56 protein-coding genes, 6 tRNA genes and 1 other RNA gene (2 of these 63 running past the window's edge) are annotated in these 55,863 nt (G+C 66.6%); 31 read left to right on the top strand and 32 right to left on the bottom strand.

Going from position 1 to position 55,863, the window contains the following annotated elements; translation table 11 throughout:
• The 3 genes from QX204_RS33470 to QX204_RS33460 form a co-directional block, all read right to left on the bottom strand.
• Positions 1-738: the 5' portion of an aspartate aminotransferase type Ic gene (locus tag QX204_RS33470; RefSeq protein ID WP_062990227.1), read on the bottom strand. It extends 549 nt beyond the left edge of the window; 738 of the gene's 1,287 nt are visible here — the first part of the coding sequence; it begins with the start codon at positions 736-738; its stop codon lies beyond the left edge, outside the window.
• A gap of 168 nt (positions 739-906) precedes the next feature.
• Positions 907-1,001, bottom strand: an RNA gene (gene ffs / locus QX204_RS33465) — signal recognition particle sRNA small type.
• 26 nt (positions 1,002-1,027) lie between these two features.
• Complete coding sequence (locus QX204_RS33460; RefSeq protein WP_301904453.1) at positions 1,028-1,600, bottom strand: TetR/AcrR family transcriptional regulator; 573 nt, start codon at positions 1,598-1,600, stop codon at positions 1,028-1,030.
• 153 nt (positions 1,601-1,753) lie between these two features.
• Here QX204_RS33460 and QX204_RS33455 point away from each other — a divergent pair, with 153 nt between their 5' ends.
• From QX204_RS33455 to QX204_RS33445, 3 genes are all read left to right on the top strand, one after another.
• A complete protein-coding gene (locus QX204_RS33455; RefSeq protein WP_301904451.1) occupies positions 1,754-2,737 on the top strand; it encodes a hypothetical protein in 984 nt (327 codons plus the stop codon).
• A gap of 67 nt (positions 2,738-2,804) precedes the next feature.
• Positions 2,805-2,889: transfer RNA gene (locus tag QX204_RS33450), tRNA-Ser, on the top strand.
• Between the two features lie 264 nt (positions 2,890-3,153).
• Positions 3,154-3,582, top strand: coding sequence for a DUF5994 family protein (locus QX204_RS33445; protein ID WP_301904449.1), 429 nt, complete (start codon positions 3,154-3,156; stop codon positions 3,580-3,582).
• A gap of 21 nt (positions 3,583-3,603) precedes the next feature.
• Here QX204_RS33445 and QX204_RS33440 read toward each other — a convergent pair whose 3' ends face one another.
• Positions 3,604-5,055 (bottom strand): threonine/serine exporter family protein, encoded by a 1,452-nt coding sequence (locus QX204_RS33440; protein WP_301904448.1) that lies wholly within the window; start codon positions 5,053-5,055, stop codon positions 3,604-3,606.
• A gap of 348 nt (positions 5,056-5,403) precedes the next feature.
• On the opposite strand from QX204_RS33440, the gene QX204_RS33435 reads away from it, so the two are divergent.
• Together QX204_RS33435 and QX204_RS33430 are read left to right on the top strand one after the other, a co-directional pair.
• Positions 5,404-6,048, top strand: coding sequence for a helix-turn-helix domain-containing protein (locus QX204_RS33435; protein WP_301904447.1), 645 nt, complete (start codon positions 5,404-5,406; stop codon positions 6,046-6,048).
• A 266-nt stretch (positions 6,049-6,314) separates the two neighbouring features.
• Positions 6,315-6,797, top strand: a complete 483-nt coding sequence (locus tag QX204_RS33430) for a helix-turn-helix domain-containing protein (RefSeq protein ID WP_301904446.1) — start codon at positions 6,315-6,317, stop codon at positions 6,795-6,797.
• A gap of 24 nt (positions 6,798-6,821) precedes the next feature.
• Here QX204_RS33430 and QX204_RS33425 read toward each other — a convergent pair whose 3' ends face one another.
• Together QX204_RS33425 and QX204_RS33420 are read right to left on the bottom strand one after the other, a co-directional pair.
• Positions 6,822-8,252 (bottom strand): WS/DGAT domain-containing protein, encoded by a 1,431-nt coding sequence (locus QX204_RS33425; RefSeq protein WP_301904445.1) that lies wholly within the window; start codon positions 8,250-8,252, stop codon positions 6,822-6,824.
• 96 nt (positions 8,253-8,348) lie between these two features.
• On the bottom strand, positions 8,349-8,558 hold the full coding sequence (locus tag QX204_RS33420) for a DUF397 domain-containing protein (protein ID WP_301904444.1): 210 nt from the start codon (positions 8,556-8,558) through the stop codon (positions 8,349-8,351).
• A 422-nt stretch (positions 8,559-8,980) separates the two neighbouring features.
• Between QX204_RS33420 and QX204_RS33415 the strand changes: the two genes are divergently transcribed.
• The 3 genes from QX204_RS33415 to QX204_RS33405 are packed head-to-tail and all read left to right on the top strand — an operon-like array spanning position 8,981 to position 11,164.
• Entirely contained in the window at positions 8,981-9,466 is a 486-nt protein-coding gene (locus QX204_RS33415; RefSeq protein ID WP_301904443.1) for a DUF309 domain-containing protein, read from the top strand.
• Positions 9,467-9,475: 9 nt separating this feature from the next.
• Positions 9,476-10,396, top strand: coding sequence for a tRNA glutamyl-Q(34) synthetase GluQRS (gluQRS, locus tag QX204_RS33410; protein WP_301904441.1), 921 nt, complete (start codon positions 9,476-9,478; stop codon positions 10,394-10,396).
• Between the two features lie 45 nt (positions 10,397-10,441).
• Positions 10,442-11,164: an RDD family protein gene (locus QX204_RS33405; protein WP_301904440.1), complete on the top strand. Its 723-nt coding sequence runs from the start codon at positions 10,442-10,444 to the stop codon at positions 11,162-11,164.
• Between the two features lie 68 nt (positions 11,165-11,232).
• Here the strand turns inward: QX204_RS33405 and QX204_RS33400 are convergent, their stop codons facing one another.
• Positions 11,233-11,826 (bottom strand): DUF4190 domain-containing protein, encoded by a 594-nt coding sequence (locus QX204_RS33400; protein ID WP_301904439.1) that lies wholly within the window; start codon positions 11,824-11,826, stop codon positions 11,233-11,235.
• 202 nt (positions 11,827-12,028) lie between these two features.
• Between QX204_RS33400 and QX204_RS33395 the strand changes: the two genes are divergently transcribed.
• Positions 12,029-12,802 carry a queuosine precursor transporter gene (locus QX204_RS33395; protein ID WP_056822071.1) on the top strand — a complete coding sequence of 258 codons (774 nt, stop codon included), beginning with the start codon at positions 12,029-12,031 and terminating at the stop codon, positions 12,800-12,802.
• Between the two features lie 36 nt (positions 12,803-12,838).
• On the opposite strand, the gene tgt is transcribed toward QX204_RS33395, so the two are convergent.
• The 5 genes from tgt to QX204_RS33370 form a co-directional block, all read right to left on the bottom strand.
• Positions 12,839-14,092: a tRNA guanosine(34) transglycosylase Tgt gene (gene tgt, locus QX204_RS33390; RefSeq protein ID WP_301904438.1), complete on the bottom strand. Its 1,254-nt coding sequence runs from the start codon at positions 14,090-14,092 to the stop codon at positions 12,839-12,841.
• Positions 14,093-14,124: 32 nt separating this feature from the next.
• Positions 14,125-16,029, bottom strand: a complete 1,905-nt coding sequence (locus QX204_RS33385; RefSeq protein WP_301904437.1) for an ABC transporter ATP-binding protein — start codon at positions 16,027-16,029, stop codon at positions 14,125-14,127.
• Positions 16,026-17,759: an ABC transporter ATP-binding protein gene (locus QX204_RS33380; protein WP_301904436.1), complete on the bottom strand. Its 1,734-nt coding sequence runs from the start codon at positions 17,757-17,759 to the stop codon at positions 16,026-16,028. Before QX204_RS33380 ends, QX204_RS33385 begins: the two co-directional genes overlap by 4 nt.
• 83 nt (positions 17,760-17,842) lie before the next feature.
• Positions 17,843-18,319: an RrF2 family transcriptional regulator gene (locus tag QX204_RS33375; protein WP_301904434.1), complete on the bottom strand. Its 477-nt coding sequence runs from the start codon at positions 18,317-18,319 to the stop codon at positions 17,843-17,845.
• 10 nt (positions 18,320-18,329) lie between these two features.
• Positions 18,330-18,923, bottom strand: a complete 594-nt coding sequence (locus tag QX204_RS33370) for a TetR/AcrR family transcriptional regulator (RefSeq protein ID WP_301904433.1) — start codon at positions 18,921-18,923, stop codon at positions 18,330-18,332.
• 203 nt (positions 18,924-19,126) lie between these two features.
• On the opposite strand from QX204_RS33370, the gene QX204_RS33365 reads away from it, so the two are divergent.
• Together QX204_RS33365 and QX204_RS33360 are read left to right on the top strand one after the other, a co-directional pair.
• A complete protein-coding gene (locus QX204_RS33365; RefSeq protein WP_301904432.1) occupies positions 19,127-21,421 on the top strand; it encodes an MMPL family transporter in 2,295 nt (764 codons plus the stop codon).
• Positions 21,422-21,598: 177 nt separating this feature from the next.
• Positions 21,599-23,884: an MMPL family transporter gene (locus tag QX204_RS33360; RefSeq protein WP_301904431.1), complete on the top strand. Its 2,286-nt coding sequence runs from the start codon at positions 21,599-21,601 to the stop codon at positions 23,882-23,884.
• A gap of 46 nt (positions 23,885-23,930) precedes the next feature.
• On the opposite strand, the gene QX204_RS33355 is transcribed toward QX204_RS33360, so the two are convergent.
• Entirely contained in the window at positions 23,931-24,179 is a 249-nt protein-coding gene (locus QX204_RS33355) for a hypothetical protein (protein WP_301904430.1), read from the bottom strand.
• A gap of 322 nt (positions 24,180-24,501) precedes the next feature.
• On the opposite strand from QX204_RS33355, the gene QX204_RS33350 reads away from it, so the two are divergent.
• Both QX204_RS33350 and QX204_RS33345 read left to right on the top strand, forming a co-directional pair.
• The gene (locus QX204_RS33350; RefSeq protein WP_301904429.1) at positions 24,502-25,470 is read left to right on the top strand and encodes a GlxA family transcriptional regulator; all 969 of its coding nucleotides are present in this window, start codon (positions 24,502-24,504) and stop codon (positions 25,468-25,470) included.
• Positions 25,471-25,555: 85 nt separating this feature from the next.
• On the top strand, positions 25,556-25,744 hold the full coding sequence (locus tag QX204_RS33345; RefSeq protein WP_301904427.1) for a hypothetical protein: 189 nt from the start codon (positions 25,556-25,558) through the stop codon (positions 25,742-25,744).
• Positions 25,745-25,769: 25 nt separating this feature from the next.
• Here the strand turns inward: QX204_RS33345 and QX204_RS33340 are convergent.
• The 3 genes from QX204_RS33340 to QX204_RS33330 all read right to left on the bottom strand — a co-directional run bounded on the left by QX204_RS33340 (position 25,770) and on the right by QX204_RS33330 (position 26,892).
• Positions 25,770-25,860 (bottom strand) — tRNA-Ser (locus QX204_RS33340).
• A gap of 46 nt (positions 25,861-25,906) precedes the next feature.
• Positions 25,907-26,341: a nucleoside deaminase gene (locus QX204_RS33335; RefSeq protein WP_301908200.1), complete on the bottom strand. Its 435-nt coding sequence runs from the start codon at positions 26,339-26,341 to the stop codon at positions 25,907-25,909.
• An 11-nt stretch (positions 26,342-26,352) separates the two neighbouring features.
• On the bottom strand, positions 26,353-26,892 hold the full coding sequence (locus tag QX204_RS33330; protein ID WP_062989500.1) for a tRNA adenosine deaminase-associated protein: 540 nt from the start codon (positions 26,890-26,892) through the stop codon (positions 26,353-26,355).
• A gap of 58 nt (positions 26,893-26,950) precedes the next feature.
• On the opposite strand from QX204_RS33330, the gene QX204_RS33325 reads away from it, so the two are divergent.
• Positions 26,951-27,898, top strand: coding sequence for a prephenate dehydrogenase (locus QX204_RS33325; RefSeq protein ID WP_301904426.1), 948 nt, complete (start codon positions 26,951-26,953; stop codon positions 27,896-27,898).
• Between the two features lie 19 nt (positions 27,899-27,917).
• Here the strand turns inward: QX204_RS33325 and QX204_RS33320 are convergent, their stop codons facing one another.
• Genes QX204_RS33320 through QX204_RS33310 form a run of 3 tightly spaced genes read right to left on the bottom strand, consistent with a single transcriptional unit; the run spans position 27,918 to position 32,189 of the window.
• Complete coding sequence (locus QX204_RS33320; RefSeq protein WP_131816641.1) at positions 27,918-28,535, bottom strand: putative glycolipid-binding domain-containing protein; 618 nt, start codon at positions 28,533-28,535, stop codon at positions 27,918-27,920.
• 49 nt (positions 28,536-28,584) lie between these two features.
• The gene (locus QX204_RS33315) at positions 28,585-30,444 is read right to left on the bottom strand and encodes an ABC transporter ATP-binding protein (protein ID WP_301904425.1); all 1,860 of its coding nucleotides are present in this window, start codon (positions 30,442-30,444) and stop codon (positions 28,585-28,587) included.
• Positions 30,441-32,189, bottom strand: coding sequence for an ABC transporter ATP-binding protein (locus QX204_RS33310; protein ID WP_301904424.1), 1,749 nt, complete (start codon positions 32,187-32,189; stop codon positions 30,441-30,443). Before QX204_RS33310 ends, QX204_RS33315 begins: the two co-directional genes overlap by 4 nt.
• Positions 32,190-32,660: 471 nt before the next feature.
• On the opposite strand from QX204_RS33310, the gene QX204_RS33305 reads away from it, so the two are divergent.
• Together QX204_RS33305 and QX204_RS33300 are read left to right on the top strand one after the other, a co-directional pair.
• Positions 32,661-33,794, top strand: a complete 1,134-nt coding sequence (locus QX204_RS33305) for a DNA cytosine methyltransferase (protein WP_301908199.1) — start codon at positions 32,661-32,663, stop codon at positions 33,792-33,794.
• Between the two features lie 17 nt (positions 33,795-33,811).
• Positions 33,812-34,225 (top strand): very short patch repair endonuclease, encoded by a 414-nt coding sequence (locus tag QX204_RS33300; protein WP_301908198.1) that lies wholly within the window; start codon positions 33,812-33,814, stop codon positions 34,223-34,225.
• A gap of 19 nt (positions 34,226-34,244) precedes the next feature.
• On the opposite strand, the gene QX204_RS33295 is transcribed toward QX204_RS33300, so the two are convergent.
• On the bottom strand, positions 34,245-34,373 hold the full coding sequence (locus QX204_RS33295; protein WP_255532839.1) for a hypothetical protein: 129 nt from the start codon (positions 34,371-34,373) through the stop codon (positions 34,245-34,247).
• 148 nt (positions 34,374-34,521) lie between these two features.
• On the opposite strand from QX204_RS33295, the gene QX204_RS33290 reads away from it, so the two are divergent.
• Positions 34,522-35,202 (top strand): DUF998 domain-containing protein, encoded by a 681-nt coding sequence (locus QX204_RS33290; RefSeq protein ID WP_301904421.1) that lies wholly within the window; start codon positions 34,522-34,524, stop codon positions 35,200-35,202.
• On the opposite strand, the gene QX204_RS33285 is transcribed toward QX204_RS33290, so the two are convergent.
• Complete coding sequence (locus tag QX204_RS33285; protein WP_301904420.1) at positions 35,195-36,772, bottom strand: esterase-like activity of phytase family protein; 1,578 nt, start codon at positions 36,770-36,772, stop codon at positions 35,195-35,197. The genes QX204_RS33290 and QX204_RS33285 overlap by 8 nt on opposite strands.
• A gap of 85 nt (positions 36,773-36,857) precedes the next feature.
• Here QX204_RS33285 and QX204_RS33280 point away from each other — a divergent pair, with 85 nt between their 5' ends.
• Positions 36,858-37,253, top strand: coding sequence for a Rid family hydrolase (locus QX204_RS33280; protein ID WP_301904418.1), 396 nt, complete (start codon positions 36,858-36,860; stop codon positions 37,251-37,253).
• Positions 37,254-37,398: 145 nt separating this feature from the next.
• Entirely contained in the window at positions 37,399-38,124 is a 726-nt protein-coding gene (locus QX204_RS33275) for a maleylpyruvate isomerase family mycothiol-dependent enzyme (RefSeq protein ID WP_301904416.1), read from the top strand.
• 160 nt (positions 38,125-38,284) lie between these two features.
• On the opposite strand, the gene QX204_RS33270 is transcribed toward QX204_RS33275, so the two are convergent.
• From QX204_RS33270 to QX204_RS33250, 5 genes are all read right to left on the bottom strand, one after another.
• Complete coding sequence (locus QX204_RS33270; RefSeq protein ID WP_301904415.1) at positions 38,285-38,716, bottom strand: hypothetical protein; 432 nt, start codon at positions 38,714-38,716, stop codon at positions 38,285-38,287.
• A gap of 46 nt (positions 38,717-38,762) precedes the next feature.
• Positions 38,763-38,859 (bottom strand) — tRNA-OTHER (locus tag QX204_RS33265).
• Positions 38,860-39,015: 156 nt separating this feature from the next.
• Positions 39,016-39,088: transfer RNA gene (locus tag QX204_RS33260), tRNA-Arg, on the bottom strand.
• Positions 39,089-39,128: 40 nt separating this feature from the next.
• Positions 39,129-39,218: transfer RNA gene (locus QX204_RS33255), tRNA-Ser, on the bottom strand.
• 93 nt (positions 39,219-39,311) lie between these two features.
• Positions 39,312-40,028 carry a dienelactone hydrolase family protein gene (locus QX204_RS33250; RefSeq protein WP_301904414.1) on the bottom strand — a complete coding sequence of 239 codons (717 nt, stop codon included), beginning with the start codon at positions 40,026-40,028 and terminating at the stop codon, positions 39,312-39,314.
• An 89-nt stretch (positions 40,029-40,117) separates the two neighbouring features.
• On the opposite strand from QX204_RS33250, the gene hisC reads away from it, so the two are divergent.
• From hisC to QX204_RS33230, 4 genes are all read left to right on the top strand, one after another.
• Positions 40,118-41,194 carry a histidinol-phosphate transaminase gene (gene hisC, locus QX204_RS33245; RefSeq protein WP_301904413.1) on the top strand — a complete coding sequence of 359 codons (1,077 nt, stop codon included), beginning with the start codon at positions 40,118-40,120 and terminating at the stop codon, positions 41,192-41,194.
• A 319-nt stretch (positions 41,195-41,513) separates the two neighbouring features.
• Positions 41,514-42,620, top strand: coding sequence for a nitric oxide synthase oxygenase (locus tag QX204_RS33240; protein WP_301904412.1), 1,107 nt, complete (start codon positions 41,514-41,516; stop codon positions 42,618-42,620).
• A 170-nt stretch (positions 42,621-42,790) separates the two neighbouring features.
• Positions 42,791-43,192 (top strand): PRC-barrel domain-containing protein, encoded by a 402-nt coding sequence (locus QX204_RS33235; protein WP_301904411.1) that lies wholly within the window; start codon positions 42,791-42,793, stop codon positions 43,190-43,192.
• A gap of 153 nt (positions 43,193-43,345) precedes the next feature.
• Positions 43,346-43,714, top strand: coding sequence for a nuclear transport factor 2 family protein (locus QX204_RS33230; protein ID WP_301904410.1), 369 nt, complete (start codon positions 43,346-43,348; stop codon positions 43,712-43,714).
• Here QX204_RS33230 and QX204_RS33225 read toward each other — a convergent pair whose 3' ends face one another.
• Positions 43,715-44,569: an SDR family oxidoreductase gene (locus QX204_RS33225; RefSeq protein WP_301904409.1), complete on the bottom strand. Its 855-nt coding sequence runs from the start codon at positions 44,567-44,569 to the stop codon at positions 43,715-43,717.
• A gap of 62 nt (positions 44,570-44,631) precedes the next feature.
• Between QX204_RS33225 and QX204_RS33220 the strand changes: the two genes are divergently transcribed.
• On the top strand, positions 44,632-45,042 hold the full coding sequence (locus QX204_RS33220; protein WP_301904408.1) for a winged helix-turn-helix transcriptional regulator: 411 nt from the start codon (positions 44,632-44,634) through the stop codon (positions 45,040-45,042).
• 346 nt (positions 45,043-45,388) lie between these two features.
• On the opposite strand, the gene QX204_RS33215 is transcribed toward QX204_RS33220, so the two are convergent.
• Together QX204_RS33215 and QX204_RS33210 are read right to left on the bottom strand one after the other, a co-directional pair.
• Positions 45,389-46,078 (bottom strand): YdcF family protein, encoded by a 690-nt coding sequence (locus QX204_RS33215; RefSeq protein WP_301904407.1) that lies wholly within the window; start codon positions 46,076-46,078, stop codon positions 45,389-45,391.
• Between the two features lie 81 nt (positions 46,079-46,159).
• Positions 46,160-46,247, bottom strand: a tRNA-Ser gene (locus QX204_RS33210).
• 83 nt (positions 46,248-46,330) lie between these two features.
• Between QX204_RS33210 and QX204_RS33205 the strand changes: the two genes are divergently transcribed.
• Positions 46,331-47,314 (top strand): NAD(P)H-quinone oxidoreductase, encoded by a 984-nt coding sequence (locus QX204_RS33205; RefSeq protein ID WP_301904406.1) that lies wholly within the window; start codon positions 46,331-46,333, stop codon positions 47,312-47,314.
• Between the two features lie 29 nt (positions 47,315-47,343).
• Here QX204_RS33205 and QX204_RS33200 read toward each other — a convergent pair whose 3' ends face one another.
• Positions 47,344-48,546 carry a cysteine desulfurase-like protein gene (locus tag QX204_RS33200; RefSeq protein ID WP_301904405.1) on the bottom strand — a complete coding sequence of 401 codons (1,203 nt, stop codon included), beginning with the start codon at positions 48,544-48,546 and terminating at the stop codon, positions 47,344-47,346.
• Between the two features lie 86 nt (positions 48,547-48,632).
• Between QX204_RS33200 and QX204_RS33195 the strand changes: the two genes are divergently transcribed.
• The 6 genes from QX204_RS33195 (at position 48,633) to rsgA (ending at position 54,214) form a co-directional block, all read left to right on the top strand.
• The gene (locus tag QX204_RS33195; RefSeq protein WP_301904404.1) at positions 48,633-49,211 is read left to right on the top strand and encodes a bacterial proteasome activator family protein; all 579 of its coding nucleotides are present in this window, start codon (positions 48,633-48,635) and stop codon (positions 49,209-49,211) included.
• Between the two features lie 311 nt (positions 49,212-49,522).
• Positions 49,523-50,350 carry a galactan export ABC transporter permease subunit Wzm/RfbD gene (locus QX204_RS33190; protein WP_301908197.1) on the top strand — a complete coding sequence of 276 codons (828 nt, stop codon included), beginning with the start codon at positions 49,523-49,525 and terminating at the stop codon, positions 50,348-50,350.
• Between the two features lie 12 nt (positions 50,351-50,362).
• Positions 50,363-51,205 carry a galactan export ABC transporter ATP-binding subunit Wzt/RfbE gene (locus tag QX204_RS33185; RefSeq protein ID WP_301904403.1) on the top strand — a complete coding sequence of 281 codons (843 nt, stop codon included), beginning with the start codon at positions 50,363-50,365 and terminating at the stop codon, positions 51,203-51,205.
• Positions 51,202-52,296 (top strand): galactofuranosyltransferase GlfT1, encoded by a 1,095-nt coding sequence (locus QX204_RS33180; RefSeq protein ID WP_301904402.1) that lies wholly within the window; start codon positions 51,202-51,204, stop codon positions 52,294-52,296. Before QX204_RS33185 ends, QX204_RS33180 begins: the two co-directional genes overlap by 4 nt.
• 64 nt (positions 52,297-52,360) lie before the next feature.
• Positions 52,361-52,897 (top strand): hypothetical protein, encoded by a 537-nt coding sequence (locus tag QX204_RS33175; RefSeq protein ID WP_301904401.1) that lies wholly within the window; start codon positions 52,361-52,363, stop codon positions 52,895-52,897.
• 285 nt (positions 52,898-53,182) lie between these two features.
• The gene (gene rsgA / locus QX204_RS33170) at positions 53,183-54,214 is read left to right on the top strand and encodes a ribosome small subunit-dependent GTPase A (RefSeq protein ID WP_301904400.1); all 1,032 of its coding nucleotides are present in this window, start codon (positions 53,183-53,185) and stop codon (positions 54,212-54,214) included.
• A gap of 46 nt (positions 54,215-54,260) precedes the next feature.
• Here rsgA and QX204_RS33165 read toward each other — a convergent pair whose 3' ends face one another.
• Positions 54,261-55,178, bottom strand: a complete 918-nt coding sequence (locus tag QX204_RS33165; protein WP_301904399.1) for a GNAT family N-acetyltransferase — start codon at positions 55,176-55,178, stop codon at positions 54,261-54,263.
• Positions 55,179-55,181: 3 nt separating this feature from the next.
• Positions 55,182-55,863, bottom strand: partial view of a glycosyltransferase gene (locus tag QX204_RS33160; protein ID WP_301904398.1) — the 3' portion only. The gene runs 1,217 nt beyond the window's last position; 682 of the gene's 1,899 nt are visible here — the last part of the coding sequence; the start codon falls outside the window, past its right edge; the stop codon is at positions 55,182-55,184.

Genomic DNA, 55,863 nt, shown 5'->3' with positions numbered 1-55,863 from the left:
CGCCGCCTCGGCCAGGCCGAGTACGTCGATCACCGGGGCCGCGGTATCGGTGAGCGGGTGCACCGCGTAGGCGTTGTCCCAGAACAGGCGGAAGTCCGGCGCGGCGGCGGGCATCGAAACCAGCTCGCGGACAACCTCTTCGGAGTAGACGACACCGGTGGGGTTGGAGTAGTTCGGCACCGCCCACAGGCCCTTGATCTGCGGATCGTTCGCCAGTAGCGTCGCGATGGCGTGGGTGTCGGGGCCGTCGTGGCGCATCGGGATGGTGATCATCTCGATGCCGAGCGCCTCGGTGATGGCGAAGTGACGGTCGTAGCCGGGGGCAGGACACAACCACTTGATCGGCTCGTCGGCCCAGCGGCGCGGGGAGTCGGGGGTGCCGTAGAGCATCGAGAACACGATGAGGTCGTGCATGATCTCGAGGCTGGCGTTGTTGCCCGCCAGCAGCCGCTCGACCGGGATGCCGAGCAGTTCGCCGAAGATCGCGCGCAGTTCCGGCAGGCCGGTGAGGCCGCCGTAGTTGCGGCAGTCGGTGCCCGAGCTGTCGCGGAAGTCACCGTCGCCAGGCAGGGAGAGCAGCGATACGGACAGGTCGAGTTGTTCCGGCGACGGCTTACCTCGGGTGAGATCCAGCGTGAGCTTCTCGGTTCTGAGCGTCGCGTAATTCGCGGTCTGGGACTCGTGCTCGGACACGAGTTCCTCGTGGCTCATCAAACCGATCTGCGTTTGCCGGGGCATCCTGGGCAGCCTTTCGAAGCAGCAAGGGGGGTGTGCACGCTGCGCGTGCTGACTTCCGCAACGTTACCCGGCGGCTGCTCGGAATCGGTGGGGTATCCGTACCCGGATCAGGCTCGCACGCTGCGAAGGTGCGTAGGCCGATCAGTCGGAGAAGGGTCCCCCGGAAACTAAAGGGGACCCCGCGCACCCGGCAGAGCCCGTTGACCCTTGCTGCCTTCCGGCCCTGGGGGAGTTCACAGGATGCTCGCCGCGCGGGATCCGTCGGCCAGTGTAGCGGTAGTTCTGCCTACTAGCGATTCCGGTCTTCGAACAGCAGGTCGGCGGCCCGCGTGAGCACCTCGACGCGGGTGCGGCCCTCGTGATCGGCGGCGAGGAAGTGGCTGCCGATGGTGGCGCAGAAGGCGAGCAGGCTCCTGGCTTCCACCTCGTCGGGATCTTCGCAGAACACGCCGATTGTCTCGCGCAGCAACGCCATTCGCTTGTTGTCGACGCGGCGCAGGCGTTCGGCGACGTCGTCGTCGCGGCGAGCCCAGTCGCGGATCGCCAGGTCGATCGGGAGCAGACGATGACTGGAGAACGTGAGCAGCCCGGCCACGCGCGCCTTGGTCTTCGGGTCGAGGCCCGCGTGCTCGACGTGGTCGAGCACCTGATCGGTCGCCTCGTTCTCCCATACGTCGAGCATCGCGGTGAGCAGCGCGTCGCGGTCGGCGAAGTAGCCGTAGAACCCGCCCTTGGTCACGCCGATGCGTTTGGCCAGCGCCTCGATCCGGACCGCGTCGACGCCCGAGGACGCCAGCACGGCCAGACCTTCCTCGACCCATCTGATCCGGGGAGTTCGCGCGGTACCCACGACGTGTTCCACCTCATATCCATCGACGACGACCACACCCGACCAGTCGATCCTCGAGTGTACGCAGCCGTATAACCGCCGCCCCGTCGGTGACGCTGGCTACGATCTATCCGATATCGGCAGCGGGGGGTTCCGGTTCCCCATGACTGGAGAGGGGGCCCGCTCGTGACCGGCCCGAATCAACAACCACCCGGCGACGGTGTGCCGCCGTCCGATCCCACTGTCGCGTGGTGGGAACGGCCAGGCGAAGGCGCAGGTCAGAACCCCGCACAAGCCGACCCGACCGTGCTGCGCGGCAATATCGGCGCGCCCGGTCCGTACACCGCACCGCCCACGCCGTATCAAAGCGGCGCGAACCCACAGCCGTACACCGCCCCGCCCGGGCCCTACCAGAGCGGCGCGAACCCCCAGCCGTACCCGCAGCAGTACGCGCATCCGCAAGCCGGCGCTTATCAGGCGCCGCAGCCGCAGTGGGGCGCACCTCCGCCGCGGCCGCCCTCGTCGGGCAACAAGGCGGTGTGGTGGATCGTCGGCGGCGCCATCGTCGCGGTCGGCGCGCTCGTGATCGGGTTGATCGCGTTCACGGCCAACAAAGTCGACGACAACCCCTTCGGACCCGATCCGGACAAGTGGGCGGGCAGCTACGTCTACAAGGACGGCAAGAACGCCTGCGACCTGGTCGATCTCACGGTGCTGAACCAATGGTCGTCCACCCGTGAGACGACCACCCACACTGAGCGCGGACCGTCGGAGTACATCGGTGGCGGCTCCTACGACTGTGACGCCAAGAACAAGGAGTCGGGCCGCAACGCCAACGACGCGAGCCTGGGGCTCGAGGTCGAGTTCAAGACCGAGAGCGAGACCGAGTCCGACTACGCGCGCTGGAAGGGCTACGACACCAAGACCACCGGCAAGGACTACGACCACGGCCCGGTGAGCGGTCTCGGCACGGAGGCGTACTACGCCAGCGAGCAGCACACCTACGGTTCCATCCCGAGCGATTACTCCGTCGTGGTGGCCGCGCACGACAGCAATATCTCGGTGAAGGTGGAGATCGAGGTGTCGACGATGCGCACCGTCGACAAGGCGGCCATGCGCACCGCCGCCGAGACGCAGGTCCGCAAGGTGCTGGCAGCTTTGAAGAAGTAGCAGGTCAGAACCCGTCGCAGGGGGCCGGTTTGGCATCGACCCCCTGCAACCCGCTATGCTGCTCCACGGAGGATTCGCCTAGTGGCCTATGGCGCTCGCCTGGAACGCGGGTTGGGTTAACGCCCTCAGGGGTTCAAATCCCCTATCCTCCGCAACAGCAGGGCCCTGATCGGTTCGCCGGTCGGGGCCCTGTTCGTTTAATCGGTGGATCTGTCAGTGGGCTTCCGTAGAGTGAGCCCCGATGGTGCGGGAGACCCCCACCACACCCACATACCGTCGTCGCCGCCCCCAAAACTTACGTGCGTGCCGACACAGTCCAGTGGGTACCCAGCCTTCGCGCCGGTCCGAGTTCGGACCGCGCCGATCGGTGCCGCGAGCGGCGTCGATCGCACAGAAATCAGAAAGTAAACGACGAAGTGAATACATCACCTGAAACGAGCATCGGGCGCGATGCGTCCGGGCAGATCCGGCTGATGCTGCGTGACCGCACAGCCACCACCGGGCCGATCGACGGCGCCTGGTGGCCGCGAACCGACCAGCCGATGACCGAGTTGCACCAGTTGGTGGCCGCGGTCGGACCGCGGATCGGCAAGCTGGCCCGGCTCGGATTCGACTGGACCGCCGGTGAATCCGGCGACAGCACCGCTCGCAACGACCAGGCCGCGCGCATCATGCACGTGGTCGGCAGCAACGGCGCCGCGCTCGCGCTGCTGGTCATCCCCGCGGCCACCGAGGCGCCCGCGGCCCGCAGCCAGATGCGCTGGGCGGCAGGCAAGCCGCGCATCCAGGACCCGGCGCCCGCCGACACCGCGGCCGACGGGCCTCGCACCCTCGTGCAGATCTGAACCACCGGCGTACCGGTCCTTTCATCGGTCGCTGGTGTAGGTCGGATCGAAGTCGCGCGGCGCACCGCGGCGGCTCAGCAAGCGGTCGAACCATTCACCGAGAATGACGCCCGCGGCCAGCGCGCAACCGACACCGAACGCACCGAGGATCTGCCCGAACCCCAGCAGCGTTTCGTCCTCGAGCAGGGCGTACAGCCCGCGATACACCTTCAGACCCGGCAGCAGCGGTGTGATTCCGGCGGCCGCGACGACCAGCGGCGGCGTGAGCGCGCGACGCGCCATCAGACCACCGGCGAGACCGATCAGCGTCGCCGCCAGCCCCGCGGCCACCACCGGCCCGAAGCCGATGTCCTGCGCGCCGAGGAAGGCCAAGATGCCGCCCGCGCCGCTGAGCCCGGCCGCGACCAGCGCCCGCCGCTCGGCATAACAGGCCAGCGCGAACGCGATCGCCGCGACGGCACCGGCGATCAGTTTGATCGGCAGATATTCGATGTCGCGACCGGCGCCCGCCGCGATCTCCGGCACCGCGATCCCCATCATCGTCGAAATACGCAGCGCCAAACCGATACCCGCGACGATGCCGGCGGTCATCATCACCACTTCGAGCATGCGGGCCGCGGCGGTGATCGGCGCGCCGGTGATCGCGTCCTGTACCGAACCGACCAACTGCAGACCCGACAGCAGCACCGTGATCCCCGCGGCCACGATCAGCGCGGCATCGGCCCGCCAGTGGTCACTGAACGCGGCGAGCGCGATGGCAGGGGCGGCGGCGATGACACCGCCGATCATGTGCTGGAAGAACAACGGCAGACCGAGCTGATGCAGCACCCGGTTCACCACATCGATCACCGCGGTGGTCGCGAAACTGATGGCGGCGAGCATGAACCCACCACCGAGCAGCACCGCGATCGCCGCCGCGAGCAACGACCAGCCCGCCGTCGACACCCAGCGCGGATAGGGGTGCCGTGACGAGATGAGCTCGTCGAGGGCGGCGTGCGCCTGGTCGACGGGCACGATCTGGCTGCGGATGCGTCGGGTGAGCCGGTCGACCGCGGCCAGTCGGGTGAAGTCGAGCGAGCGGTACTTCACCACCCGCATATCGCTGGCCGGCGGCAGTCGCGGTCCTCGGTCGGCCCAGATGCGGATCGCGTCGAAGGTGACATCGATATCGCAGCTGTTGAGACCGTAGGTGGAAGCGATGAAGCGGACCTGCGCGGTGGTGTCGCCGACACCGGTGCCCGCCGCGAGCACGACCTCCCCCACCCGCACCGCCAGATCGAGGACCTGCGACACCTCGGCGTCGTCGGACAGATCGATCGGCTGCAGCGGGGTGGGTGCGGCGACGATGTTGTCGGCGGTGGCGCGCTGCGACGGCAGCACGAACGGTCGGTGCAACCGCCACCACCGGCGGCGCAGACCTGGGCGTTCGATAATCGTGGCGCCGTCGCCTTCCGCCAGGGGGTCCGCACTCATACCTCGACGGTAACGGCGATCGCAGCGCCTTCGCCGTCTCGCAACCAGTTCGTCAACTTGTCGGGCCCGCTGACCTGGAGTTCGCCCTCAGATGTCGTCGATCAGTCCGGTGCTGTAGGCCGTCGCGGCCAGGTGCTGGAGGCAGCGAGGGCCACAGCCATTGTGCTGAGTCAGCACGAAACGGGCCTGCTGGAGCGAAGAAATGGAAGAATCGGCCACACAGTCGGCATGTGCGGCGCGCCAGTGGTCTTCGTGACGGAGGACGGCGGCCCGCGATATCGGCGGGTCTGGTGCGGATGTGTCCAGCAGGGTGTGACGGGAGGGGCAGGCAATGGAGGCGATGACTGTATGAACACCGGGACGGGGAAGGTGATCCAGGAGCGGCGCAGGCTGCTCGGGCTCTCGCAGCCCGCGCTGGCCACCGCGATCGGGGTGAGCTCGCGCCAGATCACCAGGTACGAGTCCGAAGAGCAATCGCCGACGCTGCCGGTCGCGGTCCGCTTGGCCGACGCGCTGCAGGTCTCGCTGGCGGAGCTCGCCGGCATCGTGGACAACCGCGTCGACCTGGCGGGTCACTGGTGGGCAGCCTGGCAGAAACCGGCGAACCACCCGGACGAGGTCGAGGTAGCGGCGGTGACCATTCGGCACGAGGGCGACCATCTGATGCTCGACTCGGCCGCCGAATCGCCTGCGCCTGAATCGGACCCGATCACCCAGGTGCGTGGCGAGATGCGGGTCTGGGAGGGCGAGGCGCTCACCGGCTGGGTGCGCGGCATGGATATCGCCTTCCCGGTCGGCACCATCTATTACTCGCTCCATCCCCAGGGTGCTCATGCCGTCGGCTCGTGGACGACGAAATCGGGCCCCGACGGTCTGGTGCGCGGCTGGAGCGTCCTGGCGCGGGAGAAGTCCGACGCCGAAAAGCTTCTGGCGGAAATGCTGCGCACCGACGGCAGTGTCGAGTCGTGGCCCGGCCCCTCTCGCTCGGCCTGAAGCCGCCGCCGGATCTCGGCGACGCTCGGACGCCCGTCGTCCTCGGGCGGCAGCAGTAGTAGGTAGCGGCACAGCGCCCCGAATACCAACAGCCCCAGAGCAATCCACAGAAAGATCTCCATCGGTTCCCCTCCGAACGAGTCAGTGCTTGCACGAGTGGCGCGGTATTGTGGCTTCTGAGCCGCCACGAGAAGTATGGTCGCCGTCAAGACCTTTTGGACAGCAAAAAGCGTCTACAAACGTCTACAGTTCTCTACGATGAGTCCATGTCCAGTCGGGGCGAGCAGGGGAACGGCATCGTCGGAGCTCGGTTGCGGCGACTGCGGGAAGAGGCGGGGTTGTCATTGGCCGCGTTGGCCACTCGCGTTCCGTACAGCAGGGCGGCGCTCGGCCACTACGAAACCGGTGCGCGAGCAGCATCTTTCGAGGTGATCGCCTGGTACGAGCGGGTACACGCGCAATCGAAGCCCGCGCTACCCGGCACTCGCCGACGTGATCCGCGAGCCGCCGACGCCGCACTCGCGGCCGCGATCGCCGCCGCACACCGAACGGGCCCGCTCATCGAGATCGGACGACCACACCAGGGAGACAGCGGAACCGGATACTTCTGCCCATTCCGGATCGACGGCGTGATCGAGGGCGAAGCCGCGGGAACCGATGCGGCGACGGCTGTGCGCTCGGCGCTGCTCGCGGTGGGCGCCGAGCTGAACCGGGCGGGAAACAGCTCCGGCCCCGGACGAATTCGGTGACATCGGACGCGCGGTGATCCCTGCTCAGCGGTGCGCGGCGACGACCCTGTCCAGCGACTCGGCCAGAAGTCGCAGGTAGCGGTCGGGATCGGGTATCACCTGTGGATCGGAATGTACGGACAGCGTGATGGTTTCACCGATTCCGTGCACCCCGTGGGTGAGATGCATGACGCTACCGAGGGCGGGGAAACCACCGGTGAACAGGACCGGGCCACCGGCGAAGGCGAGATCGTCCTGGCCGCGGTAGACGCTGGAGACGACGGTGTTGCCGTCGAGCATCGCGGGAACGTCGTCCAGATCGGCGCGTTCGACATCACGCACCGCCAGCACAGCGGGAACCACCTCGCCGACTCGATCCTGCACGGAGAGCAGCGGATCGAGCGCCCGTTTGCGACGGGTGGCGAGGTCATCGGCGATGAGATTCGCGCGCAGACACAGGTCGAATTCGTCGATGTGCAGGTCGATGGACAGTCCGCGGTAGTTGTTGCGTGCCTTGCTCGGCGCCGGAAGAGCCATCGGTAGCGCCGTCCCGAGCCGTTCCGGTCGCTCACCGCGCTCGGCGAGGTAGTCGACCAGTGCGGACGAAATCGCCGTCAGTGCAACAACAGTGACGGTTTTACCCGGAATGCGTAGGTCGTCCACATCGACGACCAGCATTCGCACAGTGTGATCGGCGACCGGGGAGGCCGGATTCAGCGCACTCGGCGCGAATCCGGCTGCGGCCGCCGGGACTTCGCCCGCGGCCGTCCGGTCAGCCAATTCTCGCTGGGCCAGGTACGCGGCCCGCCCGCGCCACACGGTCGCGGCCAACTGTCCGGGAAAGCGCAGCACTCCAATCACTCTCGGATCTACCCGTCGCGCAATCCATCCACAGGTTTGTCCACAGGAATCCACAGGCGGTGTGGAAGTTTGGGCAGGTCCGACCGGGTGATATGCCGAGTTATCCACAGGCGCACCGGGTGTGCTGTGGACAACGGCATCATCCACAACCGTCCCGAAGAGCGCTCGCGCGATGGCAGCGGCACGGGTTCCGTCGGCGAGGGCGTGCGAAAGCTGCAGCACCACCACCACAACGGGCTCCGTCGATCGCGGGGCACCGTGGACCGCCCGGAAAACATGGATGCGCCAGGGATATTCGGTCGCGACGACGCCGGTACCCAGGAGTTCGCCCAGCTCCGCGAGCAACGCCTGCCATGACAGGCCGTCCGGGCGGTGGTGGATGAATTGCTGGGACGTGAATTCAGCCGGAACCCAGCGCGGATAGCCGAGATCGCCCGGTATCTGCTCCAACCGGATCCGCAGATCCGGAATGCGTGCGGCACGCGCGGCGACGAAATCACGGAGTTCGTCAGTGGCGGTATCGGTTTCGGCGAAAGAGTAGAGCAGGAACACGTCGTTGACGGTGCGGCGTGACAGCCAGTACATCGTCGCGTCACGCGCGGCCATCGTGGTCATCCGGCCACGATAGGCCACACCTCCGACGTCACTGAGAAGGCCCCGAGTCCGCTCGACTCGGGGCCGATGTTGCCCATTCGAGATGCATCTCGCGGCTCAGCCGCGTGTGAACTCTCCCGCGGTGACATCGGAGAGAAAAGCTCGCCACTGCCCTGGACCGAAGGCCAGCACGGGTCCGCGGCCGCGATCCTTGGTGTCGCGAACGGCGATTTCGCCGCCGGCGAGAAAAGCTACTTCGACGCAGTTCCCATCGGGTCCGCTGTAGGTGCTCTTCCGCCACACAGCGTCGGTCACATCAACTTCCACGGCACTTGCTCCTTTGGTTCATCGAGAAGGAGGGGATAACTCCTGGAATCGTTGCAAAATTCCGAAATCCGGCGCGACCGATGAGTTACTTCGTGGCACACAAGGCACTGCCACACGGCGCGCGCAACTGACCGGCACGAACCAGCGCATCGAGGCGTTTCCGCCTCCGGGGGCTGCCCCCGCGGAAGAAACACTAGCAGGTCTTCCGCAATGTTGCGGAAGAGAATTTGCTTTCTCATATCGTTTTGCCAAGCTTGCGAAGCCTCACGTTTGCGGGGGCATTGCCAGCCCCTCTTACCCATTCCTGATCCGGTTGACACATCCCCAATTACTTCCATGTGATTAGTCCGTGATACGTCAATTTCTCGAGCGTCCCAACAGTCACATGAGCACCATCGAGGGCGGGCGTGGATCATGGGGGAATGATCTCCCGTGACCGTGACACCGCAGGTCGTGCCCGTAACGACCGCCCCCGCGATCGACTCGGCCGACCGCTGCCTCCCGGCAGTGCCGGAGTCGCCCGAATACCCGACGATCTCGCACTGGGGCCCCAGCAAACTCTGACCTTCGCTCAGCAACTGCTGGACGACGGATTGGCATTCAATGCCCACGAGGTATTGGAGGCAGCGTGGAAGAACGGGCCGGTTGCCGAACGGATGCTCTGGCAGGGGCTGGCTCAATACGCCGTCGGGCTCACCCACATCCAGCGGGGCAACGCCAAAGGCGCGGGTACTCTGCTGCGTCGCGCGAGTGAGCGGCTCGGGTCCTATCCGGCGAATGCCCAGCAGCACGATGTCGACCGCGCCGGGCTCATCGCGCACGCGCAGGAGCTGCTCGTCGCGCTCGATACCGGTGACGCCATCGCCGAGGAACGGCTACGGACGCGGCTGTGCCGAGAGCCCACCTAGGATCGAGAGGTGCCAACCAGTCGAGGCGCGGGCCGCTACGCGCCGAGCCCTTCGGGCGAGCTGCACGTGGGAAACCTGCGTACCGCGGTGCTCGCCTGGCTTTTCGCGCGAACCTCGGAGCGTGAGTTCCTGATTCGTGTCGACGATCTGGACCGCGTTCGGCCCGGCGCCGCGCAACGCCAGCTCGACGACCTCGCCGCGATCGGTATCGATTGGGACGGCCCGGTGGTCTACCAATCCGACCGGCTGCCGGTCTACGCGGCCGCTGTCGCCGAACTCACCGCGGCCGGACGCACGTATGAATGCTTCTGCACCAGACGCGAAATCCAGCAGGCCGCCACCGCGCCGCACGGGCCGATGGGCGCCTACCCCGGCACCTGCCGTCAGCTGACCGAAGCCGAGCGCGCGGCCAAGCGGGCCGAAGGGCGCACCGGCGCAGTGCGATTGCGCGCCGAGGTCAGCGAGTACGAGATCACCGATCTGCTGCACGGCCGATATCGCGGCGCTGTCGACGATTTGGTGCTGCGCCGCGGCGACGGTATCCCCGCCTACAACCTCACCGTCGTCGTCGACGACGCCGCCCAAGGCGTCGACCAGGTGGTTCGCGGCGACGACCTCCTGCCGTCCACCCCGCGCCAGGCCTATCTCGCGGAACTGCTCGGACTCACCGCTCCGACCTACGCCCACGTACCGCTGGTGCTCAACGAAGAAGGCAAACGGCTCGCGAAACGTGACGGAGCCGTGAGCCTTTCGGATCAACGCGCCCTCGGTCACACTCCCGAGGACGTGGTGGCGGCGATCACGGAGTCCCTCGGATACACCGCGCGGACCACTGCCGAACTACGCGAAGTTTTCGACCCCACACGCATCCCTGAGAAACCGTGGATACTCGAGCCTATCGGGTTGTTCCGACCAGAGGGATGTCCGTAACGTACGCATTGACCGATCTAGAAGATCAATACGAGGACTGAGATTATGACCAGCGGTGGTTACGACCCCAACCAGTACCCGCAGGGCGGTCAGCCCGGCGGCTACGGCCAGGACCCCTACGGCCAGCAGCAGCCGCAGCCCGGCTACGGCCAGCAGCAGCCGTACGGCCAGCCCGGACACGGCGGGGCGCCCCAGCCCGGTTACGGCCAGCCGGACCCCTACGGTCAGCAGCAGCCGGCCTACGGGCAGGACCCGTACGGTCAGCAGCAGGGCTACCCGCAGCAGGGTCAGTACGGTCAGCCGCAGGGCCAGTACGGTCAGCAGCAGGGCTTCGGCGGCGTGCAGTCCGCGGACCTGGGAATCCGGATCGGTGCACGTCTGATCGATTACCTGATCGTCGGCATCCCCGTCGCGATCCTGCTCGGGCTCATCGTCGGCAGTGGCACCGGCGGCCAGATCATCACCACTCTGATCTTGTCGCTGGCCATCTACGGTTACTTCGTGGCCATGGAGGTCACGCAGAACGGTCAGACACTGGGCAAGAAGATCCTCGGCCTGCGCGTGCTCGCCCCCGGCGGTGCGCCGAGCCTGACGCCTGAGCAGTCTCTCAAGCGCAACCTGTTCACGATCGTCGGCCTGATCCCCTGCGTCGGTGGCCTCGTCAGCCTCGGCCTTGCCATCTACATCATGGTCACGATCAGCAACGACCCGAACAATCAGGGCTGGCACGACAAGTTCGCCGGCGGCACGCAGGTCGTCAAGGGCTGATACCTTCACCTGACGAAAAGCAGCAGGGGCGCTTCCGGATTCCGGAAGCGCCCCTGCTGCTTTCGACGTCAGTAGGTCGTGGACGAATCCAGGCCACCAGCGATGCCGAGCACCACGAAGAACAGGATGTAGAGGATCCAGCCCACGATCGCGGCGACACCGATCCAGATGCCTGCCTGCGCCATGCCCTTACCTTCGCCGCCGCGCTCCTTGATCTGGTTGAGCGCCATCACGCCGAGGATGATGCCGACGATCGCGCCGAGGCCACAGCTGCACAGGCCGATCAGCGAGGAGACCAGCGCGCCGATCGCCAGCCCGTTGGTGCCCTGCGGCTGCGGGTACTGCCCGTACGGCTGATAGGCACCCGCGGCCGGATAACCGCCGTAGGCAGGAGGCTGCCCGTAGGCGGGCGGCTGCTGGGGATACTGCGGCTGGCTGGGCTGCTGGTACTGCGGCTGCGACGGTGGCTGCTGCGGGTACTGCGGCTGCGAGGGTGGCGGCGCCGACTGCTGGGGATACTGCGGCGACGACGGGTATTGGGAAGGCTGCGACGGCTGGGCGGTCGGATTCTGCGGCACCGAACCCGGCGCGCCGGACTCCGGAGACACGCCGGAGCCGCCGTACTGCTTCCACCACTCGTCGGAATCGCCGGGATTCGTCATTGCTACAGGGTATTCCATCGGTGCCTTTTGAGCGCTGGTGCGCTCGAGTCGGGGCCCTTCGGGCCCCCGATCTTCCCTCCCTCCGGGTACTCCTTCGTCGCACCCTCCACTCAGTCCAGATCGGGGCGGGCCCCTCCGGGTAGTGATGTCGGGTTTGCCGGGTCCGGGTGGTGGGCGGGGTGTGTCTTGGGAGAATGGGGGCGTGACTGATACAAACTCGCTCGACAAACCAGCTGAATCTGGGCACCCCGCGCCGGAACATGCGGCATTCGCCCAGGTTGCGCGGGGGTTCTATCCGGTAATCGTCGCCCTGTTCACCGCGACGCTGATCATCTCCAACATCTGCGCCACCAAGGGCGTGGAGTTCTTCACCGACAGTTCGGTGATGCTCGGCCCGATCCAGATCCTGCCGATCGCGACCGACGGCGCCTTCTTCCTGTTCCCGCTGGCCTACATCCTCGGCGACGTGCTCAGCGAGGTCTACGGCTTCCGCGCCACCCGCCACGCCATCTACACCGGTTTCGGCGCACTGCTGCTCACCGTCGGCTGCTTCTATATCGCCATCCAGCTGCCCCCCGCCGGCTTCTACGAGAACCAGGAAGCCTTCCGCACGGTCCTCGGCACCACCCCCCAGCTGGTGCTCGCCGGTCTCGCCGGCTACTTCGTCGGCCAGTTGCTCAACTCGGCCACCCTGGTGCTGATCAAGGAGCGCACCAAGGAAAAGCACCTGTGGGCCCGCCTGATCGGTTCCACCGTCGTTGGCGAGTTCGCCGACACCCTGATCTTCTGCTCGATCGCCGCCACCGCCATCGGCATCAATACCTGGCAGTCGTTCATCAACTACGTCATCGTCGGCTTCCTGTGGAAGACCCTGTGCGAGGTGCTCGTCATGCCGATCACCTACCGCGTCATCGCCATCCTCAAGAAGACCGAACCGACCTACGCCCCGGCGAAGGTCGACGCACTCCACGACTAGTTCGCGGCGCCGGCGGCGGATCGGAAGGTCCGCCGCCTATTCCCCCGGCACCTTGATCCGTCCCCGCCACTGCCCCAAGAACTCCTTCTTGAACTCATCGAAGTACCCGCCCTCGATGCTGGCCCTGATCCGATCGACGAGCCGAATCGTGAAGCGCTCGTTGTGAATCGTGCACAGCGTCGCCGAGAGCATCTCCTTGGCCTTGAACAGGTGATGCAGGTAGGCGCGGGTGTAGTGCGCGCAGGTGTAGCAATCACAGTTCTCGTCGATCGGCGTGAAGTCCCGGCGGAACCGCGCGGTGTTGATATTGAAACGACCCTCGTCGACGTAGATCGCGGCATTGCGCGCCACCCGCGACGGATTGACACAGTCGAAGGTGTCGGCCCCGTTCTCGATCGCGGTGAACATGTCCTCCGGCTCACTGATCCCCAGCATGTGGCGCGGTTTGGACTCGGGCAGCTCATCACAGCACCACCCCACGGTCGTGCCGAGATTGTGCTTCTCCAGGGCGCCGCCGATGCCGTAGCCGTCGAATTCCGTTCCGCCGCTACCCCGGATCGTCTCCAGCTCACGACAAGCCTTGCGCCGCAGGTCCTCGTACTGCGCACCCTGGATCACCGCGAACAGCGCCTGGTACGGCCGATGACCGCGCGCGGCGGTGAGCCGTTCGTGTTCATCGATACAACGCTGTGCCCATTCGTGCGTGCGCTGCAACGACTTCTCTTGATAGCCGCGGGTATTCATCAGGGTGGTCAGCTCGTCGAAGGCGAACATGATGTCGGCCCCCAGCTGGTGCTGGATACCCATCGACACCTCGGGCGTGAATCGATGCTTCGAACCGTCCAGGTGCGAACGGAAGGTGACCCCGTCGTCGTCGACGGTGGCCAGCCGCTCCTTGCCCGCCGCGATCACCTGGTCGGATCGGATATCCACGGCCTCCATGGCGAGGACCTTCTTGAACCCGACCCCCAGCGACATCACCTGGAACCCACCGCTGTCGGTGAAGGTGGGCCCCGGCCAGTTCATGAACTTGCCGAGCCCACCCGCGTCGTCGACCACATCGGAGCCGGGCTGCAGGTACAGGTGATAGGCATTGGCCAGCAGCGCCTGTGCCCCGATCTCCTTCATCGTCTCCGGCAGGACGGCCTTCACCGACGCCTTCGTCCCCACCGGGATGAAGGCGGGCGTGGCGATCTCACCGTGTGGGGTGCCGATCACCCCGGTCCGACCATGCCTGCCCCCGTCGAGACGGGTGCCTACTTCGAAGGAGAACTCACTGCTGTCGGCCACGGCCCCATCGTGCCAGGGCGAAGACGGCGGTATTACTGAGCCGCCGCGAACTGGGCGTTGTACAGGTTGTAGTACGGTCCGCGCTCGGCTAGCAGCCGGTCGTGGGTGCCGTGTTCGACGATGCGGCCCTTGTCCATCACGACGATCAGATCCGCGTCTCGAATCGTCGACAGACGATGCGCGATCACGAAACTGGTGCGATCGCGGCGCAGGGCCGCGGTGGCGTGCTGGACCAGCGACTCGGTGCGGGTATCGACCGAGCTGGTCGCCTCGTCCAGGATGAGGATCGACGGCTTGGCCAGGAACGCGCGGGCGATCGTGATCAACTGCTTCTCGCCCGCGCTCACCCCGCCGCCCTCTTCGTCGATGACCGTGTCGTACCCGTTGGGCAGCGAGTGCACGAACCGGTCCACGTAGGCGGCGCGGGCCGCGGCCTGGATATCGGCTTCGGAAGCCGTCGGGTTTCCGTAGGCGATGTTCTCGCGGATGGTGCCCTTGAACAGCCAGGTGTCCTGCAACACCATGCCGATGCGCGAGCGCAGGTGGTCGCGGGTGATGGTGGTGATATCGACGTCGTCGATCGCGATGGTGCCCGCGTCGAGTTCGTAGAAGCGCATCAGCAGGTTCACCAGGGTGGTCTTGCCCGCGCCGGTGGGCCCGACGATGGCGACCACGTGACCGGGATCGGCGACCAGCGAAAGCCGTTCGATGACAGGCGTTTCCGGGCTGTAGCCGAAGGACACCGCCTCGAACTCCACCCGCCCACGATCGACCGGGCGCGAATTCTCCACCAGCGGATCGGGACTCTGCTCCTCGGCGTCGAGGATCTCGAAGATCCGCTCCGCCGAGGCGACGCCGGACTGCAACAGGTTCGCCATCGCGCCGATTTGCGTGAGCGGCTGACTGAACTGGCGCGAGTACTGGATGAACGCCTGCACGTCGCCGAGCGACAGGTTGCCGGTGGCCACCCGCAGCCCGCCGATCAGCGCGATGAACACGAAGTTCACGTTCCCGAGGAACATGATGGCGGGCATGATCAGGCCGGAGATGAACTGCGCTTTGAAGCTCGCGTCGTAGAGCTTCTGATTGCGGTGGTCGAATTCCTCGCCGACCTCGCGACCGCGACCGAACGCGGTGATGATCTCGTGGCCGGTGTAGGCCTCTTCCACCGAGGAGTTCACCTCGCCGGTGAACTTCCACTGGTTGACGAAGTGCGGCTTGGATCGCTTGGCGATCTGCGCGGTGACCACGATCGCGGCGGGCACGGTGAGCAGCGCGATCAGCGCCAGCAGCGGCGAGATCCAGAACATCATGATCAGGATGCCGATCACGGAGAACAGCGAGACGAGCAGCTGACTCATCGTCTGCTGCAAGCTCTGCGAGACATTGTCGACGTCGTTGGTGACGCGGCTGAGCACGTCACCGCGTGGTGCGGTGTCGAAGTAGCGCAGCGGCAGCCGGTGCAGCTTCTGCTCCACGTCGTCGCGCAACCGCTTCACGGTCCGGTTGATGGCGATATTGAGCAGGTAGCCCTGCAGCCACCCGAATACCGCGGCGGCCACGTACAGCGCGAGCACGAGCATCAGCACGCGCCCGACAGCGTCGAAATCTATGCCGGTACCGGGGATCACGTTCATCGCCGAGAGCATGTCGGCGCGGGTGGTCTGGCCCTGCTCGCGCAGCAGCTCGATGGTCTGGTCCTTGGTGAGCCCGGGTTCGAGCTGCTTGCCGACGAAGCCGTCGAACACCAGGTTCGTCGCCTTGCCGAGCAGATAAGGGCCGAGCGTATTGAGCACCACGGAGGTGATCACCAACGCGACGATCAGGCCGACGGTGAACTTCTCGGGAGCCAGCCTGCTCAGCAGCCGCTTCAGCGACGGTTTGAACGACTTGGCCTTGGTTCCCGGCGCTCCGGGAACGGGTGCGCCTGGCCTCATCGGGCTTCCTCCACGCTCAGCTGGGACTCGACGATCTCGCGGTACTCCGAGCAGCGCTGCATCAATTGCTCATGGGTACCGATGCCCGCCATCGCACCGTCTTCGAGCACGACGATCTGGTCGGCATCGCGAATCGTCTGAATCCGCTGGGCCACGATGATCACCGACGCGTCGGCGGTCTCGGGCTTCAGCGCGGCGCGCAGCCGGGCGTCGGTGGCGACATCGAGCGCGGAGAAGGAATCGTCGAACAGGTAGATGCGCGGCCGACGCACCAGCGCGCGGGCGATACACAACCGCTGGCGCTGACCGCCCGATACCGTGGTGCCGCCCTGGGCCACCGGAGTGTCGAGACCCTGTGGCATCTCACTCACGAAATCGGCCGCCTGGGCGACCTCGAGCGCGTGCCAGAGTTCTTCGTCGGTGGCGTCGGGCTTGCCGTAGCGCAGGTTGGTCGCGATGGTGCCGGAGAACAAGTAGGCCTTCTGCGGCACCAATCCGATCCCACTCCGCAGGAGTTCGAGGTCGAGGTGGCGCACGTCGGCGCCGCCGACGTGGACCGCGCCGTCGGTGACGTCGATCAGGCGCGGGATCAGGTTGATCAGTGTGGTCTTGCCCGCGCCGGTCGAACCGACGACGGCTGTGGTGGTACCGGGCGTGACCTGGAATCGGATACCGCGCAGCACCGGCTTCTCCGCGCCGGGGTAGGCGAATTCCGCGAACTGCATGTCGACCGTAGCCGGGTCGCTGTTGAACACCTGCGGCAGTCGCGGCGGGCGAACCGAGGAGTCGGTCTCGAGCACCGCGCCGATGCGATCGGCGGAGACCGCCGCACGCGGGGCCATCATCGCCAGGAACGAGGCCATCATGACGGCCATCAGGATCTGCATGACGTAGGACAGCATCGCGGTGAGCGAGCCGATCTGCATCGTGCCGTTGTCCACATGGTGACCGCCGAACCAGATCACCCCGACGGCGGTCAGATTACTGATCAACATCACGGTCGGGAACATCAACGCCATCAGCTTGCCGACGCGCAGCGAAGCATCGGTGAGCGCGGTATTGGCCATTCCGAAGCGCCAGACCTCCTGCCGCTCACGCACGAACGCGCGCACCACCCTGATGCCGGTGATCTGCTCGCGCAACACCCGGTTGACGCTGTCGATCCGGGCCTGCATCTCCCGGAACCCCGGCACCATCTTGGTCACGATCGTGCCCATGGACAGAGCGAGCAGGGGCACCGCGATCAACAGCAGCCACGACAGCGCGAGATCCTCACGCAACGCCATGATGACGCCGCCGACGCACATGATCGGCGCCATCACCAGGATCGTCACCGACATCACGATGAGCAGTTGGACCTGCTGGATATCGTTGGTCGAGCGGGTGATCAGCGACGGCGCGCCGAACATCCCGACCTCCCTGGCCGAGAACGTCTCCACCCGGTGCAGCACGCCACCGCGCATATCCCGACCGGCACCCATCGCCGCCCGCGCGCCGAAATACACCGACGCCGACGAGGCCACGATCTGCACGCAGCTCACCGCGAGCATCCACAAACCGGTGGTCCAGATGTAACCGATATCGCCCTTGGTCACCCCGTTGTCGATGAGGTCGGCATTGAGACTGGGCAGGTAGAGCATCGCGATAACCGAGATCAGCTGGAGTACGACGACACCCACCAACTGGGCGCGGTACGGGGCCAGATAGGTCCGCAGCAGGGGGATCAACATGATGGACGAAGGCTACAGCGCGGCGAAGACCCACGCCCCCGACTTTTACCAGCCCTGTGGATAACTCTCAGCCTGTGGATAACTCAGGCGCCTGCCGGTGTGCGCGGTTCGCGACGCGCCCACGCGCCGGGGTCGGCGACCAGCTCACCGATGAAATCGGGCAGTCGATCGGCGGCGATATCGGCGATGGCGACATTCTCCAGCACGGCCCGGATATTGACCCGCAGCGCGATCCACACCTGCTGCAACGGTTCCGCCGCACCGGGATATCGGACGTCTTCGGGCCGCTGCCCGCGTACCGACGCCAGCGGCGACTCCACCGCGCGGATCACATCGGCCACCGAGATCTCCGTCGCCGGCCTGCCGAGGCGATACCCGCCGTCGGGACCTCGCCTGCTCAGCACGAGCTCGGCGCGACGCAGTTCGGCCAGCACCGTCTCCAGCACCTTCGGTGGGATCTGCGCGGCGGCGGCGATGGCCTCGGACTTGACGACTCCATCGGCCGCAGCGAGCTCGAGCAGCGTTCGCACCGCGTAATCGACCCTGGCGGTGATATGCACGATGTCGAACTTACGCGGTCCCGCACGCGGTCAGTACGCAGGTTGCCGCGTCGAGGAGAGTCCTCTCGACCATCTCGTCGGTGGCGCCCGGCGCCAGCTCCGAGGACAGCAGCGCCACCCCGAGCACCTCGATGGCGGCGGCGGCACGCAGCATCGAGTCCTGGGACGGGTCGGGCCCGGCCAGCCACAGCCGCAGCTCACGGGTGGGTTCCATCAGGTCGGGGTAGCGGTCGGCGATGGCGTTGACGATGGCCGCGGTGTCGCGCACGCAGAGCGCGCCCGCGGCGCGGTGGCGGATCATGCCGCGCAGATAGGTGCGCAGGACCGCGCGGATACCCTCGTCGTCATAGGGCACGGCGTCGATGTCGTCGACGATGTCGCGCATGTGATCGATGATCGGATCGATGATCGCGAGGAGCAGATCGAGCTTCGAAGCGTAGTGGTAATAGAGCGATGCCTTCGTGATTCCCACCACATCCGCGACCTCGCGCAGGCTCGTCTGCTCGAAACCCTTGGCTGCGAACAGTGCGACCGCGGCATCACGGATCGCCTGTTTAGTGCCCCCACCTGCGGTGACGGGTTCGGCGATGTCTCGGGCGGGCATGGCGGCAATCCTCCCATGATTCGATGTGACGCATCCGAAGCCCTCGATATCGAGGTTGCTCCTCCACTTATCTCCTAGGTAGTCTACCTACCGCACGGTAGGCAGAAAACGATGTTGTGGAGGCGGGTCCCGCAGGGGTGGCCCGCGAGTGCTGTCTACGAGCCATGCCACACCCACCCGTTCTTCGCGCTAGGAGCACCCGCGTGTCCGTATACCTGTATAGATGGGGAAAGTTCGCTTTCCGCCGTAAATGGATCGTCTTGCCGGCCTGGCTACTGCTGTTCGTGCTGCTCGGCGGCCTCGGCGCCACGCTGAGCAAGCCGATGTCCAACGACTTCAGCATGCCCGAGCTCCCGTCGGCGCGCGCCAACGAGATCCTCGACAAGCACTTCGAAGGCATGTCGGAGCAGTTCTCGATGGATGCCGTCACCGGCACCTACGTGATCGGCGCGCCGGAGGGGCAGAAGCTCACCGACCCGGCCAACCGGGCCGCGATCGAAGCGTTCATCGCCAAGCTCAACGACCTGTCGATCGTCGATCACGAGAAGAAGCTGACCAGCCCGGTCGCGGCCACCGAGGAGATGGGCTGCCTCGCCGCCCCTGACCCGTCGAAGTGCTCGTCCGCCCCGCTCAACGTGCTGAGCGAGACCGCACCCGACACCGTCGGCGTGCTCAGCGTCCCGTTCACCATCAAGGCGGTCACCGATGTGACCGACACAGAGCGCGATGCCGCCTTCGATGTCGGCACCGAAGCCCGCAACGCCGGGCTCACCGTCGAGCTCAGCGGCTCGATCGCGATGAAGCAGGAACAGCCGAGCGGCAAGTCCGAACTGATCGGCATGGGTGTCGCGCTGATCGTGATGGTGGTGGCCTTCGGCGCCATCGTCGCCGCGGTCGTGCCCATCATCACCGCCATCGTCGGCCTCGGCGCGGCGACCTCGCTGATCATGCTCGGTACCTCGGTGATGGAGGTGCCCGGCTTCACCACCTTCCTGGCCTCGATGATCGGTATCGCGCTGTCGATCGACTACGCGCTGTTCATCGTCTCCCGCTACAAGCACGAACTGGCCGTGCGTGATTCGGCCGAAGAAGCCGCGGGCACCGCGCTCGGTACCGCCGGTTCGGCCGTGGTGTTCGCCGGTCTCACCGTCATCATCGCGCTCGGCGCGCTCGGCATCGTCGGCGTGGAGTTCCTGACCTTCATGGGTCTGGGTGGCGCCATCGCCGCCGCGTTCGCGGTGCTCACCGCCGTCACCCTGATGCCCGCGCTGATGGGCGCCTTCGGCAAGTCGCTGTTCAAGCCGAAGCTGCCGATCGTGGCACAGCACGATCCCGACGACGAGACCTCGGTCACCAACGGTCAGCGTTTCGCCAAGGTGATCGCCAAGGCGCCGTGGGTCGCGCTGATCCTGTCGGTGCTCGTGCTCGGTGCGCTCGCCGCGCCTGCCGCCGGTTTGAACCTGGGCCTGCCCGGTGACGACAGCATGCCGAAGACCTCCACCATCCGTAAGGCCTACGACCTGCGGACCGAAGGCTTCGGCGAAGGCAGCAACGGCGTCCTCATGGTCGCCGCCGACTTGAGTGCCACGCCCGAGCCCGAGCGTAAGGCCGCGGTCGGTGCGCTGCGTGCCAAGCTCGAGTCCTACGAGGGCATGGATTACGTCACCGAGCCGGTGTGGAGCAAGGACAACCAGGGCGCCATGCTCAACGGTGTCCCGAAGTCCGGTCCGAACAACCAGGACACCAAGGATCTGGTCGCCGAAGCACGTGGCGCGGAAGCGGATCTGAACGCGCAGTACGGCATGAAATACGGCATCACCGGCACCACCGCCATCTACGCCGATGTCGACCATGTGCTGCTCAGCAAGATCCTGCCGTACCTGGCGATCGTGGCCGGTGCCGCGTTCATCCTGCTGATCCTGGTGTTCCGTTCGATTCTGGTCCCGCTCACCGCGGCGCTCGGCTTCCTGTTGTCGATGGGCGCCACCTTCGGTGCGACCGTGCTGATCTTCCAGCAGGGCAAGTTCGGCCTGATCGAGGATCCGCAGCCGCTGGTCAGCTTCCTGCCGATCATGTTGATCGGCTTGGTATTCGGCTTGGCGATGGATTACCAGGTGTTCCTGGTGACCCGCATGCGCGAGGAATTCGTGCACGGCAAGTCGCCCAAGGACGCGATGGTCTCCGGCTACCACCACGGCGCTCGCGTGGTGACTTCGGCCGCGATCATCATGATCTCGGTGTTCGGCTCCTTCATCCTGGAAACCGACGTCACCGCCAAGTCGTTCGGTTTCGCGCTGGCCGCCGGTGTCGCGATCGACGCGTTCATCGTCCGCATGATCGTCGTCCCCGCACTGCTGGTGATCATGGGCAAGTGGGCCTGGTGGATGCCGAAGTGGCTCGACCGGATCGTGCCCGATATCGACGTCGAAGGCGCGAAGCTCGAGCAGCTGCGCAACGAGACCGTCGAAACGGTGAAACACCCGGTTTCGGTCGGCTGATCCGTCACTGACCCGAACGGCCCCGCAATCCGCTACCGGATTGCGGGGCCGTTCGTTTTCGGCATCCGCGCTGCACCGGTGCTTGATATCGCCGTTGCTGGGCACCAGACTCAGGGCTAGTTCGACCCGGCTATACCTCCGATCCGCGCTCCGCACCGATCCACGAGGAGAAGAACCGTGTCTGTCTATCTCTACCGGTGGGGCAAGCTGGCCTTCCGCCGCAAATGGATTGTGCTGCCCGTCTGGTTGCTGCTCTTCATGGTGTTCGCGGGGCTGGGATCCTCGTTGCAGAAGCCGATGACCGATGACTTCAGCATGCCGAACCTGCCCTCGGAACGGGCCACCGAAATCCTCGACAAGCACTTCCCCGGTATGTCGGAGGCGTTCGCGTTCGACGCGGTGACCGGCACCTATGTCGTGGGCGCGCCCGCGGGCCAGAAGCTCACCGACCCGGCCAACCGCGCCGCGATCGATGACCTGATCGGCAAGCTCGACCAGCTCGACATCGTCGACCATGCCGAACCGATCGTGAATCCGATCACCGCCACCGAGGAAATGGGCTGTCTCACCGGGCAACCCGATCCGTCGACATGCAGTGGCGCACCCCTGAATGTGCTGAACGAGACCGAACCCGAGACCGTCGCGTACTTCAGCGTCCCGTTCGCGATCACCGACTTCGCCGACATCACCGCCGAGGAACGCGAGGCCGCCTACAACGCGGGCGACACCGCCCGCGCGGCCGGGCTGACAGTCGAGATCAGCGGCACCATCGCGATGGAACAGGAGATGCCGAGCGGCAAGTCCGAGATGATCGGTATGGCTGTGGCATTGGTGGTGATGATCGTGGCGTTCGGCGCGATCGTCGCCGCGTTCGTGCCGATCATCACCGCGATCGTCGGACTCGGCGCGGCGACTTCGCTGATCTTCCTGTCGACGTCGGTGGTGTCGGTGCCGAGCTTCACCACCTTCCTCGCCTCGATGATCGGCATCGCGCTCTCGATCGACTACGCGCTGTTCATCGTCTCGCGCTACAAACATGAACTGGCGGTGCAGGATTCCGCCGAGGAAGCGGCGGGCTCAGCCCTGGGGACGGCGGGTTCGGCGGTGGTGTTCGCCGGGCTCACCGTCATCATCGCGCTGGTCGGGCTGAGCATCGTCGGGGTCAGATTCCTGACGTTCATGGGTCTCGGTGGCGCCATCGCAGCGGCGTTCGCCGTGCTCACCGCCATCACGCTGATGCCTGCCCTGCTCGGCGCGTTCGGCAAGGCCCTGTTCAAGCCGAAGCTGCCGGTGATCGCCCAGCACGATCCCGAGGACGACAGTGTCGTCACCAACGGCACCCGCGTGGCCAGGGTGATCGCCAAATTCCCCGCGGTCACGATGATCCTGGCCATCGTGGTGCTCGGCCTGCTCGCGGCACCGGCGCTGAACCTGAACCTCGGCCTGCCCGGCGAGGACAGCCTGCCCAAGTCGACCACCGTCCGTAAGGCCTACGACCTGCGCACCGAAGGCTTCGGCGAGGGCAGCAACGGTGTGCTCCAGGTGGCCGTCGACCTCAGCGAAACCCCCGCCGACCAGCGTCCGGCGGCGCTGAACGCCTTGCGCGTCAAGCTGCAGTCCTACCCCGACATGGATCTGGTCACCGAGCCGCAGATGAGCAAGGACGGGGCGGGTGCGCTGATCAACGGCATTCCCAAGACCGGACCCAACGCTCAGTCGACGAAGGATCTGGTGCAGTCGGCGCGCGCCGCCGAATCCGATCTGAACGAGCAATACAACATGTCGTACGGCATCACCGGAACCACCGCCATCTACGCCGATATCGACCATGTACTGCTGAGCAAGATCGTTCCGTACATGGCGATCGTGGCAGGCGCGGCGTTCATCCTGCTGATCCTGGTGTTCCGCTCGATCCTGGTCCCACTCACCGCCGCGCTCGGTTTCCTGTTGTCGATGGCGGCCACCTTCGGCGCGACCGTGCTGATCTTCCAGGAGGGCGAACTCGGGCTGATCAAGGATCCACATCCGCTGGTCAGCTTCCTACCGATCATGTTGATCGGCTTGGTATTCGGCTTGGCGATGGACTACCAGGTGTTCCTGGTGACCCGCATGCGCGAGGAATTCGTGCACGGCGCCGATCCCACCGATGCCGTGATCAAGGGCTATCACCACGGTGCGCGCGTGGTGACCTCGGCGGCGATCATCATGATCTCGGTGTTCGGTTCGTTCCTGCTGGAATCCGACGTCACCGCCAAGTCGATGGGCTTCGCGCTGGCGGCGGGCGTGGCCTTGGACGCGTTCGTCGTCCGGATGGTGCTCATTCCCGCTTTGCTCGTGCTGCTGGGTAAGTGGGCGTGGTGGATGCCGAAGTGGCTGGATCGGATCGTGCCCGATATCGACGTCGAAGGTTCGCGGCTGCGCGAGATCCAGGCCGATCAGCGCGAGGTCGCGCCGGTACCGTAGGACCGCGCGTCGATGGCCGGGGAACTCTGGTTCCCCGGCCATTTCGCTATTGACTCGGCTGCGGCACTTGGCATTCGGTGACGCGCGGATTGAGCCCGATGTAGTTCGTCGGACCCGCCGCGGCCGTGACCGCGATGGTCGCCCAGTCCGAACATTGCTTGGGCAGGTGGGCGAAGTGGTGCCGCTGACCAGCGGCGAGCAGCCCGACGGCAACCCAGCCGAGCACGATGAGAACCAGAAGCTTTCCCCCGAGCCCCATCCCGGACTTCGCGGGTGGCGGCTGTCGCCCGCGCATAAACATCGTTCCTTCCAGGATTCGGTGTAACCCAGTCTATTACGCGAGGTATACACCGCAGGTCGGACGCAGGTGAATACCCGACGACAGATCGTGCCCGCTCTCGCATCGCGACCGTTATCGGGGGCCGCACTCGCTCCCGCACTGTGGCTTCCGGCTGCCGCGGCGAGCCTCGACAGGCGGACGAATGCCGTGCCTGATCGCGTTCGCGGCATGGATTCCGATGGCGAAGTCCTTCAGTTGCTTCAACATATCTCCATGGTCTGACCTCCGCGTCAGCGGGAGAAGTGGCGTAGATGACGACTATCGCTAAGATTTAGACATGAGCTCAGTTTCGGTGCTGGCCTACGACGGGATGACGGCGTTCGAAACCGGCATCGTCATCGAGGTCTTCGGTCTGACCTGGCCAGATATCGAGCAGCCCTGGTACGAGCTGAAGATCTGCACCGAAACCCCCGACCCCGTCCGCGTGATCGGCGGCGCGACCATGACCACCCCGCATGGTCTGGCCGAGTTCGCCGCCGCGGAGACGGTCGTCGTCCCGAGCGTCGCCGACCCCCGCGCACGAACCTCGCCGGAACTGATCGACGCGCTCCGCCGAGCACACAGCAACGGCTCCCGGATCGTGTCGATCTGCTCGGGCGCTTTCGCCCTCGCCGCCGCGGGCCTGCTCGACGGCCGCCGCGCCACCACCCACTGGCGATACGCCGACCTCCTGCGCGAGCGCTACCCCGCGGTCGACGTCGACCCCGAACCGCTCTACACCGACGAGGGCGACATCCTCACCAGCGCGGGCTGCGCCGCCGGTCTAGACCTGGCACTGCACCTGGTGCGCACCGATTTGGGCGCCTCCGTCGCCAACGCGGTCGCCCGTCGACTCGTCATCCAGCCGCACCGCACGGGCGGCCAGGCCCAGTACATCGAATCCCCCATGCCCCCCGCACCCCTCGACGCGCCCATCGCCCGCAGTCTCTCCTGGGCACTCGAACACCTCGCCGACCCGATTGGCGTGCCCGACCTGGCCAGGGTGGCAGGCCTGTCCCCGCGCACCTACCTGCGCCATTTCGTCCGGGAAACCGGTGCCACCCCGAGCAAATGGCTGATCGCCCAGCGGATTCAGGCAGCCCTGGCCATGCTCGAGACCGGCGACGCACCGATCGAGGAGATCGCGACCGCAGCCGGTTTCGCCACCCCGGTCACCTTCCGGCACCACTTCACCCGAGCCGTCCGAACCTCGCCCTCGTCGTACCGCCGCACTTTCCAGACAAGAAAAAGCCCCCCACCTGTGTGAACAACGTGAGAGGCTCGAACACGTCGCCACAACTCACGCCCGATTCCTCCAGCAGCACAACGGAATCCATCGAGAGGCACCGCCAGTGAGAATCTTCGCCCTGCTGGCCGGCCTCGCCGTCCTCGGCGCCCTCCTGCTCGCCGACAACCGGAGCCCGATACGCGCCGTGCTGTACGCGGTAGCCTGGCTCGCCGTCGCTGTCATCCTGATCAAGTTCGCCCGAGTCGATCAGGATCATGGTCGCACCGCGACACAACATAGAAAAAGCCTCTGACCTGGAGATAGCAGGTCAGAGGCTTTGGCGGTGGCGGAGGGATTTGAACCCTCGGAGGGGGGTTACCCCTCACACGCTTTCGAGGCGTGCTCCTTAGGCCGCTCGGACACGCCACCGCCGACTACGGTACCGGAGCGGGTGGGGGATTGTTAAATCGGCTGGTCAGCGTTGGTTTTTGAAGAAGGTGTCGAGGAGGGCGACGCAGTCCGTTTCCAGGATTCCGCCGCGGACTTCGGGGCGGTGGTTGAGGCGGCGGTCGCGGACCACGTCCCAGAGCGAGCCGACGGCACCGGTCTTGGGTTCCCACGCACCGAAGACGACCTTGCCGACCCGGGCCAGCACGAGCGCGCCCGCGCACATGGTGCACGGTTCGAGGGTGACGGCCAGAGTCGCGCCCTCGAGCCGCCACCCGTCGCCGTGGACGGTCGCTGCCGCGCGCAGGGCGAGCACTTCGGCGTGGGCGGTGGGGTCGCCGAGGGCTTCCCTGGCGTTGGTGGCGCGAGCGAGTTCGCGGCCCTGCGCGTCGAAGACGACGGCGCCGACCGGCACATCGCGCGGGTCGGCGTCGGCTGCGGCCGCCAAGGCGGCGCGCATCATCTCCTCGTCGGTCACCTCGGCATTTTGTCCAGGACCGCGGCGAACTCGTCGGCGAACCCGAGGCGCTGGGCGATCATGCCGAGTTGCTCGTCGGGATAGAGGTCGGTTTCGGCGATGATCACGCTGAGGACCGGTTCGGGCAGGCCGAGGTCGGCCAGGACCCCGAGGTCGCCCTCTTCCCACGGTTCGACGTCGTCGAGGTCGTCGGGGTCGATATCGGGGATCTCGACATTGAGCGCGTCGAGGACGTCGGCGGCGATGTCGTAGTCGATCGCCGCGGTCGCGTCGGAAACGAGCAGGAGGGTGCCGCTCGGCGCGGGACGCAACACGATGAAGAATTCGTCGTCGACGTCGATCAGGCCGAACACCGCACCTGAGCTGCGCAAAGCCTTCAGTTCGGTTTCCGCGGCCGACAGATCGTGCAGGGCGTCGGAGCTGAGCGGGCTGACCCGCCACGTGCCTTCTTCGCGGACCACGGCCACTGCGAACCCCTCGACGTCGAAGTCGTCATCCGACGTCGCCCTGTTCGTGCCCGAGCGCTGTGCTGCCATGGACCAAACGGTAGTCTGTCCCACCCCTAATGATGAACTCGTGTGCCAATCTGTTCCGATGAGCATCGACGAGCGTGGGGCTGTTTGCGTCCTCGGGACCGGCCTGATCGGCGGTTCGCTGCTGCGCGCCGCCGTCGCATCGGGGTACCGGGCGTTCGGCTACAACCGTTCCGAATCCGGGGTTTCCGCGGCGTGTCAGGACGGCTTCGACGTCTCCGGCGACCTGTCCGCGGTGCTGATTCGGGCAGCCGAGGTGGACGCGCTGCTGGTCATCGCGGTACCGATGCCCGCCGTCGCATCTCTGCTGGCCGACATCGCCACACTCGCGCCCGGTTGCCCGCTGACCGATGTGGTGAGCGTGAAGGGACCGGTGCTGGACGCGGTCCGCAAGCGTGGACTCGAGGCCATGTATGTGGGTGGTCATCCGATGACCGGAACGGCCCAATCAGGCTGGGCTGCAACAGATTCAGATCTCTTCCAGGGTGCGGTGTGGGCCGTCGGGGTGGACGAGGGCACGCGCGTAGAACCATGGTCGCGGGTGGTACGGCTCGCCTTGGATTGTGGGTCGGTGGTGGTTCCGGTGCTCGCCGAGGAACACGATCAGGCCGTCGCGCGGATCTCGCATCTGCCGCATGTACTGGCTGAAGCGCTGGCCGCCGCGGGTGCCGGGGGCGGGAAGCTGGCGCTCGGACTGGCGGCGGGTTCGTTCCGCGACGGGACCCGCGTCGCGGCCACCGCCCCCGACCTCGTGCGCGCCATCTGCGAACCGAACGCGGCCGCGCTGGGTCGGGTGCTCGACGAGGCCATCGAGACACTCGTCACCGCACGCGATTCCCTGCGTGCGGACGGCGGCCTCGGCGAACTCGTCGAGACGGGTTTCCACGGCCGCACCGCCTACGACGACCGCACGACATGGGACATCACCGGCATCACTCCCGGCACCGGCGACTGGCTCGGCGAACTGCATCGGGCGGGGCGCGACGGTGGAGTGCTGCGCGCACTCTGAGTCGCTGCCTTCGCCCGGATCAGGCGCGTTCGGCCAGTCCCGGGTAGTCCAGGACGAAACCTTCCGGGTCGACCGTCAGGGTGGCGCTCGACACCGGGGACAGGACGTTGATGCCGTCGGCCGCGCTCGAGTAGGTGAGCTCGGCCTCCTGCACCAGCAGGTCGGGTAGTCGCACGTAGACGACCGGGACCTGGACGTCGCCGACGGCGTGCTGCAGGCTGAACCGCCGGATCGGCAGGGTGTTGAAGAACGGACTCAGCACCACGTCGACGTCGAGTGCGCCGCCGAAGGTGGAGCGCACGTGGGTGCCGCCCGCGTCGACGAGCCAGTAGTTCTCCTCGTCGCGCGAGATCGAGGCGTGGCGTTCACCGGCCGCGGTGGTGGTGCGCAGCGACAACCGCCGCGTGGCGCCCGCCTCATCGGTGACGAGGTCGTAGGACGCGCTGAACGCCGGGTGCTCGTCGCCGGCACTACCTATCAGTCGGCCCGCCGCCCTGATCCGATTGCCGTTCACCGTCACGCGCACCGATTCCATGCGGGAGTTGTCGTGGGCACGCCAGGTGAGCACCGTAGGCCACCGGGAAGCCGGTTTGATCTCGGTGGGGCCGTCCGCCGGGCCCGGGGCTGGGGTCGTCACCTCTCTACGGTAAGCGACACCAGCCCCGCCGCCACACAACACGGGCGCATCACACCAGCGAATCCCGCCAGGCGGCGTGCAATCCGGCGAAGCGTCCCTGGCCCGCGATCAGCTCGGCCGGTGGGCCGTCCTCCACGATCCGGCCACCGTCGAGCACCAGCACCCGATCGGCAATGGCCACGGTGGACAGTCGGTGCGCGATGATCACGGCCGTACGGTCGCGCAGCAGCGTCTCCAGCGCGTGCTGAACCAGCCGCTCACCGGGGATGTCCAGGCTGGACGTGGCCTCGTCGAGCACGATCACCGCCGGATCGGCCAGGAACACCCGCGCGAACGCCACCAGCTGACGCTGCCCGGCCGAAAGCCTGCCGCCGCGCGTGCGCACGTCGGTGGCATACCCGTCGGGCAGTCCCGCGACGAACACGTCCAGCCCCACCGCACGCGCGGCCGCGGCGACCTCTGCGTCGGTCGCGTCGGGCCTGCCGAGCCGGATGTTGTCGGCGATGGTGCCGGAGAACAGGTAGGCCTCCTGCGTGATCATCACGACGTGCCTGCGCAGCTCGGCATCGGCCAGGTGGCGCAGATCCACTTCGTCGAGGGTGATGACGCCACCGCTCGGGTCGTAGAACCGGGTGAGCAGTTTCGCCAGCGTCGACTTGCCCGCGCCCGTGGCGCCGACCAGCGCCACCACCTGTCCGGCTGGAATCTCCAGGTCGAATTCCGGCAGCACCGAGGTGGCGTTGTAACCGAAGCTCACCTTGTCCATCCGTACCGCGCCGGTCGAGCGATCGAGCGTGACCGGGTGTTCCGGTTCGGCGACGGCCGGTTCCTCCTCGAGCACGCCGGAGATCTTCTCCAGCGCCGCGGCAGCGGACTGGTAGGAGTTGAACACCTGCGCGAGCTCGTCGAGCGGGCCGTAGAACTGGTCGAGGTAGAGCAGGTACGCGGCGAGCACACCGATCGCGAGGTTGCCCTCCATCACCTGCCAGGCGCCGACCAGCAGCACGATCACCGTGGTGAGCTTGCCGATGAAATTCGACAGCCCGACGTAGTCGCCCATTCCGCGAACCGCGCTGGTGGTCGCCTTCTGGTACACCGAGTCCTCGGCGCCCAGGACCTCCTCGTTGCGGTGTTCGCGACGGAATGCCTGCACCGCGCGCATACCGCTCATCGATTCGACGAACTGCACGACAACGCGTGAGATCGCGCCGCGCGTGCGCCGATAGCCCGCCCGTTGACGCCGCTGCGCCCACCGGGTGACCAGCACCAGCGGCACGAACCCGATCAACACGATCGAGGCGAGCATCGGATCGAGCCAGATCAGCAGCGCCGCGATGGTCACCACCGAGATCACCGCGCTCAGCGCCTGATTCAGCGCGCCTTCGAGCAGTTCTTGCAGCGCTTCGATATCGCTGGTGAGCCTGGTGACGACCTTGCCCGAGGTGTACTTCTCGTGGAATGACACGCTCAACCGCTGCGTGTGCTGGAACGCGCGAACCCGCAGGTCGAACAGCACCCGCTGACTCAGCCACCCGGAGGCCCGCAGGAAGGCGAACGTGGTGAGCCCCGACAGCAACGTCACCCCGACGAAGCCGGCGACGGTCGCGAGCATCGGCGTCCAATTGCCCTGGCGGCCTTGGCTGATGCCGTGGTCCAGGCCATAGGCAATGAACAGCGGCAGCGACACCTTGGCCGCGTTGTCGAGCAGGATCAGGACGAAGGTCCCGATCGCCTGCTTGCGGTAGGGGCGCACCAGATCGAAGAGCAGTCGCCGGGATCGACCGGCCAGCACCAGGTTTCCGGTTCCGGTGACGGTGTCGTCCTCCTTGGCGATACCACGCCAGTCGGCGGCCAGATCGGATTCCTTCTCCGGCGCTGCCTCTTCCGGTGTCACGGTCTCGGTGCTCATGCCTCACCTCCCATCAGTTCGCGGTAGTGGCTGCTCGTGCGCAGCAGTTTCTCGTGGCTGCCCTCGGCGACGATGCGACCGTCGGCGAGCAAGGCGACACGGTCGGCCAGTGCGGCGGTGGACGGCCGGTGCGCGACGAGCAGGGTGGTCGCTCCGGAGAGCACCGAGCGCAGCCGATCCTGTACGCGCTCTTCGGTTTCCACGTCGAGGGCCGAGAGCGGATCGTCGAGGACCATGATCCGGCCGCTCGCCGCGGTGTCACCGGTGAGCACGGCCCTGGCCAGGGCCAGACGCTGACGCTGTCCGCCGGACAGACTCATGCCCTGCTCGCCGATGCGGGTGTCGAGTCCCCACGGCAACGCGTCGACGAACTCGCCTGCCTGTGCGATATCGAGCGCCTGACGCACATCGGCGTCGGTGGCGCGCGGGTCGCCCAGTGCGACGTTCTCGCGCACGCTGGCCGAGAACAGCACCGGTTCCTCGAAGGCCACCGTCACCACCCGGCGCAGCTCGGCCAGCCGCAGGGTGGCGATATCGACGCCGTCGATGGTGATGCTGCCGCCATCGACGTCGTAGAGCCGGGGAATCAGCTCGAGCAGCGCGGTTTTACCGCTGCCCGTCGCGCCGACGAGCGCGACCGTCTCCCCCGGCCTGATCCGCAGCGAGATCTCTTCCAGCACGGTGTGTTCCGGTCCGTCTCCAGATCGCGGGTAGGCGAAGCGGACACGGTCGATCACCAGTTCCCCGCGCGGCGGGGTGGGTAGTTCCGCCGGGTTCGGTGGGTCGGCGATGTCGAGCGGGGTGTCGATGATCTCCCAGTAGCGATCGGCCGCGGTGCGCGCCTCGAACAGCTCCGACAACAGGAACCCGAGCCAGATGATCGGCCACTGCAGGAACGTGGCCAGGGTGATGCTCGCGACGAGCGTGCCCATCGTCATCGACCCGTGCACCACCGAGTAGCCACCCACCCCGAGCGACAGCGCGATGGACACGGTCGGCAGGGTCACCAACGCGGCCCACAGTGTCGCGTCGAGACGCACCTTCTCCATCTCGGTGCGCCGCAGTTCCCGGGACAGGGCGGTGAAACGCGTACCGAAGAACCGGCCGCGACCCAGCGCCTTGAGTACCCGCACGCCCTGCGCGGATTCCTGGGCGATGGTGGCCAGGTCGCCGGACTGGTCCTGCGAACGCCGCGAGGCCACCTCGAACCGGCGGACGAATCGCGCGCAGAACAGCGTCAGCGGCAGGGACGTGACCGTGAAGATCAGTCCCACTTGCCAATTCATCGCGAACAGCACGATCAGCCCGGTGGGCATGATCACCCCGTTGACGATGAGGAACGGGCCAGCGAACGCGACGAACCGCCGCATCACCGACAGATCGTCGATGGCGCGCGAGAGCAGCTGGCCCGACTGCCAGCCGTCGTGGCGTCCGATCGAGAGCGCCTGCAGCTGGGTGAAGAGCTTGGCGCGCATGGTGATCTCGAACATCGTCGAAGGCTTGGATACCAGCCATCGCCTGCCCCACATACCGAATGATTCGAGCGAGCCGAGCAGGAAGATCAGCGCGACCGGTGCCAGCAGGCCGACGAAATCCCGCTCCGCGATCGGCCCGTCGACCACCCGCGCGATCACCAGCGGAATCGCGATCGCGGTGCTCGCGGTAACGATCGCCAACGCGTTCGCCAGCAGCAGCGGCACCCGATAGGGGCGGAGAAAGGGCAGAAATCGCCTCAGCGACCGCATCCCCCCACTCGACCGCGGCGCAGGCCGCTCCGATCTGTCGGCCTCCGATTCGGCAGCCGCCAGCTCTGATGTGACAGACAAAACTCCCCCTTGATGCCCGGTCGGCTGGTTGGGTTCTCCGGTACGGACGCCAGGTGATGTTCGCACCGGGGTCCGACAAGTTCGGCTCCTCAAGAGTCCCAGAGCACCCCCACCTCCGGCCATTGATTTTTCTCCCGCGAGGCCCCTTCGTCCACCTGTGCGAACCGACGCCTCCGGCTCCCTCGACCTCGTACCGCCACCGAGCCGGAGCTCACCGTCCAGCTGACGAACCACTCCGCCTTCTCGGACGCTCGTTCGCGGTCGGCTCGCTGTTCAGCGGCCCGATACAATGCGGCGCAGGCGCGAAGATCGGCCGCCGAACAGCGGGCCGATCGGGGCCGCGAACTCGAGCGCGGCCGCGCTCCGAAGACACAGGGGTCGTTGATGCGGATGGTCGGGTTGTTCGCCGGGATCGGCGGGCTCGAACTCGGTCTGAGCAGGCACGGCTGGACCTCGGAGCTGCTGTGCGAGATCGACCCCGGCGCCCAGGGCGTCCTTTCCGCTCGATTCCCCGATACCGACCTGCACGGTGACATCACCCGACTGCGTTCACTACCCGCGGGCACCGAGCTCGTCGCGGCCGGTTTCCCCTGCCAGGACCTGTCACAGGCCGGGCGAACGGCGGGCATCACCGGCCGTCGATCCGGCCTGGTCGACGAGGTGTTCCGGCTGGTTCGCAGGCAACGTGGGCCGCGCTGGTTGTTGATCGAGAATGTCCCGTTCATGCTGCAGCTCAGTCGTGGTGCGGCGATGCGCCACATCACCGCCGCGCTGGAGGAACTCGGGTACGCCTGGGCATACCGGGTCGTCGACGGCCGCGCGTTCGGCCTGCCGCAGCGGCGTCAGCGCGTGCTGATGCTGGCTTCGCGCACCGAGGACCCCCGTCAGGTGCTGTTCGGCGACGACGCGGGCCCCCGCGACTACGGCGACCCGGAACGCGATCCGTGCGGCTTCTACTGGACCGAAGGTGTGCGTGGCCTCGGCTGGGTGGTGAACGCCGTGCCCACCCTCAAGGGTGGCTCCGGGCTCGGCATCGCCAGTCCGCCCGCGGTCCGGCTGCCCGCGGGCGAGATCGTGACGCCGGGCATCGTCGACGGTGAACGATTACAGGGCTTCGACGCAGACTGGACCGCCCCCGCCCTCGACGTTCCCGGCGTGCGCCACGGTCATCGCTGGAAATTGGTGGGCAACGCCGTGAGCGTGCGGATGGCGAACTGGGTCGGTGAACGCCTGGCCGCACCGTCGGATCCGCTGACCCTGGGAGAACCGATCGCCGCGGGCCAACCATGGCCGAGCGCGGCCTGGGGTCACGCGGGCGTCGTGCACCGCGTTCCCCTCTCGACCTGGCCGGTCCACGAGCCCTACGAGGACCTGAAGAACTTCCTCACCGAACCGCGTCTGCTCTCTCCCCGCGCGACGGCGGGATTCCTGCGTCGCACCGAGATGGGAAACCTGCGCTTTCCGCCCGGATTCCTCGACGATGTCCGCGACCACCTCGACCGCATGGGCGGCTGGGCGGCATGAGCGCGCGGCGGGCCTCGCTGCCACCGACCGACGCGGCGACGAGCGCACGCATGTCCAAACAGCGACGCGCGAACACCGCGCCGGAGCTGGCCCTACGCCGCGAATTACACCGCGCGGGCCTGCGGTACTTCATCGACCGCCCGCCCATCAAAGGGCAGCGGCGTCGCGCGGATGTGGTGTTTCCCCGGCTGCGCATCGCCGTGTACGTCGACGGATGTTTCTGGCATCGCTGCCCTGCTCACGCGACCGATCCGAAGAACAACGCGCAGTGGTGGGCCGACAAGTTGGCAGGCAATGTCGCCCGCGATCGGGCCACCGATGCCGCGTTGACGGAGGCGGGCTGGCGGGTAGTGCGGGTCTGGGAGCACGAGGATCCGCATACGGCAGCGGAGCGGATCACCGAACTGGTGGAGCGATCAAAGCCCAGCTGAACTGCGAATATTATGGTTTTCAGCGACGACGCGGAGTGCTTTCGGCGCGAACCCGCACCCGTGCGCGCGACGCATCCGCCGCTACGAAGCCGGACACGGCCAGTGCCAGGATCGTGGCGAAACTTGCCAGCGCGATCACGTAGCTCATCGAGGACCTCTCCGTTGGTTACCAACCACCCTGCACGGTGAACCTGACAGCAACCTGTGTGCGTGCCTGTGCTGCTCGATGAAACCACGTCCGCGCTCTCGACGCGCCTGATCGGGGCGGGGTGGGCCGGACACGCACAATGGTCGGTGTGACCGAATCCGCACGGCACACCCGTGGCTATTCGTTGCTGATCGCCCTCGCGATCGCGGTCGCGGGCCTGTGCTATTCGTCCTGGCTGCTGGAATTCGTGCTGCCGATCGACACCGACCCGGTCAACGACTTCCTCAGCGAACTCGATGCCGAGGGCAAGCCGTACCGCGAGGTGTTCGGCACCGCCGACAAAGTGGTCGGCCTGTTGCTGATCCCGGCGGCGCTGGGTGGGCTGCTCGTCTTCCGGCGCCGCCGGCTGACCACGATCGGCTGGACAGCCCTGCTCTGCTTCGGCGCGTCCACGATCGCCGACGCCCTGCTCCCGCTGCACGACTGCGCCCCGGGTGACAGCTCGTGCGGCGGCGACAGCGGCCTGTTCCCGCAACTGCACCAACCACACGCCCTGACGAGCACCCTGGCCGTCACCTCGATCGCGGTGGCGGCGTTCGCGTTCAGCGCCGCCGCCTACCGCTACCACCGGTGGCGGATCTTGCGTGAGTTCGGCGTCGCCGTGCTGATCCTCGGGTCGGCGGCGACCATCTGGATGATGGTCGCCGACAACCTGTCCGGCTCCTACGCACTCGGCATCGCCCAGCGAATCCAGGTCGGCACCATGTCACTGTGGCTGCTCGCCCTGGCCACCGCGGTCCTCCTCGAAGCCCGCGAGTGGACTACTTGACGGTGATCTTCACCGTGTAGCCGTCGAGCTTCGCGGGCAGCTTGGTGGTGTCGACCGCGAGCACCTCGCCGGTGTCCTGCACGCCGTTGGGCAACGTCTTGGGCTTCAAGCCGAACGGGGGCTGTTCGCCCTGGCTAGCGGCAAGGCCGAAGTCGCTGTCGTTGGCGATGTAGATGGTCTTGCCACCGTCGAGCGTGGCGATGCCCTCGATCTTGTCGTGACCGAAGAACCGGCCCTTCTCGTCGAGCGCGGCGACCAGCGCGGAGAGGTCCAGATTGCTCTTCTTCGCGACGGGGGTGACGCCCACTTTGGTGAGCGCGGCGACGGCATCAGCGGTCGAGGTGACGCCGATCAGCGTCTCCAGGGGCTTGCCGTCGATCAGCAGGCCGCCCTTCTCTGCGTCATAGGTCGCGCCGGGCACCGCGGCCTGCGGGCCGACATCGGTGGCACCCGCGATGTCGATGGTCCAGATCTTCTTGTTCGACTCGGGTGCGAGGTTGCCGTCGCGCTCGTCGACGAGGAAGGTGGTGGCGCTCAGCGCGGTGATCTCCGAGACCGCGACCTTGGACTGCTTCGGATTTTCCAGCGGGTACAGGAATTCCCTCTGCGCCTTGGTCTTCAGGTCCACTGTCACGATGCGCGCGAACGGCACCTCTTTGGCCGAACCGCTCAGCCCGGGGGTGTTGAGCGCGCTCTGCACCATTCCGACCAGGGTGCTGCCGTCGGGGGTGATGGTCAGCCCCTCCATGCCCTGGTTGGGTGTGCGCAGCGCGATCTCTTTCGGCAGGCCGCTGCCTGGGGCGAGCCGCTCGATCTCGGTGCCCCCTGCATCGAAGTGCACCAGGAACGGCCCGTATTCGTCGGAGATCCAGAAGGTGCCGTCGGCCAGTGCGACCAGACCTTCGGGGTCGATACCGTGATCGGTGGGCGGCAGGACATTGCCCTGGAGGTCCTTGATGGTCTCGCCGGTGGTGGCCGAGATGTCCACCTGGCCGTTGAAAGGTACACCCGACTTACTGCGCAGCTCGATGCTCGACTGCAGCACAGCCCTGTTGTCGACCAGCTTGAACCGGCCGATCTTGGGCACGAAACTCGGGGTCGGCGAAAGCTTTTCGTTCTTGGCCGGACCGTCGACGTTCGGGCCGCGGTCGGTGAGTCCGTAGAACTCGTCGGCGCTACCCGGCACCGGAGTCCAGGCCGACCCGAATCCACTGCCCTGCACCGTGGAACCGCCGAATTCACCGAGCACCGGAATGTCGGTGGTGTAGAGGCGAACCGCGTCGGTGGTGGTGACCGTGAACTGGTCGAGACCGATGTAGCCGGCACTCGGGGTGTAGACGTAAGCACCGTCGGCCCGACGGGTGACGTTGCCGTGCTCGGGCTCGAGGCTGACCCCGAGCACCGCGCTCGTCCCGGCCTCGGCGACCATGTCGTCGAGCGAGATCACCAGCGGCTGGTCCTTGCCCGCGGTGAAGCCGGCATCGGGATCCGGCGCGCAGCCCGCCACAACGGCGGCAGCGCACAGAGCGGCGGTAAGGGGAAGGAGGCGTAGACCTGGACGTGCGTTCACCTGGCATGCATACCGTCGCGAGCCGACCAGTAGACGACCGGCAAATGAATTGTCCTCCACCCCTCGGTGGACCATTCTGGCAATCATGACCACAACTCGGGTGAACATTTCCTCAGCCTCCGATTTCGAAGATGTCGTCGGGTATTCGCGGGCGGTACGGGTCGGCAACCAGGTCGTCGTCAGTGGCACCACGGCCGCCGTTGCCGGTGGTGGCACGGTCGGCGGCGACGACATCGGGGCGCAGACCCGTGAGGTCTTGGCCCGCATCGCCGCAGCCCTCGAGCAGGCCGGGGCGAGTGTGCGCGATGTGGTGCGCACCCGCATGTTCGTCACCGATATCGCCCGCTGGCCCGAGGTCGCGGCCGCTCATGCCGAGGTGTTCGGCACGATCCGCCCCGCGGCCTCCATGTACGAGGTCACCGCGTTGATCGCGCCCGGACTGCTGGTCGAGATCGAGGCGGACGCGATCATCGCTGACTGAATCGTCACACGGGCCGACTCCGGCCTTCCGGCGCCGACGGCCTGAAACCGCCTGGTTATCCACAGGCTCAGAGTTATCCACAGGGCAGTTTCGACGCCGTCGTTATCGCCTGTGCGCCGGAGACCTGACCACTACTCTCGAATTTGTGACCAGCGAAACGGCTACTCCCACCGACCTGCTCGTTCAGCTCGCCGCCTCCACCGCGCGCATCGACGTCGCGATCGGCGCGCTCACCGATGCGGCCCTGGCCGAACCGTCCCTATTACCGGGGTGGACCCGCGGTCACGTGCTCGCCCACCTGTCACGCAATGCCGACAGCCTGCTGAACCTGCTGCTGTGGGCTCACACCGGTATCGAGATGCCGCAGTATCCGAACGTCGCCGTCCGCGATGCCGACATCGAGGCGGGCGCACCCCGCCCGCTGATCGTGCAGCACGCGGACTTCACCGCCACCGCGCACCGCTGGCAGGCTGTCGCCACCACCATGCCCGCCGCCGACTGGCAGGCCGAGGTCCGCAATCGCCAGGGTGGCACCCTCACCGCCGACCAGATCCCCTGGATGCGCCTGCGCGAGACCGAAATCCACCACGTGGACCTCGACATCGGCTACACCCCCGCCGACTGGCCAGCCCCCTTCGTCGCCCGCCTGCTCCCCGAAACCATCACCGACCTCTCGGCCAACCTCCTCCCCGAGGCCACCCCCACCTTCGACATCCAGTCCACCGACACAGATTTCATCGCCACCGTAGGCCCGGGCCGCCCCCACCACACCGTCCTCGGCCCCGCCTGGGCCCTCCTGGGGTGGCTCGTCGGCCGAACCTCCGGCAGCAATCTCACCGGCCCCCTGCCGCCGCTACCGGCCTGGAAGTAGCCCGCACCGACGAAAGCGCCTACACCCCAACAGAGTCCCGGTAGCGACCAACCATGCCGACCATCACGCAAAAAACGGTGCGCCCAAAGAGATTCCAACCCCAAAGCCCTTAATTGTTCTGTTGCTCTGAGATTGTCCGCTGACCCAGTGGGCGGCTTGCTCACATGAGGATCAGCGCGATGTATGCCGCGATCATGATGACGACGAACACCATGGCGACGTAGCTGAGCACCGCACCGGGCGCGGGCTGACGCTCGGCGGCCAGCGCACCCTTCATGAAGATCTGCGCCGGCGCGGTGTAGTGCACCTCGGTGGTGTGCCCGGGAAAGACCTGAACCTGGGCGAAGTTGCCACCGTAGGCCATCCCCCACTGCGTCGCGTCGACTGCCACCGTGTGCACACCGGGCGGTCCGGGAACGAAGTTGGCACCCCACTTGGTGTTCGGGATCGGATAGCCGTTGACCGCGACCTTCGTGCCGATACCGAAGGCGATCGGCATCTTCCACGTGTGGACGACGATGCCGGTCTCCCCCGGCACCGCACGGAACTGTTGCTGCGCCGGAACGGCGGGCCCGGGTACGACACCGGTCATGAGATTTCCCCTCGAGCTGAGCGTCGGGCCTCGAGCCCGGCATTTGCGGAGACGGAGGGGTTCGAACCCCCGATGGTTTTACCCATGCTCGCTTTCGACTCGACTGGCGACCGTCCGCCGGGAGTCTACTGACGTCCGTACCCCTACGCGAAGTGCTGAAATCCTTCCGTGGGGGGTCGGATCATGGGCAGCCAGTGAACGCACTGCACGGTGTCGCGAAGGTGAGTGGATCTGGCGAGATGTCCCCGAAACGTAGAACCGCCCCTCACCAGTAAGTCCTGGTGAGGGGCGGTTCTTTGTGCGCCCGAAGGGATTCGAACCCCTAACCTCTTGATCCGTAGTCAAGTGCTCTATCCGTTGAGCTACGGGCGCATGGTCGTGCATCTTCAGTTGTTACCCAGCGAACTGGGTGTGGCGGAGGCGAGAGGATTTGAACCTCCGGTCCCCGTGAAGGGACAACTCATTAGCAGTGAGTCCCATTCGGCCGCTCTGGCACGCCTCCTGGAGCCTTCTCTTTCGAGGGCACCGGTCCTTGTCGAACCGCCGGGAATGAAGATTACACGAGCAGTCGTAGTAGTCCAAAACGCCTGGTCAATCAGCGTAAGTTGCTGTCGAACCAGTCGTAGATACGGGTCTGGGAATCGACGCGAATGGCGGCGGCCGCCTCGTCCTCCGGGTCGGGGCGATCGGCGCGGTGACTCAGGCCGGGATAGCTGATAGTGAGACTGGCCACATCCGCCTTGGCCGTGGCCTCGCGCAGGCGGTCGACCGCCTCGGGTGGGGTGGCCGGGTCGTCGGCGCCGAAGAGACCGAGCCAGGGGGCTTGGAGGTCGGCGGCGACATCGACCAGGGCGGCGTTCTGATCGGTGAGCGGTTCGGTGATGCCGGGGGCGGACACGCTCACCGCGGCGCCGATCGGACGGGTGGCGGCGACGAGGAAGGCGGCGGTGCCCGCGCTGTCGAAGCCGAGGACGCCGATTGTGTCGGGGAAGACTCCGCGTCCGGTGAGCCAGTCGAAGCCGGCATCGAAGTCGTCGAAGAGCTCCTCGCCGAACACCTCGCGTACGAGCGGGTCGGCGATGCGGTCGAACAGATGCGGCGCGACGACGATCCAGCCCTCGGCGGACAACGCGCGCATCAGGTCGAGCAGCTGGGAGGAGAATTCACGGGATTCGTGCAGGACAACGATGCCGCCGCGGGCCACTCGTTCGGGCTCGACCACCGTGATCGGCACGGCAGTGCGTCTCGTGACGGTGTCCGTGTCGACATCCACCGGCCGCAAGGGGGCGACATCGTCGTAAGTGCCCGGCATAAACCCAGCGTAGGCGGCAGAACTGGACTTGGGTAGGCCTAAAAGGCCGCGCCGCATGTCGCGGCGGCCGATCATCGTAGGGTGGAGGCGTGACCGCGCACATCCGTCCCGACCTCGCCACCATCCCGGCCTACGTTCCCGGCCGTAACCACCCTGATGCGGTGAAGCTCGCGTCCAACGAGACCACGTTCGGTCCGTTGCCGAGCGCTACGAAGGCGATCGCGGAGTCCGCCGAGCAGGCCAACCGCTACCCGGACAATCAGGTCAGTGAGCTGCGGGCGGCGCTGGCCGAGTTCCTCGGCGTCACCGTTGCCCATGTCGCGGTCGGCTGCGGCAGTGTGGCGCTGTGCCAGGAACTCGTGCAGATCACCTGCGACGCGCCCACCGACGAAGTGGTGTTCGCGTGGCGCTCGTTCGAGGCTTATCCGATCGTCACGCAGGTGGGCAACGCGACCGCGGTGCAGGTGCCGCTCGCCCCCGGCTACCTGCACGATCTGGACGCGATGGCCGACGCGGTCACCGAGCGCACCAAGCTGATCTTCGTCTGCAACCCGAACAACCCCACCGGCACCGCCCACGGGCGCGCCGAGCTGGAACGGTTCCTCGATCGAGTGCCCCCGCACGTTCTCGTCGTCCTCGACGAGGCCTACTACGAGTACCTGCGACTGACCCCGCAGACTCGTCCCGACGGCGTCGAGATCGGTCGCACCAGGCCGAATGTCGTTGTACTGCGCACTTTCTCGAAGGCCTACGGTCTGGCCGGGTTGCGCGTGGGCTACGCGGTGGGCGATCCCGAGGTGATCGCCGCGCTGCTGAAGGTGCATATCCCGTTCAGCGTGAACCGGATCGCGCAGGTCGCCGCGATCGCCTCGTTGCAGGCGCGCGGAGAGTTGCTCGATCGCACGGATGTGCTGGTGGCACAACGGCATCGACTCCGTGACGCGTTGCTGGCCGCGGGCTACGAAGTGCCGCCGAGCGAGGCCAATTTCGTGTGGTTGCCCCTGGGCGAGCGCAGTATCGAGTTCGCCGAGGCGAGTGCCCTTGCGGGAGTGCTGGTTCGGCCGTTCGCCGGTGACGGCGTGCGGGTGACGGTCGGCGATCCGCACGAGAACGAGCAGTTCCTCGAATTCGCCACCGCACCCGAAACGGCGGCCCGATTCCGTTAGTTCGGGACAGGGTCAGCATCCCTTGACGCTGATTTGCGGTGAGATTACCGCGAATTCGAGCACACTGCCAGCACACCGGTCGTAGGCTGGCTCGAAGCTGATTTCGGTGTTCGAACAGGATGAATATGCATGCGGCGACGACTGACCGATTACCTGGTCGGCGCGCGCCACCGGTCGAGTGAATGTGTTCTCGGCGGGCAATCTTCCCGCGACGGAGGGTGCGCCCGCACGGCCCCGCACCCTGCTGCCCGACCGGAGATGTACCGTGAACCAGAGCTCTCGCCCCGCCGTCTGCGAAAACCCAACCACTACAGCCATATTGGCAGCGGAGGTCGCGGTTACCGCACCGCCGCCGATCGAGCTGGATCGCCGTTTACGCGACTGCGACGAGTTCTTCCGCTACCCCGAACTCGGGCATCTGCCCACCCAGCGTCGCCTCGGCGCGCTCGCCGAATTGCGTGATACCGGCACCTACACACAGACCGCCGAAGAGATTCTGATCGGCGCGAAATTGGCGTGGCGCAACCACGCTCGCTGTGTGGGACGCAAACATTGGCGATCGCTGAAACTACTCGATGCCCGTCTGGTTACTTCTGCACGAGAACTTTCCGAAGTGTGCTGGCAGCATTTGCGTCTGGCGACCAATGGCGGCGCGATTCAATCGATGATCACGGTCGGCCCGGCTGCCGTACCCGGCCGTGGCGCATACCGGATCGAGAGTTCGCAGCTGATCCGCTACGCCGGCTACCCGAACGGCGACGGCACCGTCACCGGCGATCCGGCCAATATCGCGGCCACCGAGCAGGCGATGGAGCTGGGCTGGCGCGGGGAGCGCACGCCGTTCGACGTGCTGCCGGTGCTGATCAGCACGCCTACCGAGGACGTGCAGTATTTCGACGTTCCGCGCGAACTGGTCCGCGAGGTCGACCTGATCCATCCCGACTACCCGTGGTTCGCCGCGCTGGGCCTGAAATGGCATGCGCTGCCCGCTGTTTCGAACATGGATCTGGATGTGGGCGGGGTTTGCTACCCCTTCGCCCCCTTCAACGGCTGGTATGTCGGCACCGAGATCGGCGCACGCAATCTCAGCGACGCCGATCGCTACAACATGCTGCCGCTGATTGCCGACATGATGGGTCTCGACACGTCATCGGTGCGGACGCTGTGGCGGGACAAAGCGCTGATCGAGCTCAATCATGCGGTGCTACACAGCTTTCGCGCGTCCGGTGTACACATGGTCGACCATCACACCGTGGCCAAGCAGTTCTGCGATCATGTGCAGCGCGAGGAAGCCGCCGGGCGCGCGTGCCCGACCGACTGGAGTTGGGTCAATCCGCCCATCTCCTCCGGGCTCACGCCCACCTTCCATCGGTACTACGACGCACCCGATCTGGACATTCGACCGAATTTCGTCCGTCGGGATTGATCTACGGCGGGCTGTTTGGCCCGTGCGCGGCCGGGTAATCGCTGACACGTAGCCGAGCCCGGTCGTGCCGGGCACTGCGGACCTACTGATCACCCAACAACCCAGCGGGACCGACGAACGGACCTCACCTGTCCGCGTTCGGTCTCCGCGTCAGGTAGGAGGGAGTCATCATGAACGAGGCAACCCTGGAATCGCTGATCGGCGCCACCGTCTATGACGATCACGGCGACAAGATCGGCAAGGTCAAGCAGATCTACCTCGACAACAACTCCGGCTCGCCGACCTGGGCCGCTGTCTCGACCGGCCTGTTCAGCCACGACTCGCTGGTACCGCTGGCAGGCGCGGAACATCAGGCCGACGACTCTCTGAAACTGCACGTTGCCAAGGAGCAGGTGAAGTCCGCGCCGCACCTCGATGAAGGCGGCCGGATCAGCGCGCAGTCCGAGCAGGAGCTGTTCGAGCACTATCACGTGGATCCACGGACCGCGGGGTGGAATACCTACGGTCGCCGGGAGATCCACCCCGGTGACGAGACGCCGATGACCCACGGCGACAGCCGCGAGGCGCCCTAGCCCCACCGCACGCCGTTCGGTCAGTCGAACCAGCCGCCCACCATCGACGGTGGGCGGCTGGGCGGGTTTCGCCTGGTCGCGAGCGAGCGTAGGGTTCTCGTACGGGCCGAATCGCCCTGGTCCGGCTCGTTTCGACGAGCGAGGGAGACCCCGATGAGCACCGCGTCCAGCTCAGGATTCGATGCCGATGCACTGCGCCGCGGAATCGAAAGCCGCGATGCCGCGACACTGCTGACGCTCTACAGCGACGATGCCGAGATCCGCATAATCGATCACCGCGACCAACCCAGCCATCCCCGGGTGATGCACGGTCGCTCGGCGATCAGCGAGATGTTCGACGACGTGTGCGCCAGGGAGATGACCCACTCCCTCGACAGCGTCCTGATCGACGGCGACCACCTCGCCTTCGTGGAATCGTGCCGCTACCCGGACGGCACCCGCGTCCTGTCGCATTCGATGGCCGACCTGCGCGACGGCCGCATCGTCGACCAGACCTCGATCCAGGCGTGGGACGAAGGGTAGTCAGCGAAAATCAGCGACGTGGTCGGCTGCCCACCGACGGTAGCCGCGGGCCGACGATCCGGTGACTTCGCGCACCGACGTGGTCGCGGTGCCCGGTGTGTCGACGTAGCCGGCGAGCCCGCTCAGCACTACGCGGGCGATGTCGGGCGGAAGCCAACTCATCTGCGCCACCGCCGCTTCGGGGCCGATCTCCTCCCAGACCAGCGCGCGTCCGAGTGCGGCACCGATGGCTTCGACCTGGTCGATCCGACTCAGCGGAGCCGGGCCGGTCAGGACGTACTTCACCCCGGCGTGGCCGTCGGTGGTCAGTGCGCGCACGGCGACCGCCGCGATATCCGCCTCGTGCACCAGGGCCACCGAGGCGGAACCGTACGCGCCGCGCACTACGTTGCCCGCGCGGATCTGCGGTGCCCATTCGAGTGTGTTCGTGGCGAATCCGCCGGGGCGCAGGAAGGTCCATTCCAGGGCGGATTCGGTGATCGGCTGCTCGATGAGTGCGTGTGCCCGGCCGATCGGATGGTCCTGCTCATCCAGATCGTCGCGGACCGCGCCGGAGGAGAGCAGGACGATGCGACGCGCGTGTGCGGCGACGCGGGCGACCACCTGCTCCGCGATCTCCGCCGACAACATCGGCCAGGTCAGGTAGACCGCGTCGATGCCATCGAGTGCGCCGTCCAAGGTGTCGGGGGCGGTCAGATCTCCTTGCACCACCTCGATATTCGGGGGCAGCGACGCCGCGCGTGGATCGCGAGCCAACGCCCGCACCGGTGTCCCGCCCGCGGCGAGCTGGGCCGCCACCTGACCGCCGACGTGACCGGTCGCCCCGATCACCAGAACCTTGCCGATATCTGCCATGGGCCAACCGTACGAAGGGGACTTACTTCTGGAAAAAACATACCCATAAGTAAGCTTATGACATGACGGTAGGAGTCCCGCACAGCGAGCAGACCCTCGCCGGACGACGTGACGTATTCGACAAGGATTGCCCGGCCCGCACCATCCTCGACAAGGTCACCAGCCGCTGGGGCGTCCTGATCCTGGCGGCGCTCCGCGACGGCCCGATGCGGTACCACGTCCTGCGCGACCGAATCGGCGGCATCAGCGAGAAGATGCTGTCGCAGAACCTGCGCACCTTCACCGAATACGGCCTGACCGAACGCACAGTCGAACCCACTGTGCCGCCACGGGTTTCCTACGCGCTGACACCGATGGGTCACGAGGTAGCCGACAAGCTCCATGGCCTGTTGGAGTGGGTGAGCATCCGCGCGGAGGAGATCGTGGCGATCGCGTACGAGGCGGATGGCGACGGCAGTATGCGCGAGTTGTGACCACTGCGGGGCACCTTCAGGAGTGGTTGCCGCTACGAGTAGTGGTCACAGTCGGCATGCAGCGGCGGGATGTAGGCCGTTGCGAGGCAGACCCGGCACGTGTGCGTTCGATGGTGACCACCGATCCGGAGACAGGGCACCGCACCGATCAGCACCTGGCCGGGGCCGAGCCGATGACCGTTCGGACAGTAGCGGGGAGCCGGTTCCGTCCAGCGCCCATTGCGCAGATAGAGCCGGATCGATTCGCACATACGTTCGATTATCTACCGAACTCTCCACGGATGCGATCCGGCCTCGGCCGATGGGGCCGACCACGATTTCCGGCCGAACAGTAGAACGCCCTCGCCTACCGCTGATCGCGCGATCTCGCCGTCGGGAGCAGTCGAGATGTGTACCCGGCGTTGACGAGTCGGTCGTAGGCGTCCTTCACGGCAGTTGGAACATCTTGCGCGATAGCCCAACCGCGCTCGGGGTACAGCCAGATGCGCTGGGTGTCGCCGACCAGCATGTCGATGACCCGATCGGCATCGCCGATAGCGGCGATGTAGTCGTCGAGTTCGAGTGGGAGAGACGAGCAGATGACCTCGACCTCCGGCCAGTTCTTGCGAAAGATGGCGTAGCTACGTCGCTGCTGGTACGGCCTCGAGATGAGGGTTGCGCTTCGGATCGAGTCGGCCAATCCGTGATCCGCGAGCACGGCGCGGGTGAAATCGATGTTCTCGCTGGTGTTCTCGGCCTTTGGTTCGAGAAGGATCGCCTCGGCGGGCACTCCTCGCTCGATGGCGTGTTCCCTGTAGTGCACGGCTTCGCCCCGTGGGAATCGATCGACTGTTGTCGGGGCGTTCGCGCCGGTGAACACGATGAGCGGGAACATGCCTGCCCGATAGAGCTGTGCGGTTTGGGTGGCAACGCCGAGATCATGGCTGCCGAGACCGATGCCGACGTCGGTCGGTCGGATGTCATGGTCGAGTCGGTTGTAGTGCCACAGCGTCTCGACATCGGGGCGAACCGCGGCGGGACAGGAAGACGTCGGCATCGGCAGCGCCTCTCAGTCGGGCAGCAACGCGGTGCGACAGACCGTGACCCGCCGCAAGTTCACTGGCTGACCTGCGGTTTTTGGCGGAGACGGAGGGATTTGAACCCCCGATGGTTTTACCCATGCTCGCTTTCAAGGCGAGTGCATTCGGCCGCTCTGCCACGTCTCCCTGCCCTGGATCGTAGCTGATCGGCAGATCAGCGGCGGCGTGGGTTGTGGTTCCGTGGCGTCGGCGGAGGCAGGATTGCACCCATGTATGCGATTGGACTGAACGGGTTCGGCGGGCCGGAAGTCATGGAGTGGACCGTGGCGGTCGATCCCGAGCCGGGGCCCGGTGAGGTGCTGGTGGAAGTTGCTGCGGCGGGGGTCAATCGGGCGGATGTGATGCAGCGGAGGGGGTTCTATCCCCCGCCTGCCGACGCCAGTTCGATACTCGGGTTGGAGTGTTCGGGGACGATCGTGAAGTTGGGGGCGGGGGTCGCGGACTGGCAGGTCGGGGATCGGGTGTGCGCGTTGCTGGCGGGAGGTGGGTACGCGCAGTTGGTGGCGGTGCCGGTGACGCAGCTGTTGCCGATTCCGGAGGGGATGGACGCGATCGCGGCCGCGGGATTGCCGGAGGTGGCGGCGACGGTCTGGTCGAATCTGGTGATGACGGCGGGTGTGCGGTCGGGGCAGCTGGTGTTGATTCACGGTGGCGGCGGCGGGATCGGGACACACGCGATCCAGGTGATGCGAGGGCTCGGGGCGCGGGTGGCGGTGACGGCCGGGTCGACCGAGAAGCTGACCAAGTGCGCCGAACTGGGGGCGGAGATCTTGATCAACTATCGGACCGAGGACTTCGTCGCGGTGCTCGCCGAACAGGGCGGCGCCGACGTGATCCTCGACAACATGGGCGCGGTCTACCTGCAACGCAATGTGGAAGCGCTGGCCCCGCACGGACAGCTGGTGGTGATCGGCATGCAGGGCGGCACCACCGGCGAGCTGAATGTCGCCACGCTGCTGCGCAAGTGGGGCTCGGTGCACGCGACGAATGTGCGCAGCCGTCCACGCGTGGGTCCGGGCAGCAAGGCCGAGATCATCGCGGCGGTCCGCGCCCAGCTGTGGCCGCTGGTCGTGGCGGGCGAGATCGTTCCGGTGATCTCCACCGAACTGCCGGTCACCGAGGCCGCCCGCGCGCACGAGATGCTCGACGAGTCACAGACCTTCGGCAAGGTGATCCTGCGCGTCGGCGACTGAGAGTCACGCCGAACGCACGGACGCGCGGGTTATTCGAGGGCGCTGAGGGCGCGACCGAGCTGGTCGATCTCGTGGCGGGTCGTATAGGGCGCCAGACCGATCGTCACGGCACCGCCCTCATCGTTCACGCCGAGCGCGTCGAGCAGTCGACTCCCGCCGTGTACCCCGCTGACCGTGCCGATCCTGGCATCGGCCAGCTTGGCCGCCACCTTCTCCGCCTGCATCCCGGCCATCGTGAAACTGACCGTCGGGATGCGGGTGGAGGCACGGCCGATCACGGTGAGGTTGTCGACCTTCTCCAGTACCTGCATGAGATGGTCGAAGAGCTGGTCGTGATAGTCCTGCAGCGAGGTGATCGACATCTCGAGGCGTTCGCGGCGGGTGCCGGTGGCGCGTTCGTCGAGTTTGGCGAGGAAGTCGATCGATTCGGTGAGCCCGGCCAGCAGGGCGTACTGATGTCCGCCCACTTCGAGGCGTTCAGCACCCTTGGCATAGGGGTTGAGCGACATCGAGGGAATGCGGTCGAGGAACGCGGGGTCGCGGAAAACCAGCGCGCCCACCTGCGGGCCGCCCCAGGACGGAGCGCTCAGCGCGACCACGTCGGCGTTGAGGTCGTCGATGTCGATCAGCGCGTAGGGCGCGGCGCCGAACGCGTCGGCCACCAGCAGACCGCCCACGTCGTGCACCCGATCCGCCGCCACCCGGACGCCGGGCGCCGAACCCACGATCGGCGATGCGGCGGTGAGCGCGACCAGGCGCGCGGTGGGGCCGATCAGCTCCTCGAACTGCCACGACGGCATCTCACAGGTCTCGATCTCCACCTCGGCCCAGCGCACATGCGCGCCGTACCGGTTGGCGATGCGCAGCCACGGGGCGACGTTGGCCTCGTCGTCCAAGCGGGAGAGCACGATGCCGGTACCGAGGCCGAGGCGTGAGCTCAGTGATTCGGCCAACCAGGCCAGCAGTACCGCACGATCAGGGCCGAGCACGACGCCGGCCGGATCTCCGCCGACCAGATCGGCGACCGCTTCCCTGGCGGCGTCGAGGATCGCGCCGCTGCGCGATGCCGCACCGTGGCGGCCGATATGGGAAAACGAGGAGGTACGGAAACCCGTTGAGACGGCGCGAGATACCGAATCGGGAACCAGCATTCCCGCCTGCGGGTCCAGATGGATCCAGCCGTCGCCCAGGGACGGTATCAGGCCCCGAACCCTCGCGACGTCATAAGTCATGGTGGCCACTTTAAGGGCAGGGGGCCTGTCGGTGTAACCGCGTAGGGGTTTTAGCGCGAAGCCGGCGCACACGCAATGATGGGTATATGACGCACTCGGAGGATGTTCCCGAATCCATCGTCGTGATCGGTCCCGACGGCCGTCCGCTGACCGTGCCCGCCGACGCCGACGGCGCGTCCGCGTTCACCGCACAGGTCGTGCCCGACGACGAGAAGGCCGCGAGCGAGTCGGCCGAGTCGCTGACCGACATGGTCGAGCAGCCCGCCAAGGTGATGCGTATCGGCACGATGATCAAGCAGCTGCTCGAAGAGGTTCGCGCCGCGCCGCTCGACGACGCAAGCCGCTCGCGCCTCAAGGAGATCCACAAGTCCTCGGTCCGCGAACTCGAACAGGGACTCGCCCCGGAACTCCGCGAGGAACTCGAACGCCTCACCCTCCCCTTCACCGACGACTCGGTGCCGTCGGACGCGGAACTGCGCATCGCCCAGGCTCAGCTCGTCGGCTGGCTGGAGGGCCTGTTCCACGGCATCCAGACCGCGTTGTTCGCCCAGCAGATGGCCGCCCGCGCCCAGCTCGAGCAGATGCGCCAGGGCGCGCTGCCGCCGGGAATGCACGTGGCCGACGCCAAAGCAGGCGGCCATGTGGGCGGCGGTCAGTACCTGTAAACCCCCGAGTCCCTTGTTCGCGGCCCGCCTCGATCTGGACTGAGTGGAGGGTGCGACGAAGGAGTACCCGGAGGGAGGGAAGATCGAGGCCCCCCGGGGCCGCGAACACCCGGCGCCAGCCGCAAAACAACACTGTAAGGTCGGGGACCGTGCCCGCCGCTGCCGCTCGTCCCGATTCGGTCTCCGATCGCAGTGACGTGCGTACCGAAGAGAGCCCCGTGCATCCCCAAGACACCCCCACCGAGGCAGAGCTGGCCGAAGCCGCTGCTGCCGAGCACACCGCTGACGCGCCGCTGCTGGTGAAGACGCCGATGGTGTCGGATTCGCAGACCTTCGGACGTGCGTTCAAAGACATGCGGGACGGCCTACATCAGCGCGAGCTATGGCTGTCGCTGGGCTGGCAGGACATCAAGCAGCGCTACCGCCGTTCGGTGCTCGGTCCGTTCTGGATCACCATCGCGACCGGTTTGCAGGCGCTGGCGATGGGTCTGCTGTATTCGACGCTGCTGGATCAGCCGATCAGCGAGTACCTGCCGTATGTGACGGTCGGTCTGATCGTGTGGAACGTCATCAGTGCCTCGATTCTCGAGGGTTCCGATGTGTTCATCGCCAATGAGGGACTGATCAAACAGTTGCCCTCTGCGCTGAGCGTGCATGTCTATCGCCTGGTCTGGCGCCAGTTCTTGTTCTTCATCCACAATGCGGCGATCTACGCGCTGCTGGTGGTGGCGTTTTCGATCTGGCGCGATCTGGACTGGTCGTTCCTGCTGGTGATCCCCGCGATCCTGCTGCTGTTCCTCAACGCCATGTGGGTGACGATCGTCTTCGGCATCTTCTCCACCCGCTACCGCGATATCGCCCCGATCCTCGGTTCGATGACGCTGATGCTGTTCGTGCTGACCCCGGTGATGTGGTCGACGAAGGCGCTGGAGAACTCGGTCGGCGGGGCCGGCGACCGCGCCAAGCTCCTCGAGATCATCCCCACCTATCACTACCTGGAGATCGTGCGCGCTCCCCTGCTCGGCGAACCGTCGCAGTGGCATCACTGGGCGGTCGTCTGCGCGTTCACCGTCGCCGGCTGGGCCGTCGCGGTCCTGGCGCTCAAGCAGTACCGTGCCCGCGTCCCGTACTGGGTTTAGGAGCAGTTCTCGATGAGCCGTGTGAGTATCGAAACCCATGAGGCGTGGGTCGAGTTCCCGATCTTCGACGCCAAGTCGCGGTCGCTGAAGAAGGCGTTCCTCGGCAAGGCGGGCGGCGCGATCGGGCGCAACAGCTCCGATGTGGTGGTGGTCGAGGCGCTGCGCGACATCAATCTCTCGCTCAAAGAAGGCGACCGGGTGGGCCTGGTCGGCCACAACGGCGCGGGCAAGTCGACGCTGCTGCGCCTGCTGTCGGGCATCTACGAACCCTCGCGCGGCAGTGCGCGCATCCGCGGCCGGGTGGCCCCGGTGTTCGACCTCGGCGTCGGCATGGACCCGGAGATCTCCGGCTACGAGAACATCATCATCCGTGGCCTGTTCCTCGGCCAGACGCGCAAGCAGATGATGGCCAAGATCGACGAGATCGCCGACTTCACCGAGCTGGGCGAATACCTGTCGATGCCGCTGCGCACCTACTCCACCGGCATGCGGGTGCGGCTGGCGATGGGTGTGGTCACCTCGATCGACCCCGAGATCCTGCTGCTCGACGAGGGCATCGGCGCGGTCGACGCGGAGTTCATGAAGAAGGCGCGCACGCGGCTGCAGTCGCTGGTCGCGCGTTCGGGCATCCTCGTGTTCGCCAGCCACTCCAACGAATTCCTCGCCCAGCTCTGCGATACCGCGATGTGGATCGACCACGGTCAGATCCGCGAACAGGGCGGGATCGAGGATGTTGTGCGAGCGTATGAAGGGCCCGAGGCGGGTAATCACGTGGCACAGGTGCTGCGCGATCTGGAGACCGAGGGCGCCGGCGGCGCGGCGGGCGAGAAGAAGTTGGAGCAGAATCAGGTATGAGCGGTCAACGTGACGAGGCTGCCCCGGCTGCCGTGCCGGGTGGGTTCAGCATGACCGACCGACTAGAGGCGACTCCGGCACCCGTCGAACCCGCCGCTGTGCTGCCCGATGAGCTGGAGCCCGCGCAACCCGTTGTGCTGGCCGACGACGCCGAGCTGCCGGTCGGCGCGGAACCCGCCGACATCACGACCGACACCGGTCCGACCGCGCGGATCATCGCGGTGGTCGTCACTCACAAGCGCCGCGAGCTGCTCGCCGAATCGCTGAAAGTGCTCGCCTCGCAGTCCCGTCCGGTCGACCATCTGATCGTCGTCGACAACGCCAACGAGGACGCGGTGGCCGAGCTGGTCGCGCAGCAGCCGATCGAGGCCACCTACCTGGGCTCACGCCACAACCTCGGCGGCGCGGGCGGTTTCGCGCTCGGCATGCTGCACGCGCTCACCCAGGGCGCGGACTGGGTATGGCTGGCCGACGACGACGGCCGCCCCGACGGCCCCGAAGTGCTCGCGAAACTGATCGACTGCGCGCGCAGGCACAACCTGGTCGAGGTGTCGCCGGTGGTCTGCGATATCGACGAACCCGATCGTCTCGCGTTCCCGCTGCGCCGTGGCGTGGTGTGGCGGCGGCTGCGGTCGGAGCTCGGCGACGAGGACTTCCTGCCCGGCATCGCGTCGCTGTTCAACGGCGCGCTGATCTCGGCGAAGGCCGTGGATCTGATCGGTGTGCCCGACCTGCGCCTGTTCGTGCGTGGCGACGAGGTGGAGGTGCATCGCCGGCTCGTGCGCTCCGGGCTGCCGTTCGGCACCTGTCTGCAAACCGCCTACCTGCATCCCAACGGCGCCGAGGAGTTCAAGCCGATCCTGGGCGGGCGGATGCACACCCAGTACCCGGACGACCCGGTGAAGCGCTACTTCACCTACCGCAATCGCGGCTACCTGATGTCGCAGCCCGGTATGCGCAAGCTGCTGCCGCAGGAGTGGATCCGTTTCTCCTGGTTCTTCCTGGTGACCCGCCGCGATCCGGCGGGGCTCAAGGAGTGGTTCCGGCTGCGCTCGCTGGGCCGCAACGAGCACTTCGGTAAACCCGACTAGCCCCTGAAACTAGGGGGTAGTTCCCTCTGGCAACAATCGGCGGTTCGGTCTTACTATGCGAAACGTGACCTTCGCAAAGAGTTTTGCCTCCGCCGCGGCGACCGTGCTCGCCGGCGCCGCGCTCTGTCTCGCCGCGCCCGGCACCGCCCGAGCGGACGACGTCTGCCAGCTCGGCTGGTCCAATGTCGGCCCGCGCTCCTGCGTGATGAACGAAGTCAGGACCGCGCCGGTGGCTACCCTGGGCAACGGCGTCTGCGTCGGCATCCTGAACGTGGCGGGCACCGCGTTCGACGGACCGCTCAATTCTCCGAGCGTGGCGCCCGGCGCCACCCACAGCATCGCCTTGCGCGTCTCGCAGGGCTTCTCCCCACTCGGCAACTGGGCACCCACCGTGCTGGCATGCGACGTGAACGTTGTCGTCGACTGGAAGAACCTGGACAACGGCGCCACCGGCTCGGTGACCCGCTTCATCCCGGCTACCAGCACCAGCACCTACCCGGTCCAGGACGTGATCGCGAACACCGGCCGCGGTCGAGTCCAGGTCACGGTCCGCACCGACAAGCCCAACATCCCCCAGTCGACCGATGTCTTCGTGCCGTAGCCACGAACGCCTACCCGCAGGACAGGGGCGGGTCGCGCAACAGCGCGAGTGCGCCCATGTGACGACAGCGCGAGACCGCGCACGGAAAATGAGTTGCCGGGTGTCGGCGTGGTCGGGCACAGTGGTGTTCGAACGTTGGAGAGGAGGTGGATGTCCGTGAGTACACACGTGTGGATTGCCGTGGCCGGGCGGCGCGATTGTGCGCCCGCCCAGGTTGCTCCGGACATCACCTCTACTCGCTGAACCCCTCGTTCGGGTTCGGCACCCGACGAAGGATTACTCACGATGGTCGACTACGACCTGCTCGTCCCTTACGGCTGGACCGAAACCGTAGCTTCTGAATATCTCCCGCTCCTCGGCGATCTCGCGCCTGCCCGCATCGTTCGGATGGACCGCAGCGAATGCGATGTGGTCACCCCGCACGGCCAGGCGCGCGCCGCCTGCCCGCGTGACATCACCGGGCTGTGCACCGGCGATTGGGTCGGTCTCGACGCCGAAAACACTGTGCGACAACTGCTCCCACGGCGCTCGGCGATCATGCGATCGTCGGTGTCGGGGCGCTCGGTGGCACAGGTGCTCGCCACCAATGTGGATACCGTGCTGATCTGTTCCGCCGCCGACGGTGATGTCGACCTGGGGCGGATCGAACGGATGCTCGCGCTGGCCTGGGAGAGCAATGCCCAGCCGGTCGTCGTGCTCACCAAAGCCGATGCGGCGGCATATCTTCCGCTCGACGAGGTGCGTGCGGTCGCGCCCGGCGCGACCGTGGTGGCGGTCAGTGCCGCCGCGGCGGTCGGTCTCGATGTGCTGACCGCTGTGCTCAACGGCACCGTCGCCTTGATCGGTCCGTCCGGTGCGGGTAAATCCACCCTCGCCAACGCACTGCTGGGCGCGGAAGTGTTCGCCACCAACGCGGTTCGCGCGGTGGACGGCAAAGGCCGCCACACCACGGTGCACCGTGAGCTGCGACCACTACCCGGCGGCGGCACGCTCATCGACACTCCCGGCCTGCGTGGCATCGGCCTCTACGACGCTGCTGAAGGCATCGGCAAGACCTTCAGCGACATCGAATCCCTTTCCGCCGATTGCCGTTTCGCCGACTGCGCGCACGAGACCGAGCCGGGCTGCGCGGTACAGGCCGGACTGGCCGATGGCACCATCACCGAACGCAGGCTGACCAGCTATCGCAAACTCGCCAGAGAGAACGAGTGGATGGCGGCGCGCACCGACAAGCGCCTGGCCGCTGAACGCGAACGGGTCTGGCGCGACATCAGCAAGCAGCAGCGGAAGAACTACCGCGAACGCGGCCGCCGCTGAGCCCGAGCAGGTGATCATCAGGCACGCACAGTGCCTGATGATCACGCTAATCCTCTTCGAAGGTGACGTGGGCGCGTTGGGACGCGGTGGCCTCGACCAGATCGATCAGGTAGTCGATGGTGCCCTGGTCGGAGCCGAAGTGATTGCTGGCGTAGTAGGAGTAGTTCACCATGAGTCGGCCGTCGTCGATGGGCACCGCGAGCGCGGGACGGTTCTCCGCTCGTGACCAGCTGTGGTCGATCTCCAGCCCGCCGCCCACCGAGCGCAACTCGCTTCCGGACAGGGCCAGCGTCCAGCGGTTCTCCGGGCCGTGACCGAGGTATTCCTTGACATAGATCGTCCGGAATCGTGCGGTGACCACCCGGCCGTCGGGCAGCAGGATGAACGGGACCTCACCCTCGGCGTACAGGTGGCCGATCTCGGGATCGTCGTGGAGTTCGGTGTGCCATAGGTCGTTGAGTTGCGGCGCGGGCCAGCCTTTTTCCGCTGCCTCCGCACGCAGGGAGGACCAATGATCGGCGCGGCGCTTCTCGAAAGCGAAGTTGACGACGTGCGCGCCGATATAGCGCTCCACCGTCGTGAACACCTCGGGCGCAGCCTGATTCGGCTCACTCACAGAAACACCCGCGGCACGCGCGACCTCCTGCAATTCGGCCAGCAGGATGGCGCCCGCACCGGTGCCGCGCGCCGACTCGGTGATCAGGAATTCGGAGATCCGTAGCCCACCGGGCCCCCACTTGGCCGGCTCGTCGAGCTGGTAGGTCGCGAATCCGAGCGGTGTCTCGTCCTCGACGATCAGCAGGGGCGCGGGTCGCCAAGTGGAGTAGTCGTTCTGGGTGAGCCGCCGCGTGCGGCGCACGATGTCGGCTGGACGGTGCACCTCGAAATGCGCGTGCAACTCGGTCAGCAACCCGGCGGCCGCCTCCGCGTCAGCAGCGGAGGCGGCCCGGACGAAACGGGTCATGGATCAGCTCGGGTCGATGCCGTACAGCCGCGCCCAGTTCTCCCGGCTCGTGAGTTCCGGTACGGCCCTGCGGTATTCGGCCTGCAGCGCCGGGAGTTCCTTACGGAGCTTGCGCAGGGTGCGGTAGGCGCGAATCAGCAGTGCGCGAGCACGAGCCTTGTCCCGGCGACGCACCCGCACGCCGGACTGGGAAGCGTCGGTGACCACCACGTGCTCGAACAGACCGATGTGCCACCAGTGCGCGTCCTCGCGGGTGACGCCGATCAGACCGGGCTGGGTGCGGCCGGTCCACTGGGTGATCGCGCGCTTGATCAGCACCAGGGTGACGCGGCTCGGTTCGCCGCTGGCTCGGCGCACGGAGATGTCGGCGGAGTTCACCGGCGGGGTGGCCGCGGGGTGCTTGATGGTTTCGGGGTAGTCGTTGCGGCTGCTGCGGGCGGCGGCGAGGGCGTCGATACCGCCGTCGCGCAACGCCTTCGGGCCCTTCATAAAGTCTTCGATGCCCTGCAGGGTGGTGTGCACCAGCCCGTACTGCATGCCGACGAGGTGCTCGGCGATGTAGCGGAAGAACTCGCGTGTGATCGCCTTGCCGTCGAGATCGGTGTGCAGGGCGCCGACGATGAGCGAGTTACGGGTGGAGAAGTACCGCGCCCAGTCGTCGTAGTCCTTCCAGTAGAAGTCGGCG

Origin of the sequence: Nocardia sp. PE-7 (genome assembly GCF_030486425.1) — a bacterium.
In the GTDB taxonomy this organism is placed as follows: domain Bacteria; phylum Actinomycetota; class Actinomycetes; order Mycobacteriales; family Mycobacteriaceae; genus Nocardia; species Nocardia salmonicida_A.
This window is presented reverse-complemented; position numbering and strand designations above follow the sequence as displayed.

Excerpts from the sequence above, each read along its gene's own strand:
- QX204_RS33440 (WP_301904448.1), bottom strand. The coding sequence starts at position 5,055 with ATGAGTGCGGACCCCCTGGCGGAAGGCGACGGCGCCACGATTATCGAA.
- QX204_RS33435 (WP_301904447.1), top strand. The coding sequence starts at position 5,404 with ATGAACACCGGGACGGGGAAGGTGATCCAGGAGCGGCGCAGGCTGCTC.
- QX204_RS33430 (WP_301904446.1), top strand. The coding sequence starts at position 6,315 with ATGTCCAGTCGGGGCGAGCAGGGGAACGGCATCGTCGGAGCTCGGTTG.
- QX204_RS33425 (WP_301904445.1), bottom strand. The coding sequence starts at position 8,252 with ATGACCACGATGGCCGCGCGTGACGCGACGATGTACTGGCTGTCACGC.
- QX204_RS33415 (WP_301904443.1), top strand. The coding sequence starts at position 8,981 with ATGATCTCCCGTGACCGTGACACCGCAGGTCGTGCCCGTAACGACCGC.
- QX204_RS33405 (WP_301904440.1), top strand. The coding sequence starts at position 10,442 with ATGACCAGCGGTGGTTACGACCCCAACCAGTACCCGCAGGGCGGTCAG.
- QX204_RS33400 (WP_301904439.1), bottom strand. The coding sequence starts at position 11,826 with ATGACGAATCCCGGCGATTCCGACGAGTGGTGGAAGCAGTACGGCGGC.
- QX204_RS33385 (WP_301904437.1), bottom strand. The coding sequence starts at position 16,029 with ATGAGGCCAGGCGCACCCGTTCCCGGAGCGCCGGGAACCAAGGCCAAG.
- QX204_RS33380 (WP_301904436.1), bottom strand. The coding sequence starts at position 17,759 with ATGTTGATCCCCCTGCTGCGGACCTATCTGGCCCCGTACCGCGCCCAG.
- QX204_RS33370 (WP_301904433.1), bottom strand. The coding sequence starts at position 18,923 with ATGCCCGCCCGAGACATCGCCGAACCCGTCACCGCAGGTGGGGGCACT.
- QX204_RS33355 (WP_301904430.1), bottom strand. The coding sequence starts at position 24,179 with ATGCGCGGGCGACAGCCGCCACCCGCGAAGTCCGGGATGGGGCTCGGG.
- QX204_RS33350 (WP_301904429.1), top strand. The coding sequence starts at position 24,502 with ATGAGCTCAGTTTCGGTGCTGGCCTACGACGGGATGACGGCGTTCGAA.
- QX204_RS33335 (WP_301908200.1), bottom strand. The coding sequence starts at position 26,341 with ATGATGCGCGCCGCCTTGGCGGCCGCAGCCGACGCCGACCCGCGCGAT.
- QX204_RS33330 (WP_062989500.1), bottom strand. The coding sequence starts at position 26,892 with ATGGCAGCACAGCGCTCGGGCACGAACAGGGCGACGTCGGATGACGAC.
- QX204_RS33325 (WP_301904426.1), top strand. The coding sequence starts at position 26,951 with ATGAGCATCGACGAGCGTGGGGCTGTTTGCGTCCTCGGGACCGGCCTG.
- QX204_RS33315 (WP_301904425.1), bottom strand. The coding sequence starts at position 30,444 with ATGAGCACCGAGACCGTGACACCGGAAGAGGCAGCGCCGGAGAAGGAA.
- QX204_RS33310 (WP_301904424.1), bottom strand. The coding sequence starts at position 32,189 with ATGCGGTCGCTGAGGCGATTTCTGCCCTTTCTCCGCCCCTATCGGGTG.
- QX204_RS33305 (WP_301908199.1), top strand. The coding sequence starts at position 32,661 with ATGGTCGGGTTGTTCGCCGGGATCGGCGGGCTCGAACTCGGTCTGAGC.
- QX204_RS33295 (WP_255532839.1), bottom strand. The coding sequence starts at position 34,373 with ATGAGCTACGTGATCGCGCTGGCAAGTTTCGCCACGATCCTGGCACTG.
- QX204_RS33280 (WP_301904418.1), top strand. The coding sequence starts at position 36,858 with ATGACCACAACTCGGGTGAACATTTCCTCAGCCTCCGATTTCGAAGAT.
- QX204_RS33270 (WP_301904415.1), bottom strand. The coding sequence starts at position 38,716 with ATGACCGGTGTCGTACCCGGGCCCGCCGTTCCGGCGCAGCAACAGTTC.
- QX204_RS33250 (WP_301904414.1), bottom strand. The coding sequence starts at position 40,028 with ATGCCGGGCACTTACGACGATGTCGCCCCCTTGCGGCCGGTGGATGTC.
- QX204_RS33235 (WP_301904411.1), top strand. The coding sequence starts at position 42,791 with ATGAACGAGGCAACCCTGGAATCGCTGATCGGCGCCACCGTCTATGAC.
- QX204_RS33230 (WP_301904410.1), top strand. The coding sequence starts at position 43,346 with ATGAGCACCGCGTCCAGCTCAGGATTCGATGCCGATGCACTGCGCCGC.
- QX204_RS33225 (WP_301904409.1), bottom strand. The coding sequence starts at position 44,569 with ATGGCAGATATCGGCAAGGTTCTGGTGATCGGGGCGACCGGTCACGTC.
- QX204_RS33220 (WP_301904408.1), top strand. The coding sequence starts at position 44,632 with ATGACGGTAGGAGTCCCGCACAGCGAGCAGACCCTCGCCGGACGACGT.
- QX204_RS33215 (WP_301904407.1), bottom strand. The coding sequence starts at position 46,078 with ATGCCGACGTCTTCCTGTCCCGCCGCGGTTCGCCCCGATGTCGAGACG.
- QX204_RS33205 (WP_301904406.1), top strand. The coding sequence starts at position 46,331 with ATGTATGCGATTGGACTGAACGGGTTCGGCGGGCCGGAAGTCATGGAG.
- QX204_RS33200 (WP_301904405.1), bottom strand. The coding sequence starts at position 48,546 with ATGACTTATGACGTCGCGAGGGTTCGGGGCCTGATACCGTCCCTGGGC.
- QX204_RS33195 (WP_301904404.1), top strand. The coding sequence starts at position 48,633 with ATGACGCACTCGGAGGATGTTCCCGAATCCATCGTCGTGATCGGTCCC.
- QX204_RS33190 (WP_301908197.1), top strand. The coding sequence starts at position 49,523 with ATGGTGTCGGATTCGCAGACCTTCGGACGTGCGTTCAAAGACATGCGG.
- QX204_RS33185 (WP_301904403.1), top strand. The coding sequence starts at position 50,363 with ATGAGCCGTGTGAGTATCGAAACCCATGAGGCGTGGGTCGAGTTCCCG.
- QX204_RS33180 (WP_301904402.1), top strand. The coding sequence starts at position 51,202 with ATGAGCGGTCAACGTGACGAGGCTGCCCCGGCTGCCGTGCCGGGTGGG.
- rsgA (WP_301904400.1), top strand. The coding sequence starts at position 53,183 with ATGGTCGACTACGACCTGCTCGTCCCTTACGGCTGGACCGAAACCGTA.
- QX204_RS33165 (WP_301904399.1), bottom strand. The coding sequence starts at position 55,178 with ATGACCCGTTTCGTCCGGGCCGCCTCCGCTGCTGACGCGGAGGCGGCC.